The organism is Allorhodopirellula heiligendammensis (assembly GCF_007860105.1).
Taxonomy (GTDB): Bacteria; Planctomycetota; Planctomycetia; order Pirellulales; family Pirellulaceae; genus Rhodopirellula; species Rhodopirellula heiligendammensis.
This window is the reverse complement of sequence record NZ_SJPU01000004.1, coordinates 230686-277855: the sequence shown is the minus strand read 5'-3', so window position 1 is coordinate 277855 and position 47170 is coordinate 230686. Positions and strand designations below refer to the sequence as shown.

Sequence of the window (47170 nt, the reverse complement as noted above, 5' to 3'; positions counted from 1 at the left end):
GGCGTGTACTGACTCGTGCCCCGCAGGGCAGGCGATGGTTGTCACGGCTCAGGCGCCGGACGATGCCCCGCAGGGCATACTTGGCGTTTCATCCACCCTCGTCTTCAGTCCGGCTTGGTCTCGTAACTTATTTATATCCCGGTGCCCAGGGTGAGAACAAGTGATTTTGGGGCGTTATTGGCACTTTGCAGGTGATAATAAGTGACTTGTTCTCACGTTGCAACCCCTCACAGGGTGGGCCATTGACGCGTTGGCGGACGGTGGCTTCGGGGCGTTATCACCAGCGGAGTCCCCCAGGTGGCCGACCGTTATCGCCAGTGAATCCACCCAGTGGGCTGATCGTCATCACCTTGTGATCCCCTTTGCGACGCAGTGGTCCAGACCCATCGATCATGATTTTTGGTGGTTTTGCTAGCAAATAGCGGCCAAAATTTTTGATGAATCCGCTTGACAGATGCTGTACGTTGAGGGGTTGGTTCAGCGGAATGGCTTCTGTCTTTTCGGTTTCGGATTTGTCTCTTCGTCAATTTGGAAAAGCGTGGAGGTGAGGCGGTCGGTGAGAATCGGCTAGATTTCGAGGGAGTGAGAGCGATGGAAACGTACAGCAAAGTGGGGCGTGCGGACCAGGATCTGAAGTGGGCTCGGATTTGGTTCAAGCAGTTTTCAGTTTTTCATCATCGGCGAGGTGAGGACCAGCGGCCGTTTACGGCGGACGAAGTGGTCGCATTTCTGCGGAATAAGCGTGACGCGAAGGTACCTGCCTGGAAACGGATGAAGATCATCGAGGCACTGATGGCTTACCGACTGCGGGTTCAAAAGCAGGGGGTTGAGGATTTGGTTCCCTTGCAGAAAAAGATGGAGCAGATCATCAAGATCGAGCATGCGAAAAACGGCGGCTTTGATGTAATCGATGGTGTGGCGGGGGTTATTAACCCGCTCGAACCCGACGTCATTCAAGCGTTTCGGCGAGCGTTACGGAGCGACGGCAGGGCCTACGCCACTGAGAAAGCGTACGTGCAAGATTTGAAGACGTTCATGACGGCGCGAGGTCTGACCTGCTTGGCGGATTTCGAAACGATTGGGGACCAGGATGTGGAGGCCCATCTGTCCGATCTCGCGGTAGACGGCAACGTGGCTCCGAGCACGCAGAACCGAGTGTATTACGCGATGGTCAAGTTTTTTAAGTTGGTTTTAAAGCAGGATATGGGTCGGATCGAGGCAATCCGCGCGAGCAAGGGAACTTTCGTGCCGACGGTGCTCGGTGTGGAGGAGGTTTCCAGCGTGTTCGCTGGGTTGCGCGGCGTGTACTTGGTAATCGCCCATTTACTTTACGGGTGTGGGATGCGGATCAGTGAGGCGATGCGGTTGCGGGTCAAGGATATCGATTTTGCGAACAAGCAGATTGAGATCCGGGATTCCAAGTTCGGCAAGAGCCGGTTGGTGCCGATGCCAGACAATTTGATCGCGCCCTTGGAGCGATGGGTGGCATCGCGTGAAGTGCTCCATCGGCACGATGTTGCCGACGGGATCGCCTCGGTATGGTTGCCGTTTGCGTTGGACCGGAAGTACCCCAACGCGCATCAGGAACTGGGGTGGCAATTCCTGTTTGCTTCGAATCGGCTGTCGCGCGATCCGCAGACCGGGCGACTGCATCGACATCACCTTCACATGGATAACTTTGCACACCATTTACGGCGAGCGGTGCAGGCGGCGAGATTGTTTAAGCATGTGACGAGCCATACTTTTCGGCACTGCTTTGCAACGCATTTGTTGTGGCAGGGTACGAACATCCGTGAGATTCAGCAGTTACTCGGGCACAACGATGTGAAGACGACGGAGATTTACACGCATGTTCGCAATCCGCAGGAGTCTGGATTGGTCAGTCCGCTGGATCGGCTATTGGGGACGGTGGGCTGAAGCAGAATTAAAAGGGAAAAAGAGATGGCAATCGCGACTTTGCCTGATCGTCTTCAGTCGGCTGACGTAGCGGCGGCCAGAAACCGATAGTGCAAGGCCACTCGCTCTCAATCGTCTGTACTTGCTCATTCGTCGTCATCAACAATCTGGACGCCGTCAATTTGAACCACAAAGAGGGTCGCGTCTCCATCGTAAATTTCAGACGTGAAGGTGACGGCGTTCAACGCTGCGATTCTCTTAAATCGAGCAAACGCCTCGCTTTCCATAGCGTACTCGCCGCACGATCCCCCGTAGTCGTGCATGATGTCGTCAAAGGTAACTTCGTCGATCCGGCAATCATTCGCGTCGCCGTGTCCATAGATCAGAAAAGCACCGGCGCTGCTCTGAGAGTCTGCGATGAAGCAAGCATTCTCATTGTATTGGTAACAGTCTTCGAATTTCTCGAGGACGCTATACCCGACAATCGCCTCTGATTCCTTGCGTTTCATATCTTTTCCTGTCTTCGTCGAGGCGATCTGTCAAAGCAGCTGGTTTTGGAAGCCTCACTGCCGGATGCACCTTCGGTTCGGTCGGTGACACTGCCGGAGTTATCACCGATTTAAGAGGACAGCAGATCACCGATCGCTCCAGCGGCAATGATTATGAGGGAGGCGAGCCCGCAGGTCAAGCTTTTTGCGGAACGCGTTGACGTCGCTACTGTCATGTTAAGAAATTTGCCAATATGTGCCATCAACACTTACGACGAGATGACGGTCGCCGTGGACTAGACCGCCTCGATGCACGTCCTGGATAGTTTCGGATTTTGGCCTGAGTTAACCGCCCGTCAGCAATCATTCATCGACACCGGCAGGTGGACCAGTTGGCGAGGGCTGGAGGTGCAGGCACCGCCGCCGCACGAAGGCTCTGGTTAAAAGTGTGATCAACATTCATTGTCACTCACCGACCACAGGTTTGTCTGCCCCACAACATGAACGTCGCTTCATCATGGTTCGCCACGACGACGGAGCTGTCGCTGATCGGTCAGGTGGTTGCGGCATGTTGTTCGGGGAGCGTCGACGGGCAGCACGATGAGATGTGCAGTTACCCAAGCTCCTAAAAAGTGGGATTGGACTGGTGCACCTCACCTGCCATCCTCAGCTACCGAATCGGTCCGTCGCTGCGCCGTTTGGCGAGTTGTACGCGTCATAGGCGGCGGTACCACTTCGAGCAGATCCTGCTTCGATGTGGCCAGAGTGTCGCAGCTTGCTTCCTTCCTTAGCCGTCGGGCCAAATCCGCTCTCGATCGCCTGCTCGGCGACACTTTCGCGGGTCGCTCCGACTTTCTCGATGACGTGTCACCGTCGCCAACCAATTGAAACTCAACCGAGCCGCGGCCATGGTCGAGCGAAGTCGTTCACTCGCCGATCGACACCGTCCGGATGGGTTTGAAATCCGGATTTTAAAACCTGGCTCAGTTGATCGACGGTTCGCCGTTGACGCGGCGACAAGTCTTTGACGCCCCATCGGTCTGCTGATAGATTCCTGAGCGACTCGCCGACAGACACCGACCTCTGGCCCAGGACCGCAGGCGATCCATGGACTCAGACGTAGCGACGGCGACAGGAACCGCGTTCTTAGCCGCCAGCCTCAATGAAAGATCAAGCAGTGCCGACAGGTGACAGCAAGACTTGATCACGGCACCCGTCCAGTCCGTGTCATCGGAAATGCTCCGCGAGGGATCAATTTCATAGAGATCCCGATAAATCCTGCAGATCGCGTCCTTCTCTTCACGAATGGGAAGAATAAGATCGGTGCATATCGTTCGTTCACATTTACAACCACGATCGACTTCATAGTGCGATCGGTTAATAGCGCCGCAGAGCCAAATCTTTCCAGCAATTGAAGGGATTTCAGTGGATTGAGTCATTGTGGACATCGATGGCCAACCAAGTTTCTGTTTTTATGATACACTTGTATCATAAAAAGCGTCTCGCAAGTTGTCAAAGGTCACCCCATGCCAAAACGAGTTAGCCATCGCGAGCGTCGATGCGAGATCATTGACGCGCTATTGCAGACCGCAGGGGAAGAAGGGCTGCACGCTGTGTCGATGCGTACGGTTGCCGCGAAGGCAGGAGTCTCGTTACGTCAGGTCCAGTTCTACTTCGGTGACAAAGCAAGCTTGATGCAGTCTGCCCTTGAGAGGCTGGAAGAGCTGAGCCATGCCAGATGGGAGCAACGCAAGCAACAGTTGCCGCAAACTCCAACGGTCCGCCAGCACCTTGAGGCATTCCTTGAAGAAGCGCTTCCCACGGACGAGGAGAGTCGTCTCTTTCAGCGTGTCTGGTCTGCTTACGCAATTCTGGCGATGAACGACCAGGAGCTGGCGAAGAAACCTTTCGTCGAAGGGCCCAAACGCCTGGAAAAACAGCTTGCGACGATATTTGCAAGCGGACAGGAGCGTGGAGAATTGCTCGAGTCTATCGCACCTCTGATCGAGTCTGCACGCTTGCTGGCGTTGAATCACGGCTTGGGGATGAGCGTTTTAGTTGGGCAGCGAACGCCAAAGCAAGCGATGGCGATTTTGCACTACCATCTTGATTCCATCTTCAAGGACTGACGGGAAAGTGCTTGAAAACCACCGCCACAGTTCGGTTGGATAGCGGTTCAAACGAACCCCTAAGTCTCACTGTCTCGGACCATGGCTGTCTCTAAGCTATTGCTCGGAAGCTACTTAACGAGTCCAAATTCCTTTGTCACTGTCAAGGCTCAGTCGGTGGCAATTGGCGCGCTCCACGCGTCGCGGTTGCCCACAACGCTGCCCAATGATGGACGTCACAACTCAGGAGATCGCTTCACTGATGCGACGTACGATCTAACCGAAGCTGTTGAAGTCGTGGACGCGTTCCGTGCGGTCGACTGACATCGGCAAGACGCCTGAGTCGAAATAGGCGCGCTGCGATGTGCCTAAGAACAAGTCTGTCTCGCAGTAGCCAGGAAACGAGCACAACTGTAGTTGGCGGAGGGATTCTGGGCGGTACTATTCCTGCTTGATGAAGACCAACGAGATGTAAGCGTCAAAGCATCGTTTGATCTCAGGCGTTTTTGAGGATCTTCGGTTTACCACCACACGGTAAATGCCGTCTCTTGACGCCCGCCGGTGCATGTAATACCATAAGTTACATGATACGCGATAGCAAACTTTCTGGCGTGCTTCACATCCTGCTCCACCTCGCTGAGCGTGATGGGCCTGTCACGTCCGAGGACCTTTCAAAGATGATGAACACCAATCCGGTGGTAGTGCGCCGCACCATGGCAGGACTTCGGAAGCAAGGCTATGTGCAATCGGAAAAGGGGCATGGCGGGGGATGGAGGCTTTCGTGTGATCTGGCAGACGTAACGTTGCGGCATATCTACACAGCCGTAGGCAGTCCTTCCCTACTTGCGATCGGAAATCGCACCGAGTCACCAGAGTGCCTCGTTGAACAGGCAGTCAACGCGGCACTGCAACAAACTTTTGATGAGGCCGAAGAACTTCTGCTCAGCCGACTTGGCGATGTAACACTCGCCAAGTTAATCGCCGACTGCCGTGCCCGCATCGTTGCGCATGGCCGTCAAAGCAAATCTAGAGAGGATACTCATGGATGAGGAAAAAAGCTTCGCTGAGAACGCGTTCTCCAACACCTATGCAGTCGCACGTTACACCGAAGGGCCGCCGCGGTTCGTGCCGGGATTTTCTGACATGCAGCGGATGGTGTGCTGGCTCTTGGCAGAGCGAGTCCCGGAAAATGGTCGCGTCCTCGTAATCGGGGCAGGCGGCGGATTGGAGCTGAAAGTTTTTGCCGAGGCTCAGCCGAGCTGGTCTTTTGACGGAGTTGATCCGTCAAAAGAGATGCTGACGTTGGCCGAACAAACCATGGGGCCAATCGCATCACGCGTTCAACTGCACCACGGCTTGATTGACGTTACGCCTGATGGCCCATTTGATGCAGCAACTTGCATCCTGACGATGCACTTTGTCGAGCGCGAAGAACGTCGGCGAATGGCGTGCGAAACTCGCAGACGGCTGAAACCCGGCTCACCGCTCGTTGTGGCTCACCTGAGCATTCCTCAAGGTGATGGAGAACGGGCTGTGTGGCTGTCGCGATACGCAGCCTTCGCGGTCAGCTCCGGTGTCAAATCCGAAAACGCGAATAAAGCTCGCGAAGCAGTCGAGTCCCAGTTGTCGATTCTCACTCCCCAAGAGGACGAGGCCATTCTGCGAGAGGCTGGATTCTCAAACGTCAGCCTGTTCTACGTCGGCTTCGCTTTTCGTGGCTGGGTGGCTTATGCCTAAACGGATCAGAATGAGCAAGGCAGTTTTGCGTTCTGGGTGCGTGTGCCCTCGGCACTGATCCACGTCTCGTATGCCAACACCGGATGAAGTTCCGCATCGTTTTTGGACCGTGAAGTTGACCAAACGCAAGAGCAGGTTCCTCGCGCCATTCCTATTGGCACTGGTTTTGTGCTTGTCTTATGACTCGACTTGAATATGGCGTATGCCCTGGCAGGAAACGTGGGCCGTTATTGGTCGGCGTCGCAGCACAAGGTAAAAACTGACGTTTGCCCACTCCGCTGCTCCTCGTCGCCAACCGGGCATCTTAGCGGCGATGACAATTGCATCGGCTTCACACTTATTTGTGCATCGCAGTTCTTGACAGGTAAGCATGCACTTACGTATTCTAAGGGTATGCCTGCGACGATCAAAACTGCCGATACCGATGTTTTTGCCGCCATCAGCCATCCGGCACGTCGCCAAATGCTGGACGCACTCATTGAGGCCGAACGCCCGGTGAATGCGATTGCCGAACAGTTCGAGATGAGTCGGCCTGCGGTTTCCCAGCATCTTCGCGTGCTCTTAAACGCTGGACTTGTTACGGAGCAACGACACGGCCGAGAGCGTCGGTACCGGTTGGCTCCTGATCGGCTAGCCCCCGTGCGGGACTGGATTGCGCACTACGAACAGTTCTGGGACAAGCATCTTCAGCGACTACAAGAGCATGTGATGAAAGGAGACGAAAAGTGAGCCAAACCATCCACCGTGAGATTCTGTTTCCGAAGCCGCCAGAAGCGGTTTGGAAATCACTCGCCAGCAGTGCTGCACTGAGCGAGTGGTTATACCCAAATGATTTTGAGCCACGAGTCGGGCATCAGTTCACATTCGAAGTGCCGCCCAAACCCGAGGTTGGATTTGAAGGGTTGTGCGTGCATTGTGAAGTGCTCCAGTGTGACGAGCCAAATCGGCTCGTGTTTTCTTGGGAAGGGGGGGCACTTGTCGGGACGCAGGTCAGTTTCAAGCTTGAGCGGGAAGGGGGCGGCACGCGGCTGGTCTTTGAGCATTCCGGATTTAATGTTGCAGAACCGTTTGGCAAACAAGCTCTTCAGGGAGCGAAGCATGGATGGTCAGAAATGCTCAACAAGCTCACCGAAATAATACTGGACAGCAAAGGGGAAGCTACATGAACATCTTTCTATGGATTCTTCAAATCCTCATGGCGCTCCATACCTTAATGGGGGCAGTTTGGAAGTTTTCAAATTCAGTTGAAAAGACAATGCCATCGCTTAAAGCTATTCCGAACGGAATGTGGCTAGCGATGGGAGGCATTGAAATCCTCGTAAGTATTGCTTTGGTCATTCCACTGTTCTACAAGCCTTTCGCTATCTTAGCTCCGGTTGCGGCAATTTGCATCGCAGTAGAAATGTTGATATTCACGGCCCTTCATTACTCCTCCGGTGACTCGACATTTGGTCCAATGATTTATTGGATCGTGGTCGCTGTGATTTGCGGATTCATCGCATACGGTCGTTTGGTATTGGTGGGGTGAAGAGGTGATTACCGACATCGAGATGTATTTTGAGAAAGGGTGTGGACGCTGCAATCGCTTTGCCACTCCCGATTGTTCGACGCGGCAATGGAGCCAGGGGCTCAATGAACTTCGGCACATTTGCCGTGAGTCTGGTTTGGTGGAAACGCTCAAATGGGCGCATCCATGCTATATGCACGCCAGTCGCAACATCGTGATTCTCGGCGCCTTGCGCAGCGAATTTCGCCTGAGCTTTTTCAACGCGGCTCTAATGAAAGACCCCAAAAGTGTTCTGGAAAAGCAAGGGCCCAATACCCGGTACCCTGACATGATCCGGTTTACGAACAATGCTCAAGTGCCGTTAATGAGGTCGACAATCCATTCCTATTTAGACGAGGCAAAAGGGTATGCAGAGGCAGGAATCAAGCCGCCTAAAGAGCAGAACACACTCGAGTTACCGGATGAGCTTGTCGATGCATTGGAAGCCGACTCGCTGCTTGCCGAGGCGTTCCATGCGCTGACTCCAGGCAGACAAAAAAGCTACGTGATCAATCTCAATTCAGCCAAAAAGGCCGAAACCAGAAGGTCCCGAATTGCAAAATTTCGAGATAAGATACTTGCTGGAAAGGGAGCATTGGATCGGTGAGCCATGACTTCAGCGAGAAAGTCCAGAACATCCAACGCCGATTGTGGGGATATTCGAAGTCAGGATGACGGGAACTTTAAGCTGAGTCATTGACGAGAGGTGAAATGGGGCTTGGTCAAGCACCGTCCTGATCAGCACTCTCGGAATATCCTTGCCGGGATGGATTCGGCGCAACCGTTGAAATGTTGTCAGACACCTTTGCGAGCGAAACTACCCGTGCTTTGAAGCTGAAAGAAACTCCAATGGAACCGGCTCTGATTTCGCCAGAGACCCGCCTTTTCGCCAATCGGTCCAACGGCAATTCACAGCGCCCACGCAAGGTTTAAGAAGTGACCATCGAGTCCAACAAGCAAGCTGTTATTAGTAGCGATTCCACATGAGTCAACGTTAATCCTTTCGCGGCTAGGCGATGCGATGTTCAAGTCCTGTCCTCTGTTTTACCGGTCGGGTTCCAATCCGGTTGCTATGCAGTGGGCCCCGAAAGCATTACGATTAAGGCGGCCGGTAATGCCGAACAATGTGTTGCAGTGATACTGAGGCAGGCCGCGCCGCTTGTCGGAGTTCAGAGATTCCTCCGCACCCCCTGTCGCCTAGCATTGGCGGACGGAGATGGAGGCATTGATCAGCAGGTCGCATGATGACGCGGACAATCCAACCACCGAAATCCTTGCGTCCGCTCACCCCCGATGATCGGCTGAGGCACATTCCGTATGGGTTCCGGCATTCGAGCGCGACGCACGGCTGGAATGGTCTACGAGTTGAATACAACACACGGCAGCCTGCGAGTGACTTCGTTCACCCGCCTCTCGAATGTCTGATGCTCGTCCTCACGGGCGAGATCTTTCCGGAGCGTACTGATCACTGTTGCGATAATGAGCGGTACACCGGGGACGGCTTGCCCCACGCCGTGAATCTTTTGCCGCCCGGGATCGAGAGCCGATGGCGGTGGCGTAACACAGGCGACTTAACCGACTCGACCCATTATCAGTTGTCCCCGGCTTTGATCTCCAAAGTAGCGGAAGAGGCGTTCGATCTTGACCCGGCCCGCATTCAGTTTCCAGTACGCTACTACGACCAATCGAGCCCGGAGGTAGTCAAGACCCTCACGGCGCTTCGCCACGAGCTGGTTACCGGCGGTCAGGGCGGGCGTCTGTGTGCTGAGTCGCTGGCGAATGTGCTGGTCGTCCAACTGATTCGACAAATCTCCAACAGGCAGGGTTCGGGTGAGGGCATCCGCGGGGCAGGCGGCCGTCTGCCGCGACATGCCTTGCGGGCGATCGAGGAGTACGTCCACGCCCATCTGGACCAGAACATCGCCCTGGCCGACCTTGCCGGTGTCGCCCACCTGAGCGAATTCCACTTCGCTCGACTGTTCAAGCAGACGACTGGCCTGCCGCCGTATCAGTTCGTCATCCATCAGCGCGTCGAGCGCGCCAAGCGACTCATCACCGCAGGGCAGCTCTCGCTTGTTCAGATCGCCATCGAGGTAGGCTTCAGCGACCAAAGCCAACTTACCCGACATTTCAAACGGGTCGTTGGCGTCACCCCCAAGCGATTCGCCTGAAGACGGCAAGAATCGCCAAAGAGTCAGCAAGAACCTCCGATACTCTCCTGCTGCTGCCATCTATTCTGTTTTTCAGACATCGCGGAGTCGCGGTTCAGAACAGAGTCCTCATTCTTCAGGAGCAAATTATGACCCAAGTTAATCAGTGGATGATCGACCCGGACGATACGGTGATGCTGCTCATCGACCACCAGAGCGGGCTGTTTCAACTGGTCAAGGACATCGAACTTCCCGTCCTGCGGTCCAACGTTATTGCCTTAGCGAAAGTGGCCCGTCTCGCCAAGGTTCCGACCTTCACGACAGCGTCGGTTCCCGACGGACCGAATGGCCCGCTGATTCCCGAAATCCACGAGCAGAACCCGGAGGCGGTGTACATCCCGCGGACGGGCCAAGTCAACGCCTGGGACAACCTACCGTGGGTTGAAGCCATCGAGAACACGGGTCGCAAGACGCTGCTCATTGCCGGTACGCTGACGAGCGTCTGCATGGCGTTTCCCGCAATCAGCGCTGTCGCCGCAGGGTACAAGGTCTTCTGCATCATCGACGCTTCGGGCAACCACTCCCAAATGGCCACCGACTCGACGCTCGCCCGCATCGCGCAGGCTGGAGCGATACCGATCGACACGTTCGCGGTACTAGGCGAACTGATGAGCACCTGGAACCGCCCCGATGCGAGGGACTTCGCGGCAGTCATGGTCGACCTCGTGCCGCACTACCGGGCGCTGATGGAGAGCTACGACAAGGCACAAAGCGTGCAACGCGACGGGCACGAAACCGAGCTTGATAAGTTCGAGGCCGGCGCGGGCGAAGAAGTGATCCACGCTCGCTGAGCTAGCGATGACGCCGAACCTGGCCCATGCACCTGATCGGCGGGGCAGGTTCGCTTTTGAAGTCCATCGTTGCTTTGCGGCCCTGGTTGCCCAGCTAGTTTGTTTATCGTTACACAGAAAAGAGCATCGTGATGAAAGCGATCATACTCAATTCATTTGGGGGCCCGGAATCGTTCGAGCTTTGTGACGTCCCCAAGCCCGTTCCGCATGCGGGGCAAGTCATGGTCCGGGTCCATGCAACCTCCATCAACCCGTTGGATTACCAGGTTCGACGCGGCGATTATCAGGACCTGGTGCAACTGCCGGCCATTACAGGACACGACGTGTCTGGCGTAGTCGAAGCAGTCGGCGCGGGTGTGACGACCTTCTCTCCTGGGGACGAAGTCTGGTACACCCCACAAATATTCAACGGGTCCGGAAGCTATGCCGAGTACCACGTTGCCGCCGAAAGTATCATTGGAAAGAAACCTGCCTCGTTGAGCCATCTTGAAGCGGCAAGCCTGTCCTTGGTTGGCGGAACGGCGTGGGAAGCACTGATCGTGCGTGCGGTGCTAAGAGTCGGCGAAAGCATCCTGGTACACGGCGGCGCAGGAGGAGTCGGTCATGTGGCGATCCAGCTCGCGAAAGCGCTCGGAGCGAAGGTGTTTACGACCGTGCGTGAAGCAAATGCCGAGTTCGCACGAAGGATGGGGGCTGATGTCATCATCGACTATCAAAAGGAGAACTATGTCGATTGCATCATGCGGGAAACGAGTGGCCGAGGAGTCGATGTTGTGTTTGATACCATCGGCGGCGACGCTTTGTCACGCAGCCCCGACGCGCTGGCTCAACTTGGCCGCGTTGTCACGATCGTGGACACGGCGCTGCCACAAAACGTCATTCAAGCCTGGGGCAAGAACGCGAGTTATCACTTCGTTTTCACAAGACAAAATCGGGGCAAGCTTGAAGAGTTGAGTGCATTGATCGAGCGCGGTCAGCTGAAGCCACACGTGGGCGCGGTCTATCCGCTCGCCGACATTCCGCTCGCACATGCGCGCCTTGAGAGTTCCAACAACGGTGTGCAAGGAAAGATTGCGATTGCAATCGACGATCGGATTCGCCAATCCATGGAGTAACAAAGAGAGAAGGCGTTCACGGTGACATATTCGGAGCCGAGCTGAAACGATCGACCTGTTCAGTAGGGTATTACGAACGCAACTTCTCATGCATTTCGCGGAGGCTCCGAGTCAAATCCCCTCCACTATGAGGCCGCGGTAGACTGCGCCACGGAAACGGTGCTGAGCGGCTTCTTGGTAGGCAGGGCTGTCGTACCAAACGCGGGCCTCCTCCATCGTCGGAAACTCTGCGATGACGACGCCTTCGACGTCTGGTCCCTCCAACGTTACATAAGAACCATACGCGGCCAAAGGCTTAACTGGATGCCCCTCCATGGCTACAGGTGCTTTCTGCCAATACGTCTCCAACTCCGACTTGTCGAGCGTCTTTTCACGAATGAATACGATGTAGGCGGACATGGTCTCTCCTCGTTGATTGTTGCTGATGGGTGATAAGTTATCGGTGCCGTTTATCGCAGTCCGCCGGATGCAAGGATCACTTCGCCGGTCAACCAGCACGCATCGTCGGACGCGAGGAAGGCAACGACTTTGGCGATGTCCGGTGGTGTTCCGATGCGGCCGAGCGGGGTCCTGGCTACCAGTTGCTGTTCGAAGTCACTGCCCGTTCCATATAACCCGGCCGATTTCGTCCCTTCGCTTAGCGTCGCACCAGGATTGACCGAGTTGACTCGGATGCCACGAGGGGCCAGTTCCTTCGCGAGCACTCTGGTAATCGCATCGAGAGCACTTTTGCTCGCGGCGTATATCGAATAGCCGGGCGGGCACATTTTCGATGCACCGGAACCGATGTTGATAATGCTGCCGCCGTTTTCACCGAAGCGAGGCAACGATTCCTGAATCACCATCAACGGGCCAAGCACATTGGTGTTGAACTCACGATGAAATTCGTACTCGGTGACTTCCTCAAGGTTCATTGGCTGATAGACGCCGGCGTTGTTCACCACGATATCGAGCGACCCGCAGGCGTCGGTGACTTCTGCCAGCATTCGACGCAAGTCGTCGGAATTTGACACGTCACCCTGGATCGAAATGGCCTGACCGCCGGATTCCTCGATCTTCTCAGTCACAGCGTTCGCACCGGTTTTGTCCCGGTGATAGTTGACGGCGACAACCGCTCCGGCGGCTGACAGTTCCTTGGCGATGGCGGCCCCGATCCCCTTCGACCCACCGGTCACCACAGCGACTCGGTTCTTCAGTTTCAACATCATTTGCGTCCTCTAAACCAGAAAGAAGTTGTCTCTCAATGGCATAGACGCGCCACGTAAACGACTGTGACAGTTCGGTGAAAAAAGTTTTCAATCCAAGTCCAGCGTCGCGCGAACTTCTGGCAGATCGAGAAATCGCCGCAGGCGCCGGGCTTGCTCCGCAGGTTCAAGAAACGGGTGATCTCGGTAGATCGCGGTAAAGGATCGATCGGCGACATTGTCGATCTTGCGAGCCATTCCCTGCGCGACGTCGCCAATCCGCTGAAGGTGGCTCGTCGCAAAAAGCAGGTTGTTGGGATCTACGTGCCCTGCGTCGATGAATCCCCTTGTCTTCCGGGGACAACGACAGGGATTGTTTGCGTTGACCAGACCGCATTGCTGATTCATGAACTGGTGCAGATCACGGCGTGCGCGGGAGAGACACTGCCGGAAGTTGGCAGTCGTCATTTCCATGACTTCGCTGCCGACGGTGTCGCTCACGCCGATGATTTCGCCCAGCGTGAAGATCAATCGCTGCCGCCGTTCCAGGCACAGCAGCATTCCCGTCGTGCAGGCTACTTTGGTTTCTTCAACCAACAGCGGCACTTCCACCGGCACGCTATTGGGATCGGGCAGATCGAGATCCGGAGTCCCGTTGATCGCGTCGGCATAGGTGGAGAACGTTAAAGTTGCCTTCTCACCGCCGCGACGTTTCATGCTCAAAACGTGGTTCGTCGTGATGCGGTAGAGCCACGTGCGAAATTGGCTGTCGCCACGAAACGTGCTGAGTCGAGTCACGACTTTGATCAGCACTTCCTGCGTTACCTCCTCCGCGTCATGAGGCTCAAATACCATGCGGACGGCGATGTTGTAGATCCATGCCTGATGCCGCAGAATCAGCTTCTCAAGGGCCGAACGATCACCGTCATTGGCTTGGAAAACCAATTGGGCATCCTCAGGATCACCAATCGCCGCGTCTTCAGAGAAAGGGTTGTACATCGAAGTCCTCAACGGTCTCGAACAGAAGCCATTCTACGCGAACATAACTCGCGCCTTCGACTTGGACGCATTCCGGCGACGACTGTGACAGAATGAAGTGGCTTCCCACGCACCGCAAGGATGTAGGCGCTGGACATGTCCATCGCAACTGCTTCGATGCGATGCCGCCAACGGCCCAGTCGTTTCCAAAAAGGTACCAGCGAACCGGCCGATTTGCCTTCCCCCACGAAGATAATCGCACCGCTGTCCAGGTCCATCACTAGCGTCACGTAGCGGTGACCTTTGCCAATGCAGATCTCATCGATGGCGATTCGCCGTACGTCTTTCAGGGAAGGATTGGCAAATCGCCGCTGGAGGTCCGTCTTTTTGATTTCTTTGATCACATCCCAGGTAACGCCAAGCAGATCAGCAACGTCCTTTATCGTCATGCTTCGAGTTAACTGCAAAGCGTATTTCCCCCAGCCCTTGGTGTAGCTTCGGCGGGCGTCGGCAAAGTCAATTTGGATTTGGCGAACGGCCCCGCAATCATGGCACTGCACGCGAGGCAAGGAGGCGACGACTACGGTCCGTTCTAGGCCGATCGGAGAAGCTCGAAATTCTCGTTGCCCGAGCCCTCGACGGATCACGTTCCGGCTATCGCACGATGGACAGCAAATCGCCTTTTCGCTTGGCTGGACATGGAACCGTATAACGCCTCCGGTGGGCTCGATTCGAGTCTGCCGGTAGCCACGAATGCCGAAAGAGTGATACAACAAGGAGGTGGACATGTACGTTCCTGCAAAGAAGATGTGAGAATTCTCTTTGAAGGATGGCATGTCCACACTTTTTTATCCATCCGTCGTAACTTCCGCGACTTCAAACCCGGCGCACGCTTCCGGCGGATGAGCCTATTTTCTTGGTGATTCGGAAGCAATCTGACATGATACAGGCATCTCATCGACGATTCCACAAAGTCGGACGGTGCGTTCGCACACGGTGCGACACCACTCTTGCTCAAGTAAGGCATAGACTGGTAACTTGACCACCACCTCTGGCATGCAATGAAATTGTTCCCCTCGGCAATTCAGCTTCCATCGAGATTTGAAATAAGGCACTGGTATGAATCGTTTCTTTTTGTCTTGGTTCACACTGTCATTCGTGCCGTTGGTTGCGAGCAGCGGATTTTGCCAAGATTCACCCAAGTTCGATCGATCGGTACGCGTCGCTGAGAACTTTGAACCATCGATTCCGCATGACGAGCAGGAAGCGGCGGTTAAAAAACATCTGAATGAGCTGAAAAAGAAGTTTGGTAAGCGCCCCAACATCGTCTGGTTGATCGTGGACGACATGGGCTACGGTGATCCCGGCTGTTATGGCGGGGGTGCAGTTACTGGTGCCGCGACTCCAAACATCGACCGCTTGGCCGCAGAGGGATTGAAACTCACCTCCTGCTACGCGCAGCAGACCTGCACGCCGACGCGATCTGCGATTCTCACGGGGCGGCTGCCCATGCGAACGGGCCTTACTCGTCCAATACTGGCAGGTGACAAAGTCACAACGAATCCGTGGGAAGATGAAGTATCGCTCGCGAATTTGCTGAGCGAGGCCGGCTACTTCACGTTGCTGACTGGAAAATGGCACGTCGGCGAAGATGAGGGAATGCGACCGCATGATGTTGGGTTCGATGAGTTCTACGGCTACTACCCGGCCCAAAAAGAGATTTCACAGCGTATCGACTCACGACGATTTCCCGGGCTAGTTCTAGATCCGCAACGACTTGCTGCTTTTGAAGGAGTCGGCCCCGACGACCATCTAACACACGGTTTTAAAGATGGTGAAACCAAACGACTAGCCCAGATCAAGTCGATCGAGGACATGGGCAGAGCTGACAAGGTTTTGGCCGATTTCACCATCGAGCAGATCAGACAACTGACAAACGAAGACAAACCGTTCTTCATTGAGCACTGCTTCATGAAAGTGCATGCGGACAACTTTCAAAATCCAGACCTCGGTTCGCTAAGTGAAAGTAAATATCCGTATAAGGAAGGTGTCGCTGAAGTCGATTTGCACGTTGGCAACATCGTCAAAGCGCTAGAATCAGCCGGGGTATTGGAAAACACTCTCGTCTTCTTTACATCAGACAATGGACCGCAGATGGACGCATGGCCTGATGGCGGTTACACGCCGTTCCGCGGCGCGAAAGGAACCACGTTTGAGGGAGGTGTCCGCGTGCCCGGTATTGCCTATTGGAAAGGAACCATCAAGGCAGGACGAGCCAGCAATTAAGGATTCGACTTGATGGATCTCTTTGGCACTGCGCTTACATTGGCCGAGGTCTCGACGGACAAACTTCCAAACGATCGATACTACGATTTCGTCGATCAAACATCTTTTCTGCTTCATGACGACGGAGTCTCGAATCGCGAGGCAGCCTACTTCTGGTGGGGCGCGGAATTGATGGCGATTCGAATGAAGGAATACAAGGCCCATCTCAAGGTCGTTCTTCCACAATCGACACACATGCACATCGACCTGTCGCTAGTTCACGACGTCGGGCTCTCACCATGGTTTTTCAACTTGCACCTGGACCCGAAAGAAGAAATGCCAGTCGGCCATCGCTTAGACCCTTGGTTGGCCAGCGTTCTTGGGAAGTTGAAGTCGCACGGTGCAACGTTCAAGAAGTACCCTCCTAAACGGGTTGGACTCTGAGTCTCCAAGTCGAATTTTATTTCTTGCGAATCGATCGTCATGCCTTGTTCGCCAGACTGAGATGATCGGCAATCACCGCCGAGTGGAATTTCCAGCAACGGTTACCGACTTGCCGTTTGTTAATAACGACCAAACATAAGTATCAGCAAACTGAAATGATGAGAATTCTACTCTTCGCCTGCACGCTGAGTTTACTCGCAGCAATTCAACCGAAACTGCTTTTCTCGCAGTCGCCTCCGGACGACGGATCCGTTCTTCCGTTTCCGCCGCAAGAAATGGAAAGCGTAACGAAACCTCGGCTGCAAGATTCAAAAATGCAATGGCCCGAGCCCGCGCAACGACTACCGAAGGACGCACCTAACATTCTAGTCATTCTCGTCGATGACGTTGGCTTTGGCATCTCGGAGACTTTCGGTGGTGAGGTCCACACGCCGACGATGTCGAAACTGGCCGACGAAGGACTACGTTACAACTGCTTTCACACCACTTCGATCTGTTCACCCACTCGAGCGTCTTTGCTGACGGGCCGCAATCACACGCGAGTGTCTTCGGGAACCATCGCCGAGCGAGCCGTTGCCTTCGATGGCTACACGGGTGTCATCTCCAAGGACGCTGCAACGTTCGCGGAAGTGTTAAAGCAGTACGGCTATCACACTTCTGCATTTGGAAAATGGCATAATACGCCCGCGACAGAAACGACGGCGATCGGTCCCAAAGATCGTTGGCCCAACGGGTATGGCTTCGAATACTTTTATGGGTTTTTGGCCGGCGAGACATCGCAGTGGGAGCCTCGGTTGGTCGAAAACTATGACGCCGTCGAACCGCCCAGAGACGATCGCTATCATCTCACCGAAGACCTGACAAACAAAGCACTGGCTTGGGTCGATGATCAACAAGCGTTTGCACCGGACAAGCCCTTCTTGATGTACTGGGCATCAGGCGGAGTCCACGGCCCGCATCACATTTTTCCGGAGTGGGCTGATAAGTACAAAGGCAAATTCGACGACGGCTGGGACGCTTATCGCGAGGGGGTCCACAAACGCCAGCTCGAAATGGGAATCATTCCTCCGGGGACAAAACTTACGCCGCGCGATCAAACAATGACTGCGTGGAAAGATATTCCCGAAGACCAACTCGCGTTTCAACGTCGCGGAATGGAAATCTTCGCGGGCTTCGCTGAACACACCGACGCACAGGTGGGCCGTCTGGTTGCCGGACTGGAGGAACGTGGACTGCGAGATAATACGTTGATCTTCTACATCTGGGGTGACAATGGATCCAGCGCGGAAGGACAGCAAGGATCGATCAGCGAATTGCTAGCGCAGAACAACATTCCTAACACTGTCGAACAACAAATTGCAGCGCTCGATAAGATCGGCGGACTTGACGCTTTGGGATCGCCTAAAACTGATAACATCTATCACTCCGGATGGGCCTGGGCGGGTAGCACTCCATTCAAAGCTACCAAGCTAGTTGCTTCTCATTTTGGTGGCACGCGCAATCCGATGGTTGTCTCGTGGCCTGACGGAATCAAATCCGACGACAAAATTCGCGACCAGTTTCACCACGTGGTCGACATCGCACCCACCATCTACGAGATACTAGGCATAACCTCACCGCAGATCGTAAACGGGCAAGCACAGATCAAGATCGACGGAACGAGTCTCGCCTATACATTCGCTGACGGCGAGGCAAAAACGAAGAAGGAGGTGCAGTTTTTCGACAACAATGGCAGCCGCGCAATCTACCAAGACGGATGGATTGCCTGCGCATTCGGTCCGTTCATTCCATGGAATACTCCTGCGTCGGTTCCTCGAATTGCCAACTGGGATTCGGCGTCAGACGAATGGGAGCTCTACAAAATCACCGAAGACTTCTCCGAATCTAATAATCTCGCCGAGCAGAATGCCGACAAACTCGATGCGATGAAGAAGAGTTTTTTGGAGCTTGCAAGGGACAATCAAGATTTTCCGATTGGCGCAGGACTTTGGCTGCGTCTTCACCCAGAGGATCGCGTCAAGACGTCGTACACGAATTGGAACTTCACTGCGAACACGCGACGCATGCCCGAGTTCGCCGCACCGGGGGTAGGCCGTCAAAGCAATACGGTGACCATCGATCTTGAAGTGCCTGAGAAAGCAAACGGCGTTCTGTACGCTCTTGGCGGGTCGGGAGGCGGATTAACGGTTTATCTCGCTGACGGTCACCTCCACTATCTCTACAACATGTTCATTATCGAACAGTACGAAGCTCATAGTGACGACCCGCTGAGCGTTGGCAAGCATAAGATCGAGATCAAGACTTCCATCGACGGTATGGGCAAGGGTGGTACGGCGACTCTGATCGTCGATGGCAATGAGGTAGGTGAAGCGAAACTGACTCGTACGGTTCCAGTCGCATTTTCCGCCAGCGAAACGTTCGACGTCGGAGTTGATCTCGGGTCTACCGTCTCATGGGACTACTACGACCAACGACCGTTCGCTTTCAATGGCATCATCAACAGTTTCAAGGTTGAGCTGAATTAGTCGACTTGTCCATGTCGAAACACTTCTCGTTTTATTCCCATAGATAAATACCATGCAGACTCCCAGGGCGATTGCGCCACAGTAGGCAATATGGGACACTGAGTGAAGGTTCGAATTTGAGCTGTTGAATCGCAGCAGCTAGACGAATCCACTCGCCATGGAATTTTTTGATGGAACGCTCCGCTTCGCTGGTGGATCAACTTGGATATGTTACCGATCCGCGTCGAGGAGAACCAATTTATCCTTTGGTCAATGTGTTGTTTATGATGATTTGCGGAGTCATTGCTGGGGCAGATGACTTTGTAGCGATCGCTAGGTTTGGTGTACTGACTCGTGCCCCGCAGGGCAGGCGATGGTTGTCACGGCTCAGGCGCCGGACGATGCCCCGCAGGGCATACTTGGCGTTTCATCCACCCTCGTCTTCAGTCCGGCTTGGTCTCGTAACGCCGCCGATCACGGGGCGGGCGGTGAAAAAGTCTCTAACGGCCAATCCGGTCACTGGCCCGCTCCCGTGCATCGGGATAGTTATCCGCCGTCAATTGTCGGACTTTACGGGCAAAAGTAAGTTTTGTTCAGGGCAGAACCAGAGTGTACAGCGATGCGATGATGAAAGCCACAGATCAGAGCGAATCTCAGCGAACCATTCCCGTATCAGATCGAAACCATGGCTGCGTAATGCGTCGCGGATTCGAGCGTTAAACTCGCGCGGTGTCGCGTAAACCAATATGTCCCATGTTGGTCCATAGAACTCCGAGTCAACGAGGTATTGGGCGGCGGACATTCCGTGATTTATCATTCGGTAGCGTCCCGAGATGGAGATGTAGCGACCGTCTACGGATGCGTCGCCGTAGTCGTTCCGCGTGAACCAGAGTTCGATATCATCAAGCTTCGGTGCAGATTGCAAAGCGTCGGTAATGGCTTGTGCGCCAGTTGGATACGCGAGTGATCGCGGAAGCTTGTCTTTGCGAACGGTTGGAATCACAATTCAAGCCGGATGGATTTCAGTCGGATAACGCCAGCAATATGCGGGCGGCGGCGAGCGACTCAACCACTGAGCCAACGGCGACCAACGCCGCTCCGTCATCATTGCATTGTTACGAGTCGTTTAGTGTAGCGTAGTACCCGTGGGCTTACCCGCAGCTTCGATCCGACACGAGCACTAAGTCACAGTCACCAATTGATCAAGCGTCGGACAATGCCTCGCAGAGCAGGCGTTGGTTGATGCCCCGCAGGGCAGTGTTGCCTCGTGCCCCGCAGGGCTGGCGCTGGTTGCCGCTGCTCGGGCGTCGGACGATGCCCCGCAGGGCACACTTGGCTTTGCATCCATACTCGGCTTCAGCACGGCTTCATCTCGTAACGGCGGCGATATGCGGGCGGCGGCGAGCGACTCAACCACTGAGCCAACGGCGACTACGCCGCTCCGTCATCATTGCATTGTTACGAGTCGTTTATTGTAGCGTAGTACCTGCGGGCTTGCCCTCGACTTCGGTCCGACACGAGCTCTGCGTCACATTCACCAATTGATCAGGCGTCGGACAATGCCTTGCAGAGCAGGCGTTGGTTAATGCCCCGCAGGGCAGGCGTTGGTTGATGCCCCGCAGGGCATGCGCTGCTTCGTGCCCCGCAGGGCTGGCGTTGGTTGTCGCGGCTCGGGCGTCGGACGATGCCCCGCAGGGCATACTTGGCGTTTCATCCACCCTCGTCTTCAGTCCGGCTTGGTCTCGTAACGGCGGCGATATGCGGGCGGCGGCGAGCGACTCAACCACTTCGAGAATGGCTACCAACGCCGCTCCGTCATCATCGCATTGTTACGAGTCGTTTAGTCTAGCGTAGTACCCACAGGCTTGCCTGCGTCTTCGATCCGCAACGAGCACTGCGTCACAGTCATCAATTGATCAGGCGTCGGACCATGCCCCGCAGGGCAGGCGTTGGTTATCGCAGCTCGTGCGTCGGAACATGCCCCGCAGGGCACACTTGGCTTTGCATCCACACTCGTCTTCAGTCCGGCTTGGTCTCGTAACGAGGTAATTATCGCTGGTTGTGGGTGCAGTCACCCGGCGATAAGTAGATCGTGGGGGTATTATCGCCGGTTGGACCTTCGGTTCCCTCGGTGACACGGGAAGTGTTATCGCCGGTTCGAGGGAATGTTATCGCCGGTTGGCGTCTGCTGAGTATGAGGGGGCTGAGTTCTAGGGTCAAGCAAAATTTTGAACAAATTTTGAGACGTAAGCATTGACCTATTTTGAGGACATGCGAAGAATCAGCTCGGTAATGCTGCGGCGATGCGGTGCGGCGGGGAGCAGGAGTTAGCTCCTGGAAATGCCAACAGCTCGCATTGGAAAAGGCCGTGGAAGAGGGCGGTGGCTTTCATTGGGAGGCTGCGGGTAACTGGGACGGAATCTGTTGCGTACGATCGGCTCAGGCGAGTTTCTTGTTGCCGGGTCGGGTGATAGCAGGGGACGAATCCATGGGACGGGTTAGTCAGTCCGAAACCACGTGGCACGAGCAGCGTGACAAGTGGGCGAAGATTTGGTTCGAGAAGCTCTGTCGCTTCCATGGTCGCAAGCCCCAGGTGACCTGGGAATTCACAGCCGACGATGTGATCGCGTTCCTCCGCGACCACGTGCGGCGCAAAACTCCGGCCTGGAAGCGTCTCAAGATCATTCAGTCGCTGATTTGCTATCGCCGTTACGTCCAGGCCGCTCCGTTTGATGACTTGAAGTTCATCCAGACAAAACTCGAAGACCTCACTCGGGCTGAGAAGATCAAAGAAGCGCGGCTGAGAGAAGCAGGTGGGCACACGGCCGACGAGATCGAGGACGTCGTCGGTCATATCGACCCCAGCGAACCGGATATTCTTCAGAACTTGCGTCGTGCCGTGCGTGCGCGGCAGGACACGCTTGAGACCGAGCGAGCGTACGTGGCGAATGTGAAGGCGTTCATGCGTGAACGGGGGCTGAAGAGGCAAGCGGATTTTGCTGAGATTCACGCGGCCGATGTGGAGGCCCATTTGACCGATCTGGCAGTCGATGGGAACGTTGCTCCATCGACTCAGAATAGGGCGTTCTATGCCCTGTTGTATGTGTTTCAGCATGTCCTGAAACGCGAAATGGGCGAAGTCCAGGCGATTCGTTCGACCAAGGGGAAACAGATTCCGACCGTACTGAGCGTGGATGAGATTGAGCAGATCTTCGCCCACTTACACGGCGTACATTTGTTGATCGCGAAGCTGCTCTACGGTTGCGGGATGCGGATCAGTGAGGCGTTGCGGCTAAGGATGAAGGATTTCGATTTTGATCGGATGGTGATTGAAGTGCACGCTTCCAAGGGCGGCAAGAGCCGGATCGTGCCGATGCCAGCGAGCGTCGTGCCGGAAATCCGGAAGTGGATGGAGTCTCGTCGCGTGCTACACGAACACGATCTCGAACAAGGCCAGGCGTCGGTGTGTTTGCCGAAGGCACTGGAGCGGAAGTATCCCGCTGCTGCACGAGAATTGAAGTGGCAATATTTGTTTGCATCCCACCGCCTGTCACGCGATCCACGAACCCGAGTGCTGCGACGTCATCACTTGCACAAAGATACGTTCCCAGCGAACTTGCGTGCGGCGGTCAAGAAGGCGGGGATCCACAAGCACATCAGTTCGCATGTGTTTCGTCACAGCTTTGCCACGCATCTGCTGCGTGAGGGAACCGATATTTGCACGATCCAGGAGTTGCTCGGTCACGCGGACATCAAGACGACGCGGATTTACTTGCACTCGCTCAACCGCGAGGACGTCAAGGTAATCAGCCCGCTGGACCGGATGACGTCGCATCATCAAACGATTCCGGCGAACCTCGCTGCCGCTGCCGCTGACAATGCCGCTGACGCGAGAGACTTAGTGCAAGCGGACGCGAGTGGCGATCGCTCGGTTGCTGAATGCTCGGTCGCGGAGCCAGCAAATGCCGAGCATGTCGCGACGTGCGAGAACGCGGGAAATGCTCGCGAGGTGACTTTGTTGGTCAGTGAACTATCAGCACCCAAGAGTCACACGCTGACGCGTCGCAGTGCGGGGCCCGGCGACATGGCGGCGAAACGCGTGAGTGAGGCCGAGCCAGCGCGCGCGGCGTCATTGGCGGGGCCACCGCGAAATCGTTTGAGGTGGTGGAGTCACGCGGCAAGCTGGGCATTCCAGCGAGCCTCCGTCGTAGTGGGAGGTTTTCTATCACTGAGCTGATCGATCATTAGCGTGCGCGGACGCATGATGATCCGGGGCGTGCCCATTGCCAAAGCGGTTTCAACCCGTATTGTTGGCAGAGCGATCTCCGATAATCCCATTCAGCCAGAAGCCACCAATAGATATTCAACCAGCGATGCGGTGTTTTTGTACTTCCAAACTTTGTTTTCCCAAACAAGGCATGGCGGTCCCTGAGCTGACTCCGAGCGAAAAGGACATGCGAAAATGAGAAGCATACTGGACGATCCAGCGATCAGCGGTCGCTACTTGTTTCCACAGGATCGCAACGTTGATGACCCTTTCCGGGTTAATGCTGATGGTGCGGAGTTGGCGTGCTATCACAGGATCGTCGACATCGAGGCACTTATGGTGATTCACTTCCACGGCAACGGTGAAGCCGTTGCTGACTACGTGCCGTTCCTGGCGGACGTGTTCACTGACATGGGGCTGAACTCTCTTTTTGTCGAGTATCGAGAATACGGCGGATCGACGGGACACGCTGGACTCGTTGCGATGCTCGGGGATGGCGAAGCCGCAATGAACGCGACTGGCGTTGTCGCAGAGAATGCGATCGTCGCATCAAAAATCCAACTTGTCGGAGAAGATTTGCGTTTCCTGCGGACGAGCGTTCCGATAGCGTAGAAAGTGGGCAAAGGTTTGGGACGAGGTAAAGTATTGCAGCGACTAGCGCCGCAAGATCCGAAGCGGTAAAGCAGGGACTGCGCAAAACTTGTCGTGACCATTGTGGGTCCGGTTCAACTGCTGGTCTTCGATGCATCCTGGGGATTCGATTTCAGGGGATCATTGAGCCGACGTTCGACGCTCTGGATTTCCGAATCGGATACGCCGGGAGCGGCGGCGGTTACTACGCGGGCATGGGCTTGGAGTGATTGTCACTTCTCCTGAATCACCGGACCTCGCACTTCGCTGCGGGAGTTTCAACCGACCGAATAAGCGTCATGGTGCTTTGCCGGATGTGCTGTGGCAGGTTATGCCAGCGGGTGAGCAGGAAAGCTAGTTCAAACTCGCTCGCCGCCATTGAGTCATGAACGCTTAGTGTCGCATCCAGCCGCTGTGTCAACACACCAAAACCTGCGATCACTAACAGGTCCAATTAGGAGGCCAGAATTAGCCAGACCTGGGGCCGGTTTAAAAATTGCTGGCGTCGTACGTCCTGGAATATGATGGGGTTGCGCCTGGTGTTGCGGAAGCTCCCCGCCTCCACTAACAAGCCACTTATTGATCTTCAGTAAGTGGCTATTTTGTTTGCGCTGCAGCTGCACGCGTGATCTACGTGAGTTTCGGTGCACAGGTGCTCGGGTCTCTCAGACGCTAACGATGTCCGCGGTTTGTCTCGCGATCGCGAGTTCTTCGTCCGTTGCTACGACCATCGTTCGGACGCGGGCGCCGACGCGGCTAATATCCGCCACACCTTGGCTCAACTCCGGTGATTGATTGTGGGCAGGATCCAAGGCGATACCGAGATGCCGTAGAGGTTCGGTAACGAGGCGTCGGATTTCGGCGGCATGCTCTCCTACTCCGGCCGTAAATATCAGTGCATCAAGTCCACCGAGGATTGCGAAGTAGCTACCGATCATTTTCTGCAATCGGCGGACGTAAATGGCGATAGCGAGCGACGCAGATTCATCTCCTGCGTCCATCCGGGCTAAAATCGCACGCATATCGGGTTCACCGCACAACCCGACCAAGCCGCTGCGTTTGTTGAGTAGGTGATCAACGTCATCGACTGACATTCCTGTGGTCCGCATCAGGTGCAGCGGCACCGAAGGGTCCATGTCTCCACAGCGCGTCGCCATGACAAGACCTTCGAGCGGCGTCATGCCCATCGAAGTGTCTACGGCCACTCCATCAATTGACGCCGTCGCGCTCGCGCCACCTCCCAAATGTAGTGAAATGATCCGCATCGGCGCTGTCCCTTTGAGATGTGTGATGGCAGCGTCCGTCACGTATCGGTGTGAAGTGCCGTGAAAACCGTATCGACGAACGCCGTGATCGTGGTAGATCTCGGCCGGAATGGCGTACCGATAGGCAACCGGTTCGAGTGTGCTGAAGTAAGCCGTATCGAATACGAGCACTTGGGGCACTGGCACTTTCATGGCCACAACGGTCTCGAGGACGCACCGCGCCGGCGGGTTGTGGAGCGGGGCAAGTGCATCGAGCTTGGCCAAATTCGATAGCACCGTCGCGTCAACCAGGGTTGGCCCGTGAAACTGACTGCCCCCTTGGACGATGCGATGGGCTATCGCCGATATCACCGGGCCATCCAGTCGCAATTCATCGGCCGGTTTTCGCAATCCAGCGTGTTCTAACGCCATGTGTGCAGCAGTCAGATGATCGGGTGCTTCCCCACCGGTTTGACCAATTCGATCGATTAGCCCCTGGTAGAGTCGGTCGCCCGATGCAACGTCGATGCACGCATACTTGAGCGTTGTGCTGCCCACATTGAAAACAAATACATTCACTCTTCATCGAGCTCCGGCACAGGGTCGAGTTCAATTGCATGGCTGGCCTGGGCTTGCACCGCAGTGATCGCGACCGTGTTGACGATGTCCGCCACGGTGCAGCCCCGTGAAAGATCGTTGACAGGCCGCCGCAGCCCCTGTAAGACGGGGCCGATCGCCAACGCCCCTGCCGAACGTTGGACCGCCTTGTAGGTATTATTGCCGGTATTGAGATCCGGAAATATGAATACAGTCGCGTGGCCAGCAACCTTGCTTCCCGGGAGTTTTTGCGCTGCGACAGCGGGATCAACTGCCGCATCGTACTGTAGCGGTCCTTCGACGAGCAGCTCCGGCCGCGCTTGTTTCAGCATCGCAGTTGCCGATCGAACGCGATCGACGTCGGCACCTCGGCCGCTTTCTCCTGTCGAGTAAGACAGCATGGCGATACGGGGTTCGATCCCGAATTGAGCTGCCGTGTCGGCGCTGCAACTGGCGATCTCGACCAGTTCGTCGGCTGTTGGGTTGGGCACCACTGCGCAGTCACCGTACACCAAGACGCCGTTACGCAAGCACATCAAAAACACGCTGCTAACACAGCCAATGCCGGGCCGAGTTTTGATAAATTCGAACGCAGGTCGGATGGTCGCCGCCGTGGTGTGCAAGGCGCCGGACACCATTCCCCCTGCCAATCCGCGGCGAACCATCATCGTGCCGAAATAGCTGACTTCCTGCATCCGATCGTGAGCGACGTCTCGGGTGACTCCTTTATGTTTTCGGAGTCGGTAATACTCCTCAGCGAACGACGCCAACAGTGGGCTTCGGGCGGGGTTGATGATTTCCACTGCAGGTTTGCCCTCGCTGGGCTCTGCTCCGTCGGATACATTCTCATCCAGCGACACACCCACTTGGCTAGCCGCACTTCGAATCTGATCAGGGTCGCCAAGCAACACGATATCCGCCACGTCGCGGCGGCGGAGCACATCGACGGCCTGCAAAATCCGAGGGTCACTTCCTTCGGGCAACACAATCCTTACACGGTTTTGGCGCGCACGCTCAATTAACGAATGCTCAAATAGCATCGGTGTGACGCGCTGCACACTGGGCGCTTCCAAACGACGTGCGAGGTCATCGATGTCAATGTTACGCTCAAACAATCCGATCGCTGATTCGATCTTGCGAGGCGAATGCTCGCCAATTTCTGCGCGGATGCTCGATGCTTGAGTAGCAGTTGTGAATGTATCCGCATCTGTCGTCAGAATGGGGAGGCCACTCGTCGGATTGACCATTCGCAGCACAACCGGAGGCGGCAGCATCCCACCGGTTAAAACGAGGCCAGCCGGTGACGGCGTGGAGGCGTCCAAACTCGCTAAAGCGCAACCGAGAATGATATCGCTTCGGTCTCCAGGCGTGATAACGAGGCTCCCCGCCTTGAGTCGCTGCAGAAAATCCGGCAAAAGCATGGCGGCGACTTTCAGCCGCGCGACTTCGCGGTCGAATGTGTGCTCGTCTCCGCCGAGCACTCGTGCGCCGAGTCCGGCTTGGATCTCTCGCACAGTTGGCTGCCGCAACAAAGGCTCTTCGGGCAATACATAGATCGGGCCTGACTCGGTGAGACGTGCCTCGTCGTAGGCACTGCTAAGCTTAGCTCGCTGATCGGCTGGAACTTGATTGACGATCGTGGCCAGCAGTTGCCCTCCATGGTCGATCAACGAGTCATTTCCGATCCGAATGGATTGCACGCTCTCCTCAACACTGTGATTTGCTGCGGAGTAAATAGACATGATCGCGCAGCCGAGGTTGACGGCAATATCGGCATTGAGTTCAAACTCGATCTCGGTTGCCAAGCCCTGGAAGCTCGTGCCTTCAACTACCGCGAAATCCGCTGAGGCCTGCAAACGCTTAAACCGCTGCTGGATCCTTTGAATCAATTCGTCATAGCGATCCTCGGCGAGCATCCGGCGCGCCTCTTGTCGGGTCACGCCATGCATTTGATCGGGAATCGCAGCGAGCCGATACCGCGTTCGCATCAATCGAATGCTCTGATCGTCCGCTGGGTTTGCATGTACCACAGGCCGAAAGAAGACGACGCGACTGAATCGCCGCATCGCCAATTCCATCACGCCGAGAGCCACCATCCGTTTGCCGGACGCGTTCTCGTTGGTGGCAAGGTAGAGACTATCAGGCATGGTTCCAGCATACGGAAGAAAGACGGAAGGGAAACGTCTCAACGGGGCTGCCGTTCCATGGTAGCGAATTGGCGTTTGCGACTGTGTGCCACCAAGCCTCTGACAACTGAGTCAGATGGTCCTGCCACTTATCCCTCAGGCTGGTACACCTTTAACATCGTCTGCGACACTGGCTTGGCCACGGTCCCGGCGACTTGCCGCTGCAACCCTGTCATCAGATCCTGTAGGCGCTGCAGATCTTGCCGCTGAGTATGCGGTGCTGCGCGGTCAACGCCGCCGAGTACGACGATGGTGTCGCGGGGACTGGCTGCGTGAGCTGCCCAAGCAATCGCACGATCCTGATCAGCTACGAGTCGGATGGCTGCACAATCATCGACGCCGTCGAGCACGCAGTGACTCAGTCTCAAAAAACGCTCCTTGGAGCTTGGCTCGCAAGTCAGTACGCAGTGGTCGGCCATCGTTTCGAGCAGGCGGCCATAACGAGCTAATGTCTCTTCATTATCACCACTGGAGATGGAGAGGACGCACCAGACCTTGGCTGGATTGCTGATGTGAGCACGGGCGTGAGGATTCATCGAAATCACGTCTGGCGAGCTAGATTGCCTTTGCCCACTGAGCGAGTCGAGGATGAACTCCATACGGTGCGGCGAACCCGCGACGTCAAGCAGCATCCTGGGGCTTGCCTGCGAAACATTCCAGTCGTCCGACACGATGCATTGACAGCGCCCAGGGAGGTCACGCAATTCGCTCAGAGATTCGGCGATCTGGACCAATGGGTTGTTCGTCGCGACGCCGACAGCAGCAGCGGCAGCTAAGGACGCAGTGAATACTCCCTGGCCGAGATGGGACTCCATCATGGCAGAGTTCATTTCGTGCCGGATCATTCCGGTCAACACGCCGTCTTGGACACCGATGGTCTGCAACGAGACATCGGCACTGATGTTGACGCCGTAGGTGAGAGTGGTCAGCCCCAATTCGCTGATAGCACGCTTACTGCGACGGTCTTCGTTTCCGACGACAACGACACCGTCGTTGCGAACCCGTTCCAGAGCGCAATGCACAGCAGAAGGGCCAAAGTCGGAGCGCGCCGAACTATTCGACGTGATCACTAGCACATCCAATCCGATCTGATCGTAACCGCCACGACGGAGCACATTGGAATCCAGCTCAAAAATCGATACCGCTGCACCGGCATCGGCAGCCTGACTGAGGTGGTCCATCAGGCTCGCCCCCGTAAGCTTCGTCTGTTCCGAGACCTCCTTCGTAATTCCGTCGCTATGACCGAGATCGGTTTGGTAAGCCACCCGGCAGGGGATGTCGCGAAGAATCGTCGCCAGACACAATGCGGTCGTCCCTTTACCGTTCTCGCCAACGATCCCGATCGTCAACAAGCGTTGGTCTGGGCGGAGTCCGTTCTCGGCAATCGAGTCCTGAGCGGCCAGTTCCGCTAAGGCGCGATCGGTATCGGCGACAATGCATTGGGGCAATGGCACCGGCAAAATCTGCTCGGTCAGTATCCCCGCCGCACCATGTGCCAACGCGTCGCAGATGAGCTCCTCAGGGCTGTCCAGACCAATGCGATAAACAACTAGCTGACCCGGTTCACAGGTTGCGGCCGACTCGGCGATGGAGCAAAAGTGAACATCCCTACCGGAAAAGAATCGCGAATTAGGCAGCAATGAGGCGAGCGACCGCGTGCCTGCGGTGGCTGTCTGCACGGTCTGGGAAGGCTCGGCTGTCTCGCATTCTGAATCGAGATCTGCTGAGATTCGATCATGGAGATCGACACTCGTTCTAAGTGTTTTGGGAACTACAGCGGTTGACGCGACCGAAACCGAGCGTCTCGAAACACCCGAACCGAAGTGTTCACGAATGTTGGAAAACTCGAACGAACGATTGATTGAGTGATGCATTTCGTCGCCTCCTTGCTGACGCATAATGGTCGAAATCGCTTATCCCCAAGCGGGTTTTAGCACCCGAGCTGTGAAATTCATTCACAGCCAACATGCCCCCGACAGTGGAAAAACCCCACAGGAAATCCGTTCCCGTGTTTGCCGAATGAGTGCAGTTCAGGAATTCCATCCCAACTCGCTCGGCGTTAGATGCCAATTGTTCCCATCTGATCCATTCGGTCAAGATCGAAAATCAATTTAATTTGGTTTGCCGCTCAGTATTCGGAAGAGTATTCGGCGTCAGATGTGACCATAGTGACGCGATTGCTGTCATGGGTTTTTGGTGCATTCGGGCACCGCAAGCACCAGCCCAACAGGCTGTTAGGGACGCCCTGCAGGTACAAGGTACGCCTCTCAGACAACTGTGTCCTGTGTCTGCTCGGCTGCCTGCACTAACCATTCTTGCATCTTGCGATTCAAGTTGCTGTGCGAATGTAGGAGTGCTTCGCGGACATCGGCGGGCACGAAGACACGGACCCGTTTGACATGGTTGTCGAATTGACGATTGGCGAGAACCGAAGCGACGGGAGAAACGTCGCCCAGCGGCATCACGTCCCCGGTGCGGGTGATGACGTCAATGTTGATGTCGACTTCTAACTTGACCGGAGGTGCATCGATCAGAACCAGCGTTGGATCGATGTCGGTTCCAACCTCGAAACTAAGTATTCTCGCCAGAGCTCGCGAGCACTCAACCAACCACCAGTAGGGACGGCGAGCCAGCGTCGCGTGCACCCGTCCGCCCGATTCAACATTGAATTCCGCAGCGCGCTTGAGCAGCACGCGTGAAGCCCCAAATAGACCGTCCACCAATTTCTGCACCGGAGTGTCGCTGCCATGCGCTGCTGCGCTGCGCAGCGATGCGATCCAGTCCGCATCCGACAGGTCGCACCATGAGGCGAGATCAAAGTCGAGTTGCGTGCGGCTGGCTGTCGTTTCGTTCTGGAATGCGAACAGGGCTCGCTGGAGCATCGCCGTGGCGGCTCGAACCGTATGGTGCCAGTACACCTCGCTGAACATCACGTAGCGGCCGAACACCATCATCTCCGCCGCGGTGCGTCCCTTCTCACTAATGGCCAGGCGAGGCTGATTCGGATGAATACACAATGCCGAGATGATTCGATCAGGATCGAAGTTGCGACCGTATGGCACCCCCGAGTGCAAGCTGTCACGCTGCAAATAATCGAGCTTGTCGATGTCGATCGGACCGCTCAGACAACTTGCCAGAAATGCGACATCGCTACCGGATAGCTGACAATGCGGTCGCTTGGCATGCGTTTGAGGGCGGAGGATCGACATCACGTCATCAGCATTGCAACTCCAGTCTCGTTGCAAACAGTCGGCGATTTCAGAGTGACAGAGGATCGCTGCGACTCGATCTTCGTGTTTCAATATGCCTTGGCGTCCCTGGCCGGAGCGCCGGCGAAGAGAGTCTCCCATATCTTCAATCGGGTGGCAGAACGGCCAGTGACCGGCATCATGGACCAGCGCGGCGACCACAAATGCTTCCTGGGCACTGGCAGCAAACGGGGCGTCTAGCGAGCTGAACTGGTCGAGCAGACGCAGCGAATTTGCGTACACCCCAAGTGAATGTTCCAGGCGGCTGTGCGTCGCCCCAGGATAGACCAGCGATACTAAGCCGAGTTGGCTGATCGACGCGAGTCGGCGCATTGGCGGAGCATCGACGAGTCGCCGGACCCGCTCGGTCATTGGGACATCGATCGATGGCGGAATGCGCAGTCGAGAAGCGCCGCGGCGCAGCGCTGCAATCTCTGGAATGGTCGTCATCACGCGGTTACGCCTTCTATGCGGCACTTTCGGATCGGCATCAACGGGCCGCGGGTTGGGCCGGCATCTCGACAGCCGAATCCGGAATGACACGACGACCGCCGGTTGGTTCTACACCGGCAAGCGTCACACCAGCGACCAACGCTAAGATAATGACGATCGAATAGTAAAAACCCGCATGGGCCAGGCCGTTAGGGAACTCAAGTTCAAAGCAAGCGACCGAGGCAAACGTCCCCAGTACCAACATCACGCAGAATGTAACTGCGGCGATCGTCCACGACATCTCCCGCGGAGCATCCAATTCAAAGACATATCCAGGGATGAACGCGTAGACGATCCAAGTCGCCACGAACAATGCGGAGCAAACGAGTACCCGATTTCTCAGTTCAACTCCGGTGTAGGGGGCTAACTCTCGGTCATGCACGAACGTGTAACCGATCCGCGTGAGGGGGGGCGCCAGCAAGATCGCGCCGAGTATCTGTGCCCCTAACGGCACGCCTCCGGAAATGCGAAATCCCAACGCAATCGCGAACAACCCGACGACACATCCCGTCGCGATGAACAACATTCGGTTGGTGAGTACCGGGTCTTCGGCCGTAATCGGCTTGAGAACGCTGCGTCCCTTGGAGTCTTTCGGCGAATCGTCAACTGGTGCGTGAACGACGACCTGTTCGGTCAGCTCAGGGACCTTGATCGATTTTTTGCATGCTGGGCAGGGCCCCGATTTGCCCGCGAATTTGTCGCTGACCTGAAATCGTTTGTAACAATGCGGGCAGGTGACTTGAATCGACATCGCGACTCGCTGGCGAAAAGATTAGACAAGGAACTGGGAATGCGTGCTCCCTACGTCGAGGGGCGGAGGCATTCTAACCTGCCGGGTCGATGGTTTCACCCACCCGTGCCGACACGAGTGAGTTGGCCCCATGCTGCATAGCCACCTCCGCATGCTCACCTGGGTTTGCTCATTGCCGGGTTGCGTGTGACCCGACTTGCATCCGATGATGAGCATGTCTCCGTACCAACACAATGGATGTGCGAGCTTGCGATACCGTGTCGAAACGAGTGCGTCTTCGGCCGCCTTACTGAGGGCCAACAGGCAGCGCTGGCCATGCCGTTGAACAACATACCTGTTTGGGCTCGCATCGTCCTTCAAATGCCGACACACACCAACCCAAGTGAAAATCAGGGTGTCTGATCCTTCCCTACCGATGCCTCCCGACGACCGCGCCAACGGCACCCGTGATCGCAATATCGAGGATCAGCAGCCCGAGCTTACTGAAGCGCAGGGGATGCAGGACCAAGCCGCTGCCCGGCGACGTTCCATGTTGCCCACGATGCCACCGGCCGAGGTGCCAGGTGTGCGTGTCGAGCGATTTCTCGGGTCGGGCGCGTTCGGGCAAGTTTGGGTTGGTCGCAACCTGAATACGGGACGCGGTGTTGCCGTTAAATTCTACCTGCATCGCGGTGGGGTGAATTGGTCGCTGCTTTCACGTGAAGTCAAGAATCTCGTGCAGCTTTCGGGTGATCGGTATGTCGTGCAGGTCTTGGAGGTGGGCTGGGACGCTGACCCGCCGTACTACGTAATGGAGCTGGTCGAAGGCGGCTCACTCGAAGATCTACTGTTGCGGCGCGGTCGACTGCCTCTTAACGAAGCGGTTTCGCTCTTTCAGAAAATCTGTGTCGGCTTGAACCATTGTCATGGCAAGGGGGTGCTGCACTGTGATGTCAAACCCGCGAATATCTTGATCGCCGACGACAATGACCCTCGATTGGCGGACTTTGGACAGAGTCGAATGTCTCATGACCAAACCCCGGCGATGGGTACCCTGTTCTACATGGCACCTGAGCAGGCCGATTTCAATTCCACGCCGAATAGCGCCTGGGATGTGTACGCTGCAGGTGCGCTGCTGTACCGGATGCTATCGGGCAACGCGCCCCACCGCGATCAATCTCTGCTTTCTCAGCTTGATACGGCGGGATCGCTGCCGGGACGACTCGCGCGCTATCGCGAGGCTATCTCTGCGGCGCCACCGGCGGTCGACTCACTTTCACGTCGCGACGTCGACCGCGCACTGAAGCGAATTTTACAAAAGTGCCTGCATGTCGATCCCCAGCAGCGGTACAGCAATATGCAGCAGGTCATTGATGACCTGAAGCGACGTGAAGCAAAACGGCAGCAACGTCCACTCATGGTACTGGGGATTGCCGGTCCGCTGCTGCTGCTCATTGCGACCTGCGCGTACGCCTACCGCGGTATTACCGGGGCCACTGAAACGGCAACGACCGCGCTTCGCCGCGAAGCTTTTGGCAGCAATCAACTCGCCGCCCGTTTCGCCGCGCAAACGCTCGAAACTGAGATCGAGCACTATTTCCACGTCACCGAAAGCGAAGCGACTCGTAAGAAATTTAAGGAGCTCGTCAACGACACGCTCGCCGATCCGGATGCGAAATCGGCGTTGGCGGCGATTGGGAGATCGGCAACACCACTCGCCGCGCTCGACAAAACCAATGAACGGGATCGATTGTTGGACAATCCAATCCGACTGATCCTCAATGACTATCTTCAGGAACGTCTGCGAATTTATACCTCCGAGGCCGGTCAGTCGGTGCATCGACAGTTGATTGACTCACTATTTGTCGTTGATTCTTCGGGCACCATTTTTGCCAGCGCGTTCGGGGGGGCGGTTTCGCGAGATCGAAACAGTGCGGGACGAAACTTCGCCTACCGGACCTACTTCAATGGCCTGCTTGATGACCTGCCCAAGACAGTGCCGCTGGACGAAGTCGACCCGCTGCCAACAACGCACCTATCGTCCGCGTTCCAGAGTACTTCGACCGGTCTGTGGAAAGTCGCGATCAGCACGCCGATTCATTTGCAGCCCGATGTGGCGCCGCATCAAGTCGACGCGGTGTTTGTTGCCACAATTAATCTCGGTGATTTTGAACTTTTGCGTGAAAACGACTCTGTCCGAAGCGAAACATGGATTGGCCAACGATCTGGTAGCCAAGTTGCGGTGCTCGTTGAGGCGCGGCAGGGGCCCCTGCGGGGCACTGTACTACAACATCCTCTGATGGATCAGCAACGTCGTGAAGGCAGAACACTGTCAAACAGTCGATTTCAAGTCGATTCGGAGTTGGTCGATCAATTGCTTGAGGGTGGTGATGTCGATTATCGAGATCCCATGGCCCAAGCCCCCGGGGGTAAGACGTACGCCGGCGAATGGCTTGCCGCTATGCAACCGGTAACGCTACCTGAGGATCCCAGCCAGGCGTCCAGCGACGTGGACGTTCCGCTGGGGCCGAGTGAGGCGTTGCGCCCAGGACCGGATCCAGCCACGAGTCCAGGTCAGAAACGGCCAACGGATCTGCTTGTATTGGTGCAGTACCGACTCTCAGATGTGCTTGGTCCCGTCGGCGAATTGCGTAAAGCCTTGTTTCGAGAAGGCTTAACCGCTATCGCCGCGATCCTGCTGGTCACCGTCGTTCTGTGGTGGGCCGTTCGCCGCAGCAATGACGATGATGATGACCTGGGTGCGAACAGCACCAGGGATGCCGCGCACCGAGACTCGACCGCCGAGCCCGGTGAAACAATGACAGTCGCTTAGGTTTACTGTTGTCGACCCGCCCGCTCGGCATCATTCCGAGGCGTCGGTCACGCCCGCCGTATGAAGCGGATCCACACGCCCATTGCGAACGCCTGCTCGATGCAAACGGTTAGGGGGGAGGCATCTCCCATGCACAGCACGTTCTCAACTAAGTTTGCTAAACTTCCCGAAAGCATCGCGAAGGGAAAACACGGCTAGTCGCAAATTGAGATAGTATGTATTCTGACCCCCGCTGGTGAAACGTCCCAGCCGTGAGCCAGTTTCAATTCTTGAACAATTTGCATTGACGATGACGGTATGCCGGGGGGTTCGTGGTGCGACGACAGTCGCGACGGATGATCGAGATGAAATTCTCAAAGCAACAACCCAGTTGCTTGCACTGATGATCCGTCGCAACGGGATTGAAACCGTAGATGTCGCAAGCGCGATTTTTACCGTGACGAAGGATTTGCAAAGCGAATTTCCCGCATTAGCAGCTCGCCAGTTGGGGTGGCTCGAAGTTCCCTTGTTGTGCAGCTACGAGGTATCGGTGGAACGTTCACTGCCCCGCTGCATTCGCATTCTGTTGCATTGGAATACGGTAAAATCGCAATCTGAGATTCATCACATCTACATTCGCGACGCCGTCCGGCTGCGTCCAGATTTGACCCAGGTACCAACGGTCGACTTCGAAGAGCTCGAAGAGTGGATTCAAAATCACATGCGAGACGACTGTTGAAACTCCACTGGCTCGCTTCGACATCGCTAAGTTTGGTTCGGATGGTGCAGCATTGCGCCGCGATGAATCACCCTGCATCGCCTGTACGACATGGTCGAGCTAAGTTCTCATTGAAGGATCCGGTTGCGAGTCGCGCGTTTGTGAAAGAATCGCAGCAAATGACCGACCGCTTGATCTCGACCGCCGTGGATGAGAACCTATTTTGGGAGCAATTGAGCGATGAGTTGGTCTCGGCGGGCAGCGACGCTCCGCTGACCCCTGCGTTGTGCGAAATTGCGCTATTGCGTTCAGGCCATTCTCAATTGCAGTCGGAGCAGACGGCCGCCGCGATTCATCGTTCGCTCGATAGTTGTCGCCGCCTGCTGGCGGGTGACCAGCCGCGGTTGGCCGATCAATTGCGGTTGCGATACGCTCCTTTGAAGCAAACCTATGAAGCATACGGGCCCGGTTTACTGCGTTTGATTGGCAATCAGATCTGGAGTGGTGATCCGCCGACGAATTGGTGGCCAAACCGTGTTACCGTGCATGCGGTCCAGCCTCTGCAGACGGGCGCGGCAGGCCGCAGCACTTATCAAAGCTCGGTTTGGATTGAAGCGGTATTGACCGACATCTCACCCGAGGTTCCCGAATGGTTGCGGTTGGTGTACCAGCTAACCCAAATGGCCATCGATTCCCACACGCGTACGCATGCGTTGAGTGGGGGTGAAGTCAAGAATCTCGGCGAGTTGAAGACGCCCACTGAATTGCCCTGGTCCCTTGGCATCATCCCACTCATTTTTGACCGCGCGTCCGAGGCCGGCATGATCGCCGCACCGACGTTGCCAATTGCCACGGCAATTGATTTGGGTTGGACCCTTGAGGATGCGGTTGCGACTCAACTGCCCAGGACACTCGGCGGAGCCGGGGAGGGGAACCCGGACGACCTTTCAAGCGTACTTCAACGCTGGTGGTGCGATGTTGGCCGCACTTCGCATGCGTTTCCGATCGCATTGAAAGATTTGTCCGCTCGGCTCGCAGAATTCACTCACACAGGAACCCGCTGATGGCTGCCTATCTGGCCATTCAGAATGGTCAAGAAAAGGGGACGCAGTATCCCCTCGACCGCGATCGCCCGATGCACATCGGTCGCGCCAACGGCTGTGACATCATGCTGTCGGATCCCAACAGCAGCCGGTTCCATGCGGTCGTCTATTATGAGGATTATGCGTGGCACTTGCGTGATACTAACAGCCGTAATGGCACCCTCGTCAATGGACAGCGTGTCGACGACGCGCGCTTGATTGACCAGACGCGAGTTGTGATTGGCAAGACCGCATTGTTGCTGATTTCCAGCGACGATGAATCGGGTTCCGGTGAAGACTTGTCCCAGACGGTCTACGAAGACGTCGAGTGCTGGAAGTCTCGCGACGCCGAAGTGGTTCGTGAAGCAGGTGATTTGATCGAGCAGCCTCAGCATCTGCTCGACCTCTATCAACTCAGCCTGGCGCTCCTGCATGGTCAGAAACCGGATGACGTGATCGATACCACGCTCGAGCTTTTACATGCGCGAACGTACTCTGAAATGACAGGGCTGGCGATCGACGGCGGGGACGGGCGTTGGAAGATGCGCCGACAATTCCCCAAGAAGAGTCCTCCGGTGAAACTTGATCGCGCTCAATTGCGACGCGTCACTAAGAGCGGCGAAGTTTACCTCAATGAAATCCCGGACCCATCCGATAGCGATGGCGGGACGATGCAGCGTCTGCTGGTTCCTATCACAGCGGACGAACGGGTGCTCGGAGTGCTGATTTTTCATCGCAACTCAGAACCCTACGGTGATGCATTGATCGACCTGGCGCTCGGCGCGGCGGGGCTGCTCGCGATGGGACTGACGCAGTCAACACTCACCGAGAACTTGAGGGTGGAGCATCAACGCATCGCCAATCGCAATGCGGACCAAGGTGAGTTGATCGGTGAGAGCGCCCCCATGCGTAAGCTAAAGGAGCGGATCGAACGAGTGGGACGGGCCAGCGGCTCGGTGCTGATTCGTGGCGAAAGCGGCTCGGGCAAGGAACTCGTTGCACGGGCAGTCCACCGGGCCGGCAACCGCAATGACCGCCCGATGTTGACAGTGAACTGTGCGGCCATCCCCCGTGATTTGCTCGAAAGCCAACTGTTCGGACATAAAAGAGGATCATTCACTGGCGCCGACAGCGACCATGTTGGTCTATTCGAACAGGCCGATCAGGGAACGCTGTTTCTTGATGAAATCGGTGAGATGAGTATGGAAGGGCAAGCCAAACTGCTGCGGATCCTAGAAGGCCATCCTTTTCTGCCGGTCGGTGCTAGCAAGCAGGTTCGCGTGGACGTGCGCGTGATCGCCGCGACCAATCGCGATTTGACCGAGTTTGTTCGTGACGGCCGTTTTCGAGAGGACCTGTTCTACCGCCTGAGTGTATTCGAATTGCCCGTTCCGCCACTGCGGGATCGTGACGAAGACATCAATATCTTGATCGATCACTTCCTCGTTCACTTTTTATTACAGCACGGTCGACCGCAATTGACGCTCTCGGCGACGGCGCGCGAACGCTTGCTCTCGTACGCATGGCCGGGCAATGTTCGTCAATTACGCAATGTGATCGACAGTGCCGTCGTGATGGCTGATGAACCGGAGATTGTTGACGATGACTTAGGTCTGCGTGACGCGGGGCTCTCGAACATCGACACGCTGCGAATTGATGTATGGGAAAAACGTTTGATCGAAAAAGCACTCAACCGCTCCAGCGGTGGGGTGCCCGAAGCCGCCAAACTGCTCGGCATCAGCCGCGCCACCGCGTATCGGAAAATCACTGAATACGACATTGAACGCGCGTGAGCGCCCGTCGAGCGATCCTGTCAGCCCCAGGCTCACGGGGCGACGTTAATCCGGTCGTTGCGATCGGCCGAAGCCTTGCTGCTCGTGGCTACGAGTGCCACGTTAGTGTTGCTGAACCCTACGCAGACGTCGTTCGCGACGCTGGCATGCATGCCAATGTGGTGATCGATAGTGACGCTTTTCACGCGGTCGCATCTCAGAGGGAGTTCTGGCGTCCCATTTCCGGTGCCCGCCGTGTGCTTGGCGAAGTCGCAGAACAGTTCTTTTATCCGCATCTCAAGTTCCTCGATGAGATGGCCGAGCCTGGCCGCACCGTGCTGGTCGCCCATCCATTAGATTTTGCGTCTCGGGTATTTCGAGAAACCGTTCCCACATGTCCTCTGTCGAGCATCCATCTTGCCCCCTCGATGATGCGGCACCCGGAAATGCCTCCGCGGTTAATGCCGGATTGCGGTTGGTTTCGTGCCGCGATGCCAGTGGGCTGGCCACGTTTAAATCGACTTTCGTACTGGCTCGGCGATCGCTATCTGATCGATCGAGCGATCGGTCCTGTGATCAACGAATCCCGACACGCTCGAGCGGGCCTGCCGCCTCGTAGACGGTTGATGCAAGACTGGTGCCGGTCGCCCGATCAGCTGCTCGGATTGTATCCAGCGTGGTTTGCACCTGAAATTGCTGAACATTACTCCGCGGGTACCTCCAACAATGCGTCCTTGCAGTGCGTTGGGTTCCCGCTCGACGATGGAATCGAGCCTGTCAGTGCATTGGAACTTCCTACCGATCGTCCCTTGCTTGTGACGACTGGATCGGCCCATCCCGGCGATCAGGACTTTGTGCTGGAGGTTGCCAGGCTCTGTCAGCCATGGCAAATTCCTGTCGTATGGTGTTGCCCTGCGAACCCTGGCGGAGTCCAGCATCCCAATCTGCGCAGCGTCGGATACGTGCCGCTGGGTCAGTGGTTACCCCGCTGCCATGCCGTTATTCACCACGGCGGGATCGGCACGACCAGCCGGGCCATCAACGCCGGCGTCCCCCAGATGATCCGCCCGCTGGCCTTCGACCAATTCGATAATGCGGCGCGGGTCGAACGCTTCGAGTTGGGATTATATCTTCGCCGAGATAGCGACCTCCCCGCCACGCTCACCAAGCTACTCGCACGTGAGCATTTTGTGCCGCCGTCGACGGGTACCAATGTTCCAGCGGCGGAGCAGGCGGCCATGCTGATCGACAGCCTAATGAAATAGCAGTGATCCAGACCCGATCGCACCATCCGCCCATATAGCGCCCATATAGCGCCCGTTTAGCATACATAGGGACAGGCGCCCGTATAGGGACAGGCAAGACCGCCCGCCCATATAGCCATATAGGGACAGGCACACTTCAATTTGACTAATCCTCGGCAACGCGTACGATGGAAATGGTCGTGAGGGTTTTGCGGCCTTGCTGTTTCTCTTTGCGGAGTCGGTACGATGCCTCGTCAAGCTCGTGGTGAAGTTCTCGATCCATCCGAAGTGCAGGTGGTGCATTGCATTCAGCGGTGCGTGCGCCGTGCGTTTCTTTGCGGCGATGATCCGTTGACGGGGACCTCGTACGAACATCGGCGTGGCTGGATTCGTGATCGCCTGGAGTTCCTGGCTTCGGTCTTTGCGATCGATTGCTTGACTTTTTCGGTGATGCACAACCACATTCATCTGGTCCTACGCAGTCGGGCGGATGTGGCGGCAGCTTGGTCGGACGATGAAGTGGCCCGGCGTTGGCTGCGACTATTCCCCCGGCGGCGAAACGAGGACGGTTCGCCTGCGGAGCCCACGAAGCCGGAGCTGGACATGATCCTCAACCAACCCGAAGTGTTGTCGGAACGTCGCACTCGACTGTCCGATATCAGCTGGTGGATGCGGTGCACCGCTGAGAATATTGCGCGGAGGAGCAATGCTGAAGACGAGGTTCGCGGGCACTTTTGGGAAGGTAGATACCGAGCGCAAATTTTGCTCGATGAATCCAGTTTGCTGGTGTGCGCGGCGTACGTTGATCTGAATCCGATTCGTGCTGCGCTGGCGGAAACTCCGGAGACCAGTGATTACACCGGAGCGAAGGCTCGGATTGACGATTTGAGCGAGCGGCAGGATCGGCGTCGGCCTAGCACCCATGATTGGGAGCGGAGTCGGGCTCGGCGTCGCAGTGGTTGGATGAGCCCAGTCGAGATTGACGAACAGTCCGACAAGGTTGGTCCTGCGATGGAGTCCTCTGGACGCCGGGCCAGCAGCAAGGGGTTTCTTCCGGTGTCGATGGAGCGGTATCTGGAACTTCTCGATTGGACGGGGCGCCAGTTGCGTGCTGATAAGATCGGCAGCATTCCAGCCCATCTGACCCCGATCTTGCAGCGAATTGGCTTGGACACGCATGGCTGGTGCGATGTGGTGCGGAAATTCGGTCGGATCTTCAAACGAGCGGCAGGCACACCGGAGAGCCTTGCGGGCGAAGCATGCCGTCGCGGGCAGGGATGGCTGTGCGCCAGCGGGAATCCGCTGGGCCTCTCAGCGGTCTGAAGCCGTCGCGGAATGCTGCCGCGAAGACAGGTTCAGGTTATCCGCTGCGCGGTCAGTTGCTGCATTGCGGCAATTGCACCATTTGCCTGCGTGCGGGGAACCGGTTTGCCTTTGATCCGGCGGTTCCTCGCCTCTCAGCGCTACAAATTTCAGCTGAAAGAACGCTCGAAGGAATCTAGAGTAGGGTGGCCCCTTTCGCTATGGACGCTGGCAAGCTGCGGAAATGGTTGCGGCAAGATGCTGAAATGTCCGCTGGTACCTACAACTGGCACGCGGCACTCTGGACGGCGTTTGGTTGGTGGTTGTATGGCAAGCGACTCGACGGCAAGCAATCGTCGATGACAGGCGAGCGCCGGATTGCATCGAATCCATTTGACGGTTTCGGATTGAAGGACGTCAAGCAGGACCGCCGCCGCGAAGCCCGAGCCATCACCTACGAGGAGCTGAGCCGGTTGTTTGACGTGGCCCGCCGCCGTCCCCTGGACGAAGCCCGGACGATCCGCACGGGACCACGGAAGGGCGAGCGAGGTGCCAACGTGCGGCCGCGTCGATGGGCGAACCTGCTGCGGTTGGGGCATGAACGCGCCTTGATCTACAAAACGGCTCTGCTGACGGGTCTGCGGGCTCGCGAGCTACGCACGCTGCGGGTTCGTGACGTGTCGTTTGGAGACGTACCGTTCATTCGATTGCAGGGCGCCAATGAGAAGAACCGCAAAGGCAGTAGCGTCCCGCTCAAGAGCGATTTGGTGTGTGATCTTGCCGCGTGGATTGAAGGCAAGAGCGTTGATGATCTTGTGTTCAACGTGCCGACGGGCCTGCTGCGGATCCTGAACCGGGATCTGGTAGCCGCCGGGATCGATAAGATAGACGACCTAGGCCGCCGGGTTCATATCCACGCACTGCGGCACTCGACAGGCACGCACTTGTCGTCCGCTGGCGTTGCCCCTCGTACGGCGCAAGCCGTGATGCGTCACAGCGACATTGCGTTGACAATGAACACGTACACCGACGAGGGGCTGCTTGACAAAGCCGGGGCGGTCGAACTACTGCCGACGATCACGCTTGCCCCGCCGGTTGAAGATCCATCACGTGGTGCCATCGAGCCCAGCAACCAAGAGTTCGTTCCCCCTCCTGTTCCCCCGAAATCTGGGAGAGAGTGTCAAAACATGGCAGATTTGGCGGAATTGGCAAACTGCCAGGACTCGCGCCAAGATAGCGAAATAGCCCGCAAAACGCAGGGTTTTACGGGCTATTCGGTAGTGGAGCTGAAGAGATTTGAACTCTCGACCTCTGCATTGCGAACGCAGCGCTCTCCCAGCTGAGCTACAACCCCAATTGACTAGCGGGATATTCTAATAGGTGCTAGACGGGTGGTCCAGCGGGTTGATTATGCGTGATTTTACCACGGGGGCGGGTCATGGCACTACTCAAATCGCGTCGCTGCCGCGCTCACCAGTGCGGATGCGAATGCAGTCGTCGATGGGGAGTACAAAAATCTTACCGTCGCCGAGTTCACCTTGTTCGCTACTGCGCCCGCCGGCCAGGATCGCATCGATTGTTGGCTGCACGAATTCTTCGTTAACTCCTATCTGCAGCTGTACTTTTCGTAGCAAATTGACGCCGTAGTCGCGGCCGCGCATGCCACCGGTCTGGCCTCGCTGACGACCAAACCCCTGACAATCTACCACAGTCAAGCGATGGACTTCGACTCGGGTCAGGGCCTCTTTGACGGCGTCAAGCCGCGAGGGCTGAATAATGGCAATGATGAGCTTCATCGTTCGTCAGAAAACCTGTTGCGTACGTCCCGCCTCTGGATAGGAATTTCACAGCATAGCGGATACCAAGAGTTTCGCGTAGACGCCGTCGGGACGCGACGTACAACGGATTGGCTCGGTTTCTTAGTACGCCAAATTGGGAGCCAGCCAACGCTCGACGGTTTCAATCGGCCAGCCTTTCCGCTTCGCATAGGATTCGATTTGATCCTTGGTCATCCGTTCGACCGTGAAGTAGCGAGCTTCGGGGTGACCGAAGTACAGGCCACTCACGGCAGCGCCGGGAGTCATGGCATAGCTGCTGGTGAGTTCGATTCCGGTCTGCTTTTCAGCGTCGAGTAAATCGAAGAGGGTCCGCTTTTCAGTGTGATCCGGGCAGGCTGGATAACCTGCAGCAGGTCGGATACCGCGGTAGCTCTCACCGATCAATTCTTCTTTGGATAGTCCTTCTGAGTTGCCGAATCCCCAGTCACCACGAGCCCGTTCGTGGAGCATTTCGGCGAGTCCTTCGGCGAGCCGGTCTGCGATCGCTTGCACCATGATGGCTTTGTAGTCATCGAGCTCCTCCTTGTACTTCATCGCAAGTTCCATGGCACCGATGCCGGTGGTGACGGCAAAGCCACCGATATAGTCTTCGCGACCGCTGTCAAGCGGCGCGATGTAATCGGCCAGAGAACGATAATCAGCTTGGCCCTTGCGCTCCCATTGCTGGCGTAAGAAGTGCAACCGTGAGAGTTCCTCGCTCCGGGACTCATCGGTGTACAGGATCACGTCCTCGCCATCGCTCGCTGCAGGCCAGAAACCGTACACCGCGTTGGCGGTCAGCAATTTGCCTGCGATGACTTCGTCGAGCAAGCTATTGGCATCTTGAAACAGCTCTTTGGCTTGCTCGCCCACGACTTTGTCCTGAAGAATCTTGGGATACTTTCCCTTCAATTCCCAAGTACTGAAGAAGGGCGACCAATCGATATAGGGTCGAATCTCTGCAAGCGGAATGTCCTTGAGCACGCGTGTGCCAGTGAAGGATGGCTTGTCAATTTGGACGTTCGCCCAATCGGTTTGGAAGTGCTTTTCAAGTGCTTCGGCGTAGGGCACAAGGGTCTGCTTGCGACCCTGGAAACTGGCCACGAGTTTCTTTTGTGTTTCGACGTTATCAGCAATGAATTCGTCACGGTGTTCCTTGCTGAGCAACCGTTCGACCACGTTCACGCTGCGACTCGCGTCGAGCACGTGGATTACGGGGCCGTCGTATCCGGGAGCGATCTTGACGGCGGTGTGCTTAGCACTTGTGGTGGCACCGCCGACCAAGAGCGGCATCGTAAACCCGCTTCGTTTCATCTCCCGAGCGACATGTGTCATCTCGTCGAGCGATGGTGTGATCAGGCCGCTTAAACCGATCATGTCCACGTTCTGCTTGATGGCCTCCTCCAGGATCTTTTCGGAGGATACCATCACGCCCAGATCGATGACCTCGTAGTTATTGCACTGCAAGACGACGCCAACGATATTCTTACCGATATCGTGGACGTCACCCTTGACGGTTGCGATGAGGAACTTGCCCCGCGCGGCTTCGTCTTGGGTTCCGGCCAACCGTTTCTCTTCGTCCATGTAGGGCTCGAGGTAGGCAACCGCCTTCTTCATCACGCGCGCCGACTTGACGACTTGGGGGAGGAACATCTTGCCCTGTCCAAACAGATCGCCGACGACTTTCATGCCGTCCATCAGGGGACCTTCGATCACTTGGATGCAGCGATCGAAATGCTGGCGAGCTTCCTCAGTGTCCTCGGTGATGTACTTGTCGATGCCTTTAACGAGCGCGTGTTTCATCCGCTCGGCAACCGGCTCACTTCGCCATGCGAGATCCTCGCCAGATTTCTTTTTGCCACCGCTCTTCACAGTTTCGGCGAATTCGAGCATTCGCTCGGTGGCGTCACTACGCCGATTCAGCAGTACGTCTTCGACCCGCTCCAGCAGATCTTTGGGGACCTGTTCGTAAACCTCCAGCTGGCCCGCATTGACGATTCCCATGTCCAAGCCAGCGGCAATCGCGTGGTAGAGGAACGCGCTGTGAATGGCTTCGCGGACGGGGTCGTTGCCGCGGAAACTGAAGCTAATGTTACTGACACCACCACTGGTTTTGGCCCCGGGGCATTCGACCTTGATCCGCCGGACAGCATTGATGAAATCGACTGCGTAATTGTTGTGCTCTTCCATCCCGGTGGCGATGGTAAGAATGTTCGGATCAAAAATAATGTCTTCGGTCGGGAAGTCGAGTTCCTTGGTAAGCAGATCGTAGGCGCGTTTGCAAATTCGCACCTTGTTATCTTCGTCAGCGGCTTGTCCCTCTTCGTCGAAGGCCATCACGACTGCGGCCGCGCCGTACTGCCGAACTAAGCGTGCACGCCGCAGGAATTCGGCTTCGCCATCCTTCAGCGAAATCGAGTTCACGATCGCCTTGCCCTGAACGTTCCGCAATCCTGCTTCGAGGACTTCCCACTTGCTACTGTCGATCATCACAGGCACAGCTGCCGCGACGTGATCGCCCGCGATCAATCGCAGGAAACGCGTCATCGCCTCGACGCCGTCGAGCATGCCTTCGTCGAAATTGACGTCGATGATCGTCGCACCGTTTTCCACTTGCTCGCGCGCGATTTCAACGGCCTCTTCGTACTTTTCGTCGCGGATCAGACGAGCAAACTTCTTGCTGCCCATCACGTTGGTACGTTCGCCGACCATTGTGAAGGGGATCTCCGGTCGCATCGCCATCGGCATTTGGCCCGACAGACGCGTATAGACGGGGCCGACGGAATCCTGCTTCGGTTTCCGCCCCTTGATGCGTTCGGCCATGGCGCGAATGTGGTCGGGCGTCGTTCCACAGCATCCCCCGAGGATGTTCACCCAGCCGTTATCAGCGTACTCGCCGACCTTGTCCGCCATCGCCTTGGGGCCGAGGTCGAACTCGCCCATCTCGTTCGGTAGGCCGGCGTTCGGGTGGCAGGAGACAGGGATTTCGGCGACGTGGGACAATTCTTCGATGTGCGCTCGCATCACATCGGGACCGAGGGCACAGTTCATACCCACCGACAACAGGGGGAAGTGATTGATCGCGGTCCAAAATGCTTCGACAGTCTGAGCACTGACGAATGTCCGACCGCCGTCGCCGAAGGTACCGCTGGCCATGACCGGCACACGGCGGCCGCCGGCTTGGTAGAAATCAGAAATTGCGAATAAGCAGGCCTTCAGGTTCAGCGTATCGATCGCCGTTTCGGGCAAGAGAATGTCCACGCCCGCGGCAACCAGTGAGTCAACTTGGGCGCGGTAGCTGTCAACCATCTGTTCGAACGTCGCCCCTCGGTGGGCGGGGTCGTCTTCCGTGCTGATCGCCAGCTGTTTCGTCGTTGGACCGATGGAACCAGCCACAAAACGTGGTTTGTCGGGGGTGCGCTCGGTCCACTCATCGGCAGCAATTCGAGCGCAGCGGACCGCCGCGTGATTGATCTCGTCGACCAGTTCCAAAGGTAGGTCGAATTCAACCATACCAACCGGAGAGGCGCCAAACGAGTTGGTCTCGACAATGTCACTGCCCGCTTCAAAGTAAGCGCGGTGGATATCCGTGATTTTGTCTGGATGCGTCAGGCAGAGGATATCAGAGAAATTCTTGAGGTCCTTGTGGTGGTCAGCGAATCGGTCACCCCTCACATCCGCTTCACTCAGCCCGAAACGCTGGATCATCGTCCCCATGGCGCCATCGAGCAGCAAAATGCGCTCGCGGATGAGGTGATGCAGT

The 47170-nt window shown here is 56.3% G+C and carries 36 protein-coding genes, 1 tRNA gene and 3 pseudogenes (1 of these 40 cut by a window edge); 24 read left to right on the top strand and 16 right to left on the bottom strand.

The window, feature by feature from the left end; all coding sequences use genetic code 11:
* The first annotated feature begins 591 nt into the window (after positions 1-591).
* A complete protein-coding gene (locus tag Poly21_RS24480) occupies positions 592-1917 on the top strand; it encodes an integron integrase (protein ID WP_302120497.1) in 1326 nt (441 codons plus the stop codon).
* A 125-nt stretch (positions 1918-2042) separates the two neighbouring features.
* Here the strand turns inward: Poly21_RS24480 and Poly21_RS24475 are convergent, their stop codons facing one another.
* Both Poly21_RS24475 and Poly21_RS24470 read right to left on the bottom strand, forming a co-directional pair.
* Entirely contained in the window at positions 2043-2405 is a 363-nt protein-coding gene (locus Poly21_RS24475) for a hypothetical protein (RefSeq protein ID WP_146409686.1), read from the bottom strand.
* A 962-nt stretch (positions 2406-3367) separates the two neighbouring features.
* The gene (locus Poly21_RS24470) at positions 3368-3832 is read right to left on the bottom strand and encodes a hypothetical protein (protein WP_302120496.1); all 465 of its coding nucleotides are present in this window, start codon (positions 3830-3832) and stop codon (positions 3368-3370) included.
* Between the two features lie 78 nt (positions 3833-3910).
* On the opposite strand from Poly21_RS24470, the gene Poly21_RS24465 reads away from it, so the two are divergent.
* From Poly21_RS24465 to Poly21_RS24415, 11 genes are all read left to right on the top strand, one after another.
* The gene (locus Poly21_RS24465) at positions 3911-4513 is read left to right on the top strand and encodes a TetR/AcrR family transcriptional regulator (protein WP_146409684.1); all 603 of its coding nucleotides are present in this window, start codon (positions 3911-3913) and stop codon (positions 4511-4513) included.
* Between the two features lie 81 nt (positions 4514-4594).
* A complete protein-coding gene (locus Poly21_RS24460) occupies positions 4595-4816 on the top strand; it encodes a hypothetical protein (protein ID WP_146409683.1) in 222 nt (73 codons plus the stop codon).
* A gap of 260 nt (positions 4817-5076) precedes the next feature.
* A complete protein-coding gene (locus Poly21_RS24455; RefSeq protein WP_146409682.1) occupies positions 5077-5541 on the top strand; it encodes an Rrf2 family transcriptional regulator in 465 nt (154 codons plus the stop codon).
* The gene (locus Poly21_RS24450; RefSeq protein ID WP_146409681.1) at positions 5534-6229 is read left to right on the top strand and encodes a class I SAM-dependent methyltransferase; all 696 of its coding nucleotides are present in this window, start codon (positions 5534-5536) and stop codon (positions 6227-6229) included. Before Poly21_RS24455 ends, Poly21_RS24450 begins: the two co-directional genes overlap by 8 nt.
* Positions 6230-6622: 393 nt before the next feature.
* A complete protein-coding gene (locus Poly21_RS24445; protein ID WP_146409680.1) occupies positions 6623-6958 on the top strand; it encodes an ArsR/SmtB family transcription factor in 336 nt (111 codons plus the stop codon).
* Positions 6955-7395 (top strand): SRPBCC family protein, encoded by a 441-nt coding sequence (locus tag Poly21_RS24440; protein WP_302120491.1) that lies wholly within the window; start codon positions 6955-6957, stop codon positions 7393-7395. The genes Poly21_RS24445 and Poly21_RS24440 overlap by 4 nt, the downstream gene beginning before the upstream one ends.
* Positions 7392-7757 (top strand): DoxX family protein, encoded by a 366-nt coding sequence (locus Poly21_RS24435; RefSeq protein WP_146409678.1) that lies wholly within the window; start codon positions 7392-7394, stop codon positions 7755-7757. The genes Poly21_RS24440 and Poly21_RS24435 overlap by 4 nt, the downstream gene beginning before the upstream one ends.
* A gap of 22 nt (positions 7758-7779) precedes the next feature.
* Complete coding sequence (locus tag Poly21_RS24430; RefSeq protein ID WP_302120501.1) at positions 7780-8382, top strand: YdeI/OmpD-associated family protein; 603 nt, start codon at positions 7780-7782, stop codon at positions 8380-8382.
* An 817-nt stretch (positions 8383-9199) separates the two neighbouring features.
* On the top strand, positions 9200-9946 hold the full coding sequence (locus Poly21_RS24425; RefSeq protein WP_302120489.1) for a helix-turn-helix domain-containing protein: 747 nt from the start codon (positions 9200-9202) through the stop codon (positions 9944-9946).
* Between the two features lie 128 nt (positions 9947-10074).
* Entirely contained in the window at positions 10075-10776 is a 702-nt protein-coding gene (locus Poly21_RS24420; protein WP_146409676.1) for an isochorismatase family protein, read from the top strand.
* A 131-nt stretch (positions 10777-10907) separates the two neighbouring features.
* Entirely contained in the window at positions 10908-11891 is a 984-nt protein-coding gene (locus Poly21_RS24415) for a zinc-dependent alcohol dehydrogenase family protein (RefSeq protein ID WP_146409675.1), read from the top strand.
* A gap of 111 nt (positions 11892-12002) precedes the next feature.
* Here the strand turns inward: Poly21_RS24415 and Poly21_RS24410 are convergent, their stop codons facing one another.
* From Poly21_RS24410 to Poly21_RS24395, 4 genes are all read right to left on the bottom strand, one after another.
* A complete protein-coding gene (locus Poly21_RS24410) occupies positions 12003-12290 on the bottom strand; it encodes a DUF1330 domain-containing protein (protein WP_146409674.1) in 288 nt (95 codons plus the stop codon).
* 50 nt (positions 12291-12340) lie between these two features.
* Complete coding sequence (locus Poly21_RS24405) at positions 12341-13099, bottom strand: SDR family NAD(P)-dependent oxidoreductase (RefSeq protein ID WP_302120486.1); 759 nt, start codon at positions 13097-13099, stop codon at positions 12341-12343.
* A gap of 87 nt (positions 13100-13186) precedes the next feature.
* Positions 13187-14074, bottom strand: a complete 888-nt coding sequence (locus tag Poly21_RS24400) for an RNA polymerase sigma factor (RefSeq protein ID WP_146409673.1) — start codon at positions 14072-14074, stop codon at positions 13187-13189.
* 8 nt (positions 14075-14082) lie between these two features.
* Positions 14083-14841, bottom strand: coding sequence for a transposase (locus Poly21_RS24395; RefSeq protein ID WP_302120484.1), 759 nt, complete (start codon positions 14839-14841; stop codon positions 14083-14085).
* 331 nt (positions 14842-15172) lie between these two features.
* On the opposite strand from Poly21_RS24395, the pseudogene Poly21_RS24390 reads away from it, so the two are divergent.
* The 3 genes and pseudogenes from Poly21_RS24390 to Poly21_RS24380 form a co-directional block, all read left to right on the top strand.
* Positions 15173-16762, top strand: a pseudogene (locus Poly21_RS24390) (arylsulfatase).
* A 155-nt stretch (positions 16763-16917) separates the two neighbouring features.
* Entirely contained in the window at positions 16918-19287 is a 2370-nt protein-coding gene (locus Poly21_RS24385) for an arylsulfatase (protein WP_302120481.1), read from the top strand.
* Positions 19288-19457: 170 nt separating this feature from the next.
* Positions 19458-19640, top strand: a pseudogene (locus Poly21_RS24380) (transposase family protein); the annotation flags it as partial.
* A 182-nt stretch (positions 19641-19822) separates the two neighbouring features.
* Here the strand turns inward: Poly21_RS24380 and Poly21_RS24375 are convergent.
* Together Poly21_RS24375 and Poly21_RS27900 are read right to left on the bottom strand one after the other, a co-directional pair.
* Complete coding sequence (locus Poly21_RS24375) at positions 19823-20269, bottom strand: hypothetical protein (RefSeq protein ID WP_146409671.1); 447 nt, start codon at positions 20267-20269, stop codon at positions 19823-19825.
* A gap of 466 nt (positions 20270-20735) precedes the next feature.
* On the bottom strand, positions 20736-21071 hold the full coding sequence (locus Poly21_RS27900; RefSeq protein ID WP_302120480.1) for a hypothetical protein: 336 nt from the start codon (positions 21069-21071) through the stop codon (positions 20736-20738).
* A gap of 551 nt (positions 21072-21622) precedes the next feature.
* On the opposite strand from Poly21_RS27900, the gene Poly21_RS24370 reads away from it, so the two are divergent.
* Entirely contained in the window at positions 21623-23503 is a 1881-nt protein-coding gene (locus Poly21_RS24370) for an integron integrase (protein ID WP_302120478.1), read from the top strand.
* Between the two features lie 225 nt (positions 23504-23728).
* Positions 23729-24145 carry an alpha/beta hydrolase gene (locus tag Poly21_RS27895; protein WP_302120475.1) on the top strand — a complete coding sequence of 139 codons (417 nt, stop codon included), beginning with the start codon at positions 23729-23731 and terminating at the stop codon, positions 24143-24145.
* Positions 24146-24828: 683 nt separating this feature from the next.
* Here Poly21_RS27895 and Poly21_RS24360 read toward each other — a convergent pair.
* The 5 genes from Poly21_RS24360 to Poly21_RS24340 all read right to left on the bottom strand — a co-directional run bounded on the left by Poly21_RS24360 (position 24829) and on the right by Poly21_RS24340 (position 32681).
* Positions 24829-25986, bottom strand: coding sequence for an acetate/propionate family kinase (locus Poly21_RS24360; RefSeq protein ID WP_146409670.1), 1158 nt, complete (start codon positions 25984-25986; stop codon positions 24829-24831).
* The gene (gene pta / locus Poly21_RS24355) at positions 25983-28151 is read right to left on the bottom strand and encodes a phosphate acetyltransferase (protein WP_146409669.1); all 2169 of its coding nucleotides are present in this window, start codon (positions 28149-28151) and stop codon (positions 25983-25985) included. The genes Poly21_RS24360 and pta overlap by 4 nt, the downstream gene beginning before the upstream one ends.
* A gap of 128 nt (positions 28152-28279) precedes the next feature.
* Positions 28280-30064 (bottom strand): Mur ligase family protein, encoded by a 1785-nt coding sequence (locus tag Poly21_RS24350; protein ID WP_146409668.1) that lies wholly within the window; start codon positions 30062-30064, stop codon positions 28280-28282.
* 393 nt (positions 30065-30457) lie between these two features.
* Positions 30458-31888, bottom strand: a complete 1431-nt coding sequence (locus tag Poly21_RS24345; protein ID WP_146409667.1) for an HD domain-containing protein — start codon at positions 31886-31888, stop codon at positions 30458-30460.
* A 40-nt stretch (positions 31889-31928) separates the two neighbouring features.
* On the bottom strand, positions 31929-32681 hold the full coding sequence (locus Poly21_RS24340; RefSeq protein ID WP_302120472.1) for a hypothetical protein: 753 nt from the start codon (positions 32679-32681) through the stop codon (positions 31929-31931).
* 394 nt (positions 32682-33075) lie between these two features.
* Between Poly21_RS24340 and Poly21_RS24335 the strand changes: the two genes are divergently transcribed.
* From Poly21_RS24335 to Poly21_RS24305, 7 genes and pseudogenes are all read left to right on the top strand, one after another.
* On the top strand, positions 33076-35493 hold the full coding sequence (locus Poly21_RS24335; protein WP_302120470.1) for a protein kinase domain-containing protein: 2418 nt from the start codon (positions 33076-33078) through the stop codon (positions 35491-35493).
* 289 nt (positions 35494-35782) lie between these two features.
* Positions 35783-36211 (top strand): chorismate mutase, encoded by a 429-nt coding sequence (gene aroH / locus Poly21_RS24330; protein WP_146409711.1) that lies wholly within the window; start codon positions 35783-35785, stop codon positions 36209-36211.
* A gap of 62 nt (positions 36212-36273) precedes the next feature.
* Complete coding sequence (locus tag Poly21_RS24325) at positions 36274-37254, top strand: hypothetical protein (RefSeq protein WP_302120469.1); 981 nt, start codon at positions 36274-36276, stop codon at positions 37252-37254.
* Entirely contained in the window at positions 37254-39065 is a 1812-nt protein-coding gene (locus Poly21_RS24320; protein ID WP_146409665.1) for a sigma 54-interacting transcriptional regulator, read from the top strand. Before Poly21_RS24325 ends, Poly21_RS24320 begins: the two co-directional genes overlap by 1 nt.
* Entirely contained in the window at positions 39062-40309 is a 1248-nt protein-coding gene (locus Poly21_RS24315; RefSeq protein WP_146409664.1) for a glycosyltransferase, read from the top strand. The genes Poly21_RS24320 and Poly21_RS24315 overlap by 4 nt, the downstream gene beginning before the upstream one ends.
* Before the next feature lie 225 nt (positions 40310-40534).
* Positions 40535-41611, top strand: a complete 1077-nt coding sequence (locus Poly21_RS24310) for a transposase (RefSeq protein WP_146409663.1) — start codon at positions 40535-40537, stop codon at positions 41609-41611.
* 200 nt (positions 41612-41811) lie between these two features.
* Positions 41812-42609: pseudogene (locus Poly21_RS24305) on the top strand (tyrosine-type recombinase/integrase); the annotation flags it as partial.
* A 262-nt stretch (positions 42610-42871) separates the two neighbouring features.
* On the opposite strand, the gene Poly21_RS24300 reads toward Poly21_RS24305, so the two are convergent.
* From Poly21_RS24300 to metH, 3 genes are all read right to left on the bottom strand, one after another.
* A tRNA-Ala gene (locus tag Poly21_RS24300) sits at positions 42872-42944 on the bottom strand.
* Positions 42945-43038: 94 nt separating this feature from the next.
* Positions 43039-43386, bottom strand: a complete 348-nt coding sequence (locus Poly21_RS24295; RefSeq protein WP_146409662.1) for a P-II family nitrogen regulator — start codon at positions 43384-43386, stop codon at positions 43039-43041.
* A 123-nt stretch (positions 43387-43509) separates the two neighbouring features.
* Positions 43510-47170: the 3' portion of a methionine synthase gene (gene metH / locus Poly21_RS24290; RefSeq protein WP_146409661.1), read on the bottom strand. Its footprint extends 26 nt past the window's final position; 3661 of the gene's 3687 nt are visible here — the last part of the coding sequence; its start codon lies off the right edge, out of view — the gene reads right to left on this strand; its stop codon occupies positions 43510-43512.

Bases quoted from the DNA above. Each gene is read 5' to 3' on its own strand.
- Poly21_RS24480 (WP_302120497.1), top strand. From the start codon at position 592: ATGGAAACGTACAGCAAAGTGGGGCGTGCGGACCAGGATCTGAAGTGG.
- Poly21_RS24475 (WP_146409686.1), bottom strand. From the start codon at position 2,405: ATGAAACGCAAGGAATCAGAGGCGATTGTCGGGTATAGCGTCCTCGAG.
- Poly21_RS24470 (WP_302120496.1), bottom strand. From the start codon at position 3,832: ATGTCCACAATGACTCAATCCACTGAAATCCCTTCAATTGCTGGAAAG.
- Poly21_RS24465 (WP_146409684.1), top strand. From the start codon at position 3,911: ATGCCAAAACGAGTTAGCCATCGCGAGCGTCGATGCGAGATCATTGAC.
- Poly21_RS24460 (WP_146409683.1), top strand. From the start codon at position 4,595: ATGGCTGTCTCTAAGCTATTGCTCGGAAGCTACTTAACGAGTCCAAAT.
- Poly21_RS24455 (WP_146409682.1), top strand. From the start codon at position 5,077: ATGATACGCGATAGCAAACTTTCTGGCGTGCTTCACATCCTGCTCCAC.
- Poly21_RS24450 (WP_146409681.1), top strand. From the start codon at position 5,534: ATGGATGAGGAAAAAAGCTTCGCTGAGAACGCGTTCTCCAACACCTAT.
- Poly21_RS24445 (WP_146409680.1), top strand. From the start codon at position 6,623: ATGCCTGCGACGATCAAAACTGCCGATACCGATGTTTTTGCCGCCATC.
- Poly21_RS24435 (WP_146409678.1), top strand. From the start codon at position 7,392: ATGAACATCTTTCTATGGATTCTTCAAATCCTCATGGCGCTCCATACC.
- Poly21_RS24430 (WP_302120501.1), top strand. From the start codon at position 7,780: ATGTATTTTGAGAAAGGGTGTGGACGCTGCAATCGCTTTGCCACTCCC.
- Poly21_RS24425 (WP_302120489.1), top strand. From the start codon at position 9,200: ATGCTCGTCCTCACGGGCGAGATCTTTCCGGAGCGTACTGATCACTGT.
- Poly21_RS24420 (WP_146409676.1), top strand. From the start codon at position 10,075: ATGACCCAAGTTAATCAGTGGATGATCGACCCGGACGATACGGTGATG.
- Poly21_RS24415 (WP_146409675.1), top strand. From the start codon at position 10,908: ATGAAAGCGATCATACTCAATTCATTTGGGGGCCCGGAATCGTTCGAG.
- Poly21_RS24410 (WP_146409674.1), bottom strand. From the start codon at position 12,290: ATGTCCGCCTACATCGTATTCATTCGTGAAAAGACGCTCGACAAGTCG.
- Poly21_RS24405 (WP_302120486.1), bottom strand. From the start codon at position 13,099: ATGATGTTGAAACTGAAGAACCGAGTCGCTGTGGTGACCGGTGGGTCG.
- Poly21_RS24400 (WP_146409673.1), bottom strand. From the start codon at position 14,074: ATGTACAACCCTTTCTCTGAAGACGCGGCGATTGGTGATCCTGAGGAT.
- Poly21_RS24395 (WP_302120484.1), bottom strand. From the start codon at position 14,841: ATGTCCACCTCCTTGTTGTATCACTCTTTCGGCATTCGTGGCTACCGG.
- Poly21_RS24385 (WP_302120481.1), top strand. From the start codon at position 16,918: ATGATGAGAATTCTACTCTTCGCCTGCACGCTGAGTTTACTCGCAGCA.
- Poly21_RS27895 (WP_302120475.1), top strand. From the start codon at position 23,729: ATGAGAAGCATACTGGACGATCCAGCGATCAGCGGTCGCTACTTGTTT.
- pta (WP_146409669.1), bottom strand. From the start codon at position 28,151: ATGCCTGATAGTCTCTACCTTGCCACCAACGAGAACGCGTCCGGCAAA.
- Poly21_RS24350 (WP_146409668.1), bottom strand. From the start codon at position 30,064: ATGCATCACTCAATCAATCGTTCGTTCGAGTTTTCCAACATTCGTGAA.
- Poly21_RS24345 (WP_146409667.1), bottom strand. From the start codon at position 31,888: ATGACGACCATTCCAGAGATTGCAGCGCTGCGCCGCGGCGCTTCTCGA.
- Poly21_RS24340 (WP_302120472.1), bottom strand. From the start codon at position 32,681: ATGTCGATTCAAGTCACCTGCCCGCATTGTTACAAACGATTTCAGGTC.
- aroH (WP_146409711.1), top strand. From the start codon at position 35,783: ATGACGGTATGCCGGGGGGTTCGTGGTGCGACGACAGTCGCGACGGAT.
- Poly21_RS24325 (WP_302120469.1), top strand. From the start codon at position 36,274: ATGAATCACCCTGCATCGCCTGTACGACATGGTCGAGCTAAGTTCTCA.
- Poly21_RS24320 (WP_146409665.1), top strand. From the start codon at position 37,254: ATGGCTGCCTATCTGGCCATTCAGAATGGTCAAGAAAAGGGGACGCAG.
- Poly21_RS24310 (WP_146409663.1), top strand. From the start codon at position 40,535: ATGCCTCGTCAAGCTCGTGGTGAAGTTCTCGATCCATCCGAAGTGCAG.
- Poly21_RS24295 (WP_146409662.1), bottom strand. From the start codon at position 43,386: ATGAAGCTCATCATTGCCATTATTCAGCCCTCGCGGCTTGACGCCGTC.